The organism is Pedococcus sp. P2_A3, from assembly GCF_056405035.1.
In genome coordinates this window covers 1-57671 of the sequence record NZ_JBFUCW010000015.1, presented here as the reverse complement: position 1 = coordinate 57671, position 57671 = coordinate 1, and the positions used below count along the sequence as shown (strand labels likewise).

At 63.2% G+C, this 57671-nt stretch carries 46 protein-coding genes and 1 pseudogene (1 of these 47 running past the window's edge); 35 read left to right on the top strand and 12 right to left on the bottom strand.

What is annotated here, in order from left to right:
* Positions 1–519, top strand: partial view of an alpha/beta hydrolase gene (locus AC1DX8_RS12995; protein ID WP_477630342.1) — the 3' portion only. Its footprint begins 609 nt before the window's first position; 519 of the gene's 1128 nt are visible here — the last part of the coding sequence; the start codon falls outside the window, past its left edge; it ends in the stop codon at positions 517–519.
* Positions 520–987: 468 nt separating this feature from the next.
* On the opposite strand, the gene AC1DX8_RS12990 is transcribed toward AC1DX8_RS12995, so the two are convergent.
* From AC1DX8_RS12990 to AC1DX8_RS12965, 6 genes are all read right to left on the bottom strand, one after another.
* Positions 988–1371 (bottom strand): TIR domain-containing protein, encoded by a 384-nt coding sequence (locus AC1DX8_RS12990; protein WP_477630341.1) that lies wholly within the window; start codon positions 1369–1371, stop codon positions 988–990.
* Between the two features lie 55 nt (positions 1372–1426).
* Positions 1427–2428 (bottom strand): hypothetical protein, encoded by a 1002-nt coding sequence (locus AC1DX8_RS12985; protein ID WP_477630340.1) that lies wholly within the window; start codon positions 2426–2428, stop codon positions 1427–1429.
* A 27-nt stretch (positions 2429–2455) separates the two neighbouring features.
* A complete protein-coding gene (locus AC1DX8_RS12980) occupies positions 2456–3280 on the bottom strand; it encodes a hypothetical protein (RefSeq protein WP_477630339.1) in 825 nt (274 codons plus the stop codon).
* Between the two features lie 897 nt (positions 3281–4177).
* Positions 4178–4696 (bottom strand): ImmA/IrrE family metallo-endopeptidase, encoded by a 519-nt coding sequence (locus AC1DX8_RS12975; protein ID WP_477630338.1) that lies wholly within the window; start codon positions 4694–4696, stop codon positions 4178–4180.
* Positions 4693–5052, bottom strand: coding sequence for a helix-turn-helix transcriptional regulator (locus AC1DX8_RS12970; protein WP_477630337.1), 360 nt, complete (start codon positions 5050–5052; stop codon positions 4693–4695). The genes AC1DX8_RS12975 and AC1DX8_RS12970 overlap by 4 nt, the downstream gene beginning before the upstream one ends.
* Before the next feature lie 629 nt (positions 5053–5681).
* A complete protein-coding gene (locus tag AC1DX8_RS12965; RefSeq protein WP_477630414.1) occupies positions 5682–7397 on the bottom strand; it encodes an APC family permease in 1716 nt (571 codons plus the stop codon).
* A gap of 716 nt (positions 7398–8113) precedes the next feature.
* Between AC1DX8_RS12965 and AC1DX8_RS12960 the strand changes: the two genes are divergently transcribed.
* The 5 genes from AC1DX8_RS12960 to AC1DX8_RS12940 all read left to right on the top strand — a co-directional run bounded on the left by AC1DX8_RS12960 (position 8114) and on the right by AC1DX8_RS12940 (position 13886).
* Positions 8114–9478 (top strand): aminotransferase class III-fold pyridoxal phosphate-dependent enzyme, encoded by a 1365-nt coding sequence (locus tag AC1DX8_RS12960; RefSeq protein WP_477630336.1) that lies wholly within the window; start codon positions 8114–8116, stop codon positions 9476–9478.
* Positions 9479–9586: 108 nt separating this feature from the next.
* Entirely contained in the window at positions 9587–10450 is an 864-nt protein-coding gene (locus tag AC1DX8_RS12955) for an HTD2 family dehydratase (protein WP_477630335.1), read from the top strand.
* A 64-nt stretch (positions 10451–10514) separates the two neighbouring features.
* On the top strand, positions 10515–11756 hold the full coding sequence (locus AC1DX8_RS12950; protein ID WP_477630334.1) for a CoA transferase: 1242 nt from the start codon (positions 10515–10517) through the stop codon (positions 11754–11756).
* 58 nt (positions 11757–11814) lie between these two features.
* Entirely contained in the window at positions 11815–13029 is a 1215-nt protein-coding gene (locus AC1DX8_RS12945) for an acyl-CoA dehydrogenase family protein (RefSeq protein ID WP_477630333.1), read from the top strand.
* Entirely contained in the window at positions 13026–13886 is an 861-nt protein-coding gene (locus AC1DX8_RS12940; RefSeq protein ID WP_477630332.1) for an HpcH/HpaI aldolase/citrate lyase family protein, read from the top strand. The genes AC1DX8_RS12945 and AC1DX8_RS12940 overlap by 4 nt, the downstream gene beginning before the upstream one ends.
* Positions 13887–13892: 6 nt before the next feature.
* On the opposite strand, the gene AC1DX8_RS12935 is transcribed toward AC1DX8_RS12940, so the two are convergent.
* Positions 13893–15446: a PucR family transcriptional regulator gene (locus AC1DX8_RS12935; RefSeq protein ID WP_477630331.1), complete on the bottom strand. Its 1554-nt coding sequence runs from the start codon at positions 15444–15446 to the stop codon at positions 13893–13895.
* 284 nt (positions 15447–15730) lie between these two features.
* On the opposite strand from AC1DX8_RS12935, the gene AC1DX8_RS12930 reads away from it, so the two are divergent.
* Together AC1DX8_RS12930 and AC1DX8_RS12925 are read left to right on the top strand one after the other, a co-directional pair.
* On the top strand, positions 15731–16468 hold the full coding sequence (locus AC1DX8_RS12930; RefSeq protein WP_477630330.1) for a FadR/GntR family transcriptional regulator: 738 nt from the start codon (positions 15731–15733) through the stop codon (positions 16466–16468).
* Positions 16469–16745: 277 nt separating this feature from the next.
* Positions 16746–18101, top strand: coding sequence for a glutamine synthetase family protein (locus tag AC1DX8_RS12925; RefSeq protein ID WP_477630329.1), 1356 nt, complete (start codon positions 16746–16748; stop codon positions 18099–18101).
* A gap of 307 nt (positions 18102–18408) precedes the next feature.
* On the opposite strand, the gene AC1DX8_RS12920 is transcribed toward AC1DX8_RS12925, so the two are convergent.
* A complete protein-coding gene (locus AC1DX8_RS12920; protein ID WP_477630328.1) occupies positions 18409–18966 on the bottom strand; it encodes a TetR/AcrR family transcriptional regulator in 558 nt (185 codons plus the stop codon).
* 106 nt (positions 18967–19072) lie between these two features.
* On the opposite strand from AC1DX8_RS12920, the gene AC1DX8_RS12915 reads away from it, so the two are divergent.
* The 6 genes from AC1DX8_RS12915 (at position 19073) to AC1DX8_RS12890 (ending at position 26929) form a co-directional block, all read left to right on the top strand.
* Complete coding sequence (locus tag AC1DX8_RS12915; RefSeq protein ID WP_477630327.1) at positions 19073–20755, top strand: AMP-binding protein; 1683 nt, start codon at positions 19073–19075, stop codon at positions 20753–20755.
* A 60-nt stretch (positions 20756–20815) separates the two neighbouring features.
* A complete protein-coding gene (locus AC1DX8_RS12910) occupies positions 20816–21202 on the top strand; it encodes a hypothetical protein (RefSeq protein WP_477630326.1) in 387 nt (128 codons plus the stop codon).
* A gap of 34 nt (positions 21203–21236) precedes the next feature.
* Positions 21237–21380 carry a hypothetical protein gene (locus AC1DX8_RS12905; RefSeq protein ID WP_477630325.1) on the top strand — a complete coding sequence of 48 codons (144 nt, stop codon included), beginning with the start codon at positions 21237–21239 and terminating at the stop codon, positions 21378–21380.
* Positions 21381–21657: 277 nt separating this feature from the next.
* Positions 21658–22416 carry an SDR family NAD(P)-dependent oxidoreductase gene (locus tag AC1DX8_RS12900; RefSeq protein WP_477630324.1) on the top strand — a complete coding sequence of 253 codons (759 nt, stop codon included), beginning with the start codon at positions 21658–21660 and terminating at the stop codon, positions 22414–22416.
* Positions 22417–23699: 1283 nt separating this feature from the next.
* A complete protein-coding gene (locus AC1DX8_RS12895; RefSeq protein WP_477630323.1) occupies positions 23700–25091 on the top strand; it encodes an APC family permease in 1392 nt (463 codons plus the stop codon).
* 98 nt (positions 25092–25189) lie between these two features.
* The gene (locus AC1DX8_RS12890; protein ID WP_477630322.1) at positions 25190–26929 is read left to right on the top strand and encodes a CocE/NonD family hydrolase; all 1740 of its coding nucleotides are present in this window, start codon (positions 25190–25192) and stop codon (positions 26927–26929) included.
* 687 nt (positions 26930–27616) lie between these two features.
* Here AC1DX8_RS12890 and AC1DX8_RS12885 read toward each other — a convergent pair.
* Positions 27617–28363: a gamma-glutamyl-gamma-aminobutyrate hydrolase family protein gene (locus AC1DX8_RS12885; RefSeq protein ID WP_477630413.1), complete on the bottom strand. Its 747-nt coding sequence runs from the start codon at positions 28361–28363 to the stop codon at positions 27617–27619.
* Between the two features lie 353 nt (positions 28364–28716).
* Here AC1DX8_RS12885 and AC1DX8_RS12880 point away from each other — a divergent pair, with 353 nt between their 5' ends.
* From AC1DX8_RS12880 to AC1DX8_RS12860, 5 genes are all read left to right on the top strand, one after another.
* Positions 28717–29796, top strand: a complete 1080-nt coding sequence (locus AC1DX8_RS12880) for a Zn-dependent alcohol dehydrogenase (RefSeq protein ID WP_477630321.1) — start codon at positions 28717–28719, stop codon at positions 29794–29796.
* A 48-nt stretch (positions 29797–29844) separates the two neighbouring features.
* The gene (locus tag AC1DX8_RS12875; RefSeq protein ID WP_477630320.1) at positions 29845–31347 is read left to right on the top strand and encodes an aldehyde dehydrogenase family protein; all 1503 of its coding nucleotides are present in this window, start codon (positions 29845–29847) and stop codon (positions 31345–31347) included.
* A 5-nt stretch (positions 31348–31352) separates the two neighbouring features.
* Positions 31353–32546, top strand: coding sequence for a CaiB/BaiF CoA transferase family protein (locus AC1DX8_RS12870; protein ID WP_477630319.1), 1194 nt, complete (start codon positions 31353–31355; stop codon positions 32544–32546).
* Between the two features lie 77 nt (positions 32547–32623).
* Positions 32624–34636, top strand: coding sequence for a protein meaA (locus AC1DX8_RS12865; protein WP_477630318.1), 2013 nt, complete (start codon positions 32624–32626; stop codon positions 34634–34636).
* A 510-nt stretch (positions 34637–35146) separates the two neighbouring features.
* On the top strand, positions 35147–36628 hold the full coding sequence (locus AC1DX8_RS12860) for an aldehyde dehydrogenase family protein (protein ID WP_477630317.1): 1482 nt from the start codon (positions 35147–35149) through the stop codon (positions 36626–36628).
* A gap of 1144 nt (positions 36629–37772) precedes the next feature.
* Here AC1DX8_RS12860 and AC1DX8_RS12855 read toward each other — a convergent pair.
* Both AC1DX8_RS12855 and AC1DX8_RS12850 read right to left on the bottom strand, forming a co-directional pair.
* Positions 37773–38219: a FadR/GntR family transcriptional regulator gene (locus AC1DX8_RS12855; protein ID WP_477630412.1), complete on the bottom strand. Its 447-nt coding sequence runs from the start codon at positions 38217–38219 to the stop codon at positions 37773–37775.
* Positions 38220–38291: 72 nt separating this feature from the next.
* Positions 38292–38483 (bottom strand): annotated as a pseudogene (locus tag AC1DX8_RS12850) (winged helix-turn-helix domain-containing protein); the annotation flags it as partial.
* Between the two features lie 93 nt (positions 38484–38576).
* Between AC1DX8_RS12850 and AC1DX8_RS12845 the strand changes: the two are divergent.
* From AC1DX8_RS12845 to AC1DX8_RS12825, 5 genes are all read left to right on the top strand, one after another.
* Positions 38577–39317, top strand: a complete 741-nt coding sequence (locus tag AC1DX8_RS12845) for a gamma-glutamyl-gamma-aminobutyrate hydrolase family protein (protein ID WP_477630316.1) — start codon at positions 38577–38579, stop codon at positions 39315–39317.
* The gene (locus AC1DX8_RS12840) at positions 39314–40432 is read left to right on the top strand and encodes an ABC transporter ATP-binding protein (RefSeq protein ID WP_477630315.1); all 1119 of its coding nucleotides are present in this window, start codon (positions 39314–39316) and stop codon (positions 40430–40432) included. Before AC1DX8_RS12845 ends, AC1DX8_RS12840 begins: the two co-directional genes overlap by 4 nt.
* A gap of 12 nt (positions 40433–40444) precedes the next feature.
* Positions 40445–41557 (top strand): ABC transporter substrate-binding protein, encoded by a 1113-nt coding sequence (locus AC1DX8_RS12835; protein WP_477630314.1) that lies wholly within the window; start codon positions 40445–40447, stop codon positions 41555–41557.
* A gap of 62 nt (positions 41558–41619) precedes the next feature.
* Positions 41620–43338, top strand: coding sequence for an ABC transporter permease subunit (locus tag AC1DX8_RS12830; RefSeq protein WP_477630313.1), 1719 nt, complete (start codon positions 41620–41622; stop codon positions 43336–43338).
* A gap of 10 nt (positions 43339–43348) precedes the next feature.
* Entirely contained in the window at positions 43349–44470 is a 1122-nt protein-coding gene (locus AC1DX8_RS12825; RefSeq protein WP_477630312.1) for a M24 family metallopeptidase, read from the top strand.
* A gap of 382 nt (positions 44471–44852) precedes the next feature.
* Here the strand turns inward: AC1DX8_RS12825 and AC1DX8_RS12820 are convergent, their stop codons facing one another.
* Positions 44853–45476 (bottom strand): IS110 family transposase, encoded by a 624-nt coding sequence (locus AC1DX8_RS12820; protein WP_477630411.1) that lies wholly within the window; start codon positions 45474–45476, stop codon positions 44853–44855.
* Between the two features lie 261 nt (positions 45477–45737).
* Here AC1DX8_RS12820 and AC1DX8_RS12815 point away from each other — a divergent pair, with 261 nt between their 5' ends.
* From AC1DX8_RS12815 to AC1DX8_RS12765, 11 genes are all read left to right on the top strand, one after another.
* Positions 45738–46103: a hypothetical protein gene (locus AC1DX8_RS12815; RefSeq protein ID WP_477630311.1), complete on the top strand. Its 366-nt coding sequence runs from the start codon at positions 45738–45740 to the stop codon at positions 46101–46103.
* Between the two features lie 378 nt (positions 46104–46481).
* Positions 46482–47504, top strand: a complete 1023-nt coding sequence (locus AC1DX8_RS12810) for a LacI family DNA-binding transcriptional regulator (RefSeq protein WP_477630310.1) — start codon at positions 46482–46484, stop codon at positions 47502–47504.
* Between the two features lie 114 nt (positions 47505–47618).
* On the top strand, positions 47619–49214 hold the full coding sequence (locus tag AC1DX8_RS12805) for an ABC transporter substrate-binding protein (RefSeq protein ID WP_477630309.1): 1596 nt from the start codon (positions 47619–47621) through the stop codon (positions 49212–49214).
* Between the two features lie 28 nt (positions 49215–49242).
* Positions 49243–50181: an ABC transporter permease gene (locus AC1DX8_RS12800; protein ID WP_477630308.1), complete on the top strand. Its 939-nt coding sequence runs from the start codon at positions 49243–49245 to the stop codon at positions 50179–50181.
* Positions 50178–52130, top strand: coding sequence for a dipeptide/oligopeptide/nickel ABC transporter permease/ATP-binding protein (locus AC1DX8_RS12795; RefSeq protein ID WP_477630307.1), 1953 nt, complete (start codon positions 50178–50180; stop codon positions 52128–52130). Before AC1DX8_RS12800 ends, AC1DX8_RS12795 begins: the two co-directional genes overlap by 4 nt.
* The gene (locus AC1DX8_RS12790) at positions 52127–53191 is read left to right on the top strand and encodes an oligopeptide/dipeptide ABC transporter ATP-binding protein (RefSeq protein ID WP_477630306.1); all 1065 of its coding nucleotides are present in this window, start codon (positions 52127–52129) and stop codon (positions 53189–53191) included. Before AC1DX8_RS12795 ends, AC1DX8_RS12790 begins: the two co-directional genes overlap by 4 nt.
* Positions 53184–54335 carry a serine hydrolase domain-containing protein gene (locus tag AC1DX8_RS12785; RefSeq protein WP_477630305.1) on the top strand — a complete coding sequence of 384 codons (1152 nt, stop codon included), beginning with the start codon at positions 53184–53186 and terminating at the stop codon, positions 54333–54335. The genes AC1DX8_RS12790 and AC1DX8_RS12785 overlap by 8 nt, the downstream gene beginning before the upstream one ends.
* 25 nt (positions 54336–54360) lie before the next feature.
* Positions 54361–55323, top strand: a complete 963-nt coding sequence (locus tag AC1DX8_RS12780; protein WP_477630304.1) for an alpha/beta hydrolase — start codon at positions 54361–54363, stop codon at positions 55321–55323.
* Positions 55289–55546: an AMP-binding enzyme gene (locus tag AC1DX8_RS12775; RefSeq protein WP_477630410.1), complete on the top strand. Its 258-nt coding sequence runs from the start codon at positions 55289–55291 to the stop codon at positions 55544–55546. The genes AC1DX8_RS12780 and AC1DX8_RS12775 overlap by 35 nt, the downstream gene beginning before the upstream one ends.
* A gap of 63 nt (positions 55547–55609) precedes the next feature.
* Entirely contained in the window at positions 55610–57154 is a 1545-nt protein-coding gene (gene gtfA, locus AC1DX8_RS12770) for a sucrose phosphorylase (RefSeq protein WP_477630303.1), read from the top strand.
* Positions 57155–57228: 74 nt separating this feature from the next.
* Positions 57229–57671: LacI family DNA-binding transcriptional regulator (locus tag AC1DX8_RS12765; RefSeq protein ID WP_477630302.1), on the top strand; the 443-nt coding region annotated here is incomplete at its 3' end.

The window sequence follows — 57671 nt, the reverse complement described above, 5'->3', positions numbered from 1 at the left end:
GCCACCCAGCGGCCGTTCGACGCCGACTCGTTCATCTTCCCCACCACCGCCGCCGCGTGGAAGACGATTCCCACCTGGGCGTTGGTCACCGGCCGTGACAAGGCCATCCCACCGGCAGCCCAGCGCTTCATGTACGCCGGGCGAACGCACGCAAGATCGTCGAGCTGTCGACGTCGTCCCACGTCGCCATGCTCAGCCACCCCCGAGCCGTCGCCGCCCTCATCATCGACGCCGCCAAGGCAACCAGCTGAGCAGCCGCCCCTGCGCCAGTTCGCCACAGCCCCGGCCCGTCGAGCACGGGCCGGGGCACCCGTGCTCCCACGCGCTTCCCAGTGTGCCTCGATGACCCGTCGTCATCGGTTGGCTGTCACGATGACCAGGCGCTGCGCCCTGTCTCAGTGTTTTCGCGAGCGCGGGGCTGGTGCGTCCTTGGGGGTCGCCAGGGTCGGCGGCGGGCGCTGGGCTTGGGGTCGAGTTCGTCGAACGGGAAGGCATGGAATAGGGGGAAGACCTGCATGACGACGCGTCGTTACCAGGGCCCACGTGTGTGCGGAGCGACGGTCGTTCTCTGGCACGCGCCACATGTTGTGCTCTAGGCTGACTGCTAGGGCGAAACGGCTCGAGGAGGGGAAAGTGCGGAGCTGGAGAACATCGGCTTGGTCGCTTGCCGGGTCATGTCTTGTGGCTGGAGTGATGCTGTTCATTCCAAACACGGCGTCTACTTGGCCAAATGCCAACGTTGGAGGAGGAGACCCCGCCATGGGCAACGATGCGGGCGGACACGCTAAAGAGAAACCGTTCACGACCCCGGACCCCACCCGGGAGGACCTCATCGGTTGGCCGGTCGGTGCGAACGCGCCACGGCAGGTTGTCCCCACACCGGACGTCTGTTCAGATGCGCGGGCACACGGGGGCATTTGCATGACTGACGACCCCAGCAAAGCACCGAACTGACGAAATTCTTGGGGTCCACCACTCCGTTCTTTTTCAGTCCGCCATGGGGCGGTAGAACGGGTAGCCGGCCGGCATGGGTCCGCAACACGTCGTGGTGTCGCCGTTGAAGTCCTTGATCTTGGACACGTCGATGCCCAGTAGTCCGTTGCCTCGCGCGATACTTTGCTCGATCTCGTACGCCACGTAGCGGCTCTTGTTGGTGGTGGCGCCGACCAGCACGACGGTGACACTGGTGTTCAGCAGCTGCTGATCGATCCATGCCTTGACCGCTGCCGAGCCTTGACGTTCAAGTTTCTCGAACTCGGCGGCATCGATGTAACCACGGGCGGCGCGGTCCCGGGTGAGCCAGCTCTGGCGGACGACCATAGCGCGCGTGACGTCTTCGTACTGGAAGCTGAAGAAGGTTCTGCGGGTCAAGAGATCTCCTGGGTCGAGTGGTCGTGACAATTCAATGCTGTCGTGCCTGACGACCTCATGGGCGCCGGCTTGCCGTTCGTGGGATTGCAGCCCGGGCGGCGTCGGCTCGCCGGCTTGCCGGGGGGGTGCGAGATGCTGAACGACGGCGCCGTAGGTTCCGAGTCATCGCTGTGATGAGCTCGTCGGCTTCCTCGCGGAAGATCTGGTTCTCGACTTCGATTCGCGCCCACCACATGAGGTCGGAGCGGAGCCCGAGGTACAGGAGGAAGAGGCTGGCGGCGAGGAGAAACGCGCAGGCGATGACGATGATCATGAAGGCCAGGACGGATGGGCTCAGCACCCCGACGATCGCGGCGCCGAGGAGTAGCAAGAAAACCAGGGCCACCTGAGCGACCACACCGCGCCGAAAGTGCACGGCCCAGCTGACGACGTCTCGGGGGGATGGTGCCAATGAGCCGCCGCCGAAGTGAATGGCCCGAAACCCCAAGCGGGGCCGAATCAAGACCGCCGACCGTGGGATCGGGACTGACTCCAGGGCATGTGCTCCTCGGCGGTCGCTTCCGCCCTTGCGCCGGTGATCGAGCTCGTTGAGTCGTCCCCGCAGTTCTGGAATCAGCTGAAAGGAATGGTCGTGCGCCGCCTCGCGGACGTGCAGAAGCAGGGCTTCGTACGAGCGGACCAAGTCCCACGGTTCGCGAGCTGGGGCGCCGATCACCGCAGCGAGGGCCACGACCACCAAGACCACGCCGCCCATGAGCCACAGCACCCCCGCCCACCAAGACCTTCCACGGTCAAGGTCCGCAAGAAGCACGGTTGTCCCTACGTTGCACACCACCGACCCGGCGAAGGCGATTACAGATGGCACGAGAATGTGACGCAGTTGCTGCCGGCGCTGGTACACCTGCCGCGCCGAGGCCCAACGACGGGGCGAGCCCGTCACTGATCGGTGCACCAATGCGTTCCCCGAGAGTTCAAGCGCACCGAGCCCGAAAATACTGACAACACCCAAGAGCGTCATTGCGACCAGCGCGATGAACGCGGTCTCTGCGCCAGACATCTGCTTTCCCTGAAGTGCGGCGTGCGGTCAGGCCGGCTGGCCGTAGATGTTGACTGCCTCGGGCATGAGACGGTTGGTCACTGGGACCACAAGCGTGCCGGATGACACCGTCACCTCGACGTCGTTGGTGGGCTCGAAACGGGGCGTGCCCTCCGGAGTCAGTTGCGGGGTTTCGCGGATGAGTACGACCGTGCCTACCTTGATCTTGTCGGAGACGGCTCGCCCAGCGGATGTGGTCACGACGGGCTGTCCGATGGGCATCCCGGTGGCCTTGTCGATGAACGTGAACTCGATGCCTCCACGTTCGCGGCGGATCGGGTTGCCGTTCGGGTCGATGAGGGCCTTCTTCGCGACAATCCGTGACTTGCGCTTCCCGTCGGCGTTGGTCGGAGGGTCGAAGTACCCTGCGCCAGGGAACCTGTCGTCTTGGGGAGGCACGACGAACAGGGAACTGTTGAGGAACGTGACCAGGGCGATCAGGGCGTCGACTCCGGATCCGATCTGGGGGAAGTCGGGGTTGAACATCCAGTCGTTGAGCACGGTGTCGAGCTGGGCGGGGGAGGCTTGGTACGACAAGAACTGAAGACCGTTGACTACGGCTCCGCCCTCGGTGTCGGTGAAGGGAACTCCACGTCGTAGCAGGAGACTGCGGTCGTGCAGGTCGCCGCGCGGTCCCGCCTTGCGGACATGGCTCGTCACAGGCGGGATTCCTGCGTCGGTGAACGGCCCTTCAGTGTGCGGGTCCGTTCCGACCGGTAGATCGGTGCGGGAGCCGTCTGCGTCACGCCGGCCGATGATCTGCTCGCGACGGGCGCCGTCCATGCCCGCCCAAGCTGTAACGTCCTGCTGCATCTTGATATAGGCGCCGTAGGTGCCCCCGACGAGCCAATCCGGCTCGTCGGGCTGGCGTCGGCACTGACGAAAACAGTCGAGCCGCGCTTCGACCTCGGCACCCCGCGAAGCCCGTCCCGCTGGCCGAACACCTCACGGTCGCCTCGGGTTCGCGCGCCGCGCTCGTGGTGTACCCAGTCCTGAGGGGTGGTCCGCAGGCCGTTGAGCAGTTGCGGGACGAGGTTTTCCTCGGTGATGGTGGCGTGGAGGACGAGGTCCACGTCGAGGTCTGGGGCGTGCAGGTCCCAGGACTCCCGAAACGCGACCGGCATGTTCGCGTCGAGTTCGGGGAAGCGGGCGAAGAGGCGGCGACCCAGCCCGACGATGATGGATGCGGTGCGTTCCGCGGCGGGACGGCGCTGCTCAAGGTTGGCGGTGAGCTCCTTCACCGTGGTGAGTCGCGCAACCACGTCGTCCTTGGACAGTCCGTCGGGGAAGCGCACGAAGACAATCGCGAGCTCGGCGTCGGGGTGCTTCGCCACCGCGTCTGGGATGACGTTCGGAGCTTGCTTGGCGACCATGATGACCCCTTCGTGTCGGCCTCGCCCGTGCGGCGGGTGTGTCCACGATCGCCTAGGCTCATACGCTCTGTCAAGGCGATCCATCAAATACAGCGTTTGGGGCCCTGACAACGCGCATCGTCCGCGAGTCGAGGATGAGCGATGCGGTCCTTACCCCACCCCAAGAGCACGAAAGCCGGAACGGGCCTATGGGCTTCATCGTTCTAGCGGCAGCCGTTCCAGCGTCTAACGGCGCGCCAGCCACGGACGCAAGGGGCGGTGGAGCTTGAATCGACTCAACCCACCATGCCCACCGTGCCCTGCCCTCACCCGGATCGCCCGGCTGGCTGGGAAGCGCTCAACTAGAGCTGAGGAGTCCCAGATTCACCAAGCGGAAGTGCATCGCTGAGCCGCTAACGCCGAAGTGCGGCGCCAACGTGTCGGCAATGGAGTCGGGGTCCGCGGGCGTGGGTAGGTCAGCCACAGCGTGTATGACGAAGTCTTTGGGCATAAGCAAGGCTGCCGCGAACGCGTTGGCCTCGATCTCTTCGCGGTTCGTCGCCGAGGCGGATGTGGGATCGCGGAAGTTAACCCGTACCGACGAGTCGACGATCAGAGGACGCCCGCGATGCATTAGCAGGTGTCCGAGTTCGTGCGCAACGGTGAAGTTCTGGCGCGACCTGGGGTGGAGCCGGTTGACCCCAATCGCCAGATGATGATCGTCGCGTACCAGCATCCCGGAGATCTCGTTCGCCATCGAGGTGCGCACGACGTCTGCCCCTAGATTTTGCGCAATCATGAAAACATCGACGGGGAAGCCGTGAATCGCTTGTTCTTGTCTCAGGACGTTGGCGGCAGCTTCAGCACGGGTATTCATGATTTACTGCGCCTGCCACGCGCAACTTTCAAGACGTTGTTCAACGCGCTCTGGCTCGCGGAATTAAGTTTGAAGCTGTCGACTTCAATGGACCTTGGAATCAGTTCCTCCAGGGTGCATGACAACGCTCGCGCAACAAGACTGAGCCGATAAACTTGAGGGGTCTGTGTACCCCGTTCGATATTTGCAATAGATGCGCGCGAAAGTGACGCCATGCTGGCCAATTGCTCCTGCGTCAATCGATTGGCTAGTCGGTGTTGTCGTACCGCCGCCCCCAGGTGGCGAGCGAACTCCTGTTCCTCAGGCGTCCGACGGGCCTCATGAGATCGCGCGGCGTCAGCCTCCCTGTCACGCATGTGCTCAATTTACTCACACTTTTCTGTGAGGTTGGGACGTTCGCTGGGCAGTCTGGAGTCAGGCCGCCCTCGTGAAGCAGGCGCGAACTACACGTCGTGCTGAGCCAAGTGGCTACAGCGAGTCAGGGCAGAGCCGGTTAAGGGACCTTACGACTCGCCACGCAGGGACCCGTCAGAGTTGCCTGGGTAGGCCGTTCGGTTGATCTTGTGAACACAGTACTGGCGGCTGCGCATACTTGCCTTGGCTTGTAAACGGTTGATGCGCCGATCGCGTCTCGCTGGTCGGGCAGGCCCGTGTGCAATGCAGGGGCAGGAGCAGCATTAAGGGCGCGCTGCGGGGCCGTCGAGGGGGATCGAGGGCTCCGTAGCGCCCCCTTGGCCACACCCCCCATGCCGCAGTCCCGCCTAAGCAAACGGTCGCCCATTCGTGGAGCAGTCCCAAGTCCTGCGGACTCAACCCAGCGACGCTGTTGTGAAGTTGGGATCCAAACGGCCCGAACTCACACTCGTAGCCTGTCCTTCTCCGCCGGTCGGGCTGCCTGCACTGCCGCTGAGTCACCGTGCCGCCCGGCTGATCCCCCTCACTGCGGTCGTTGCCCGCCTCGCAGTGGGAACATTGATCCGCTCCGCTACCGCGGAGTCTGAATCCGGACACCTAACGAGCGACGGCTCACCATCAGGCCGATCGTGAAGAAGAGCAATGGAACTAGTCCCATCAATACGGCAAGAGTTGTCGTTCCGCCAACGATGAGTGGAAGGTTCTTGAGCACCAAAACCAGGCTCGCAGTCAGCGCGAGACATGCGAGTACCGCCACAACGACTGTCTTAGTGGCACCGCCGCGGCGCGCGAAAAACACAGCCACCGAAATAGAGGTAAGGAGCCACAAGGCGGAGAGGCCAGCGATACCGAGGCCGCCCATCGGACCGAAGATCTGCAGCAGCGGGTCGAGGCGCAGAAGAGCAAACACCGCCATGATCGCGATCGAAAGCGCGGTGACCACGACGGAACTAGTAGACGGCGCGCCGAAGCGAGCGTGGGGACGGCCTAGGGCCGTTGGTAGCACCCCGTTCTGAGCGAGAACGTACTGGTAGCGGGTAGCGATGTTGTGGAAGGACAGCGCGCAAGCAAACAGACTAACCGCGAGAAGCACCTGGGTCAGGTCGCGGCCGACCATGCCGAGGTATTCCTGGGCGGTGTTGACGATGAAGTTGTCCGGGTCGGCGGTCGCCACCGCCACCGCACCGCTGCCCCCGTTTCCCTCGATGACAGCCCAACTGGAGAACGCGTAAAAGGTCGCGATGATCCCGACGGCCCAATAGGTAGCGCGGCGGATGGTGCGCTCCGGATCCTTGGCCTCGTCTCGGAACACTGCGGTTGCCTCGACGCCCACGAACCCGAGAAGTGAGAAAAGAATAGCGACTCCGAGCCCGCCTCCAATGCCCGCGGACGTGAACGAGTCGCCTGTTAGACCGTCTGACCCACCACGGGCCACGATGACGAGGTCCAGCACCACGACGATCGCGATCTCGGCTAGGAGGAAGACCCCGAGGACCCTGGCGCTCAACTCGATGTGGCGGTAACCGAGGAAGCCAATGATGGCGATCATCGACACCGTCATGATCCACCATTCCAGCCTGACGCCGGTGAAGTCGTGGATGAGATTTGCAACGATGGCGCCGATGTACCCATAGACCGCCATCAAGGTCGCGACGTATGCGGCCAGTGCACCGAATGCGGCACCCATCCCGGCCGACCGTCCAAGGCCGCGCTCGATGTACGCATAGAACGCGCCAGCCTTCAAGACGTGCGGCGTCATCGCGACGAAACCTGCCGCAAACAACGCGAAGACCACGCCGGCGATAAGGAACCCGACGGGTGCACCAACCCCCTTGCCGAGAGCGATCATCAGCGGGGTGTTACCGCCGAGAGTTGTCAGGGGCGCCGCTGCGGCGACGACCATAAGCACGATCGCAGTTGTGCCGAGGTTACCGCTTAGGGTGACATGGTCGCGTGCTGGGCTGTCGCTCTGGTCCCGGATGATCTCGGACATGCGCTCCTCCTCCATCGCGCCCTCGATGTTCAAAGGCGCACAATTGTTCGCACAGCCTGAGCCCCGCAGGCTGTCGCGTGCCGCGACACTGCGTCCGATATCCCTGCGATTGCCGACACGATGCCCCACGCATCTAGAGAGCACCCACCCGCCGCCCTCCTCCTGGCTTCCTGTCGACCTTCTCGTGCCGTCGGCTATCGAAGGCACAATCAACGGCTCGATGCTTTCGAGGGTCCTGCTTCGATCATCGCCGAAGGCGAGAATCTCACCACGCAGGAAACTGATGAAGCCCATGTCGCGCACGGAACACCTGACATCCTGGCGAACGGTGGGGAGGGGCTGGTGTCGTATTTTGCATGGGGCAGGCCCACCAGGCGTACTGGTGGAGCGCTGACGATGTCGCGCATCGCCGTGAGGGCGCAGCTGCAGGTTTGATGGACGGTGCGGGATCGTGGCGCACTCCTTCGCTCCCCTACCTACCGTAGCCACCATAATCGCAGTAGAGCGCGTCGCTCACGCGCACCTACCTCCCGGGACCGAGTCGCTCATCGTCAACGCTCTTCTCCCGACGAAGTGCTATGGAGAGTTCCAGTCGTTCTGCGTCCGCAGGCAAGTCGGACGGTTCCTGCCGAGGCACCAGCCAGCGCAACGCAGAACGCTTCGATGTGAAGGTCGTGTCGGTGCGACCCAGCGTGCGTCACCCAGGCGCGCAAAGACACCGACGTAACGGCGCAACAGCAGGGTTCATCTCGAACGGGTCGAACACTGGGAGCACGCCCGGCTGCTCCCGACACGGCAACAGCGGCCTGGCGACGAAACTCGTCGAAGCAGCGGAAGATTGCGACCCGATCGTCTGGACCTTCCCGTCGAGTCGCTATTTCCGAGGGCGGCCCGTCGCAATGTCGAGTCCAGTCCCGGCTTCGGACGGATTGTCCATACGTTCCCGGGTCAACATCATTGAGAGTGGTCGCTCGGACGGACGTCGATTCGATGACTCGAGGAGGGCAATCGTGAGCGTGACCAGTCAGGACCATGTGAACGTTGAGACTGCTGCCGAGCGCACGTACCGCTTGGACCGTCAGCATGTGTTCCACTCCTGGTCCGCCCAAGATCTGCTCACCCCCATGGTAGTCACGGATGCCAAGGGCTCGTTCATCTGGGACGGTGAAGGCAACCGATACCTGGACCTTTCGAGTCAACTAGTGAACACGAACATCGGACACCAGCATCCCACCGTGGTCGCCGCGATCCAGAAGCAAGCTTCACGCCTCTGCACGATTGCCCCTCAGCACGCAAATGACATGCGCAGCGAAGCCGCTCGTCTAATTGCGGAACTTGCCCCGGGCGACCTAAACCGCGTGTTTTTCACCAATGGAGGCGCCGACGCTAACGAACACGCGGTCCGCATGGCTCGATTGTTCACTGGACGTCACAAGGTGATGACGACCTACCGGTCCTACCACGGTGGCACCGCCACGGCGGTCAACATGACTGGGGATCCTCGCAGGTGGGCCAACGACCTGGGCGTGACTGGAACGCTGCACTTCTGGGGTCCGTTCCTCTACCGCAGCGCGTTTCACGCGACGAGTGAGCAGGAGGAGTGCGCGCGGGCTCTCGAGCACCTAGAACAGAGCATCGTGTTCGAAGGTCCTGCCACCATCGCAGCAGTTGTGCTTGAGGGCATTCCGGGAACTGCTGGAGTCATGGTGCCCCCCGAGGGCTACATGGCCGGTGTGCGCGACATCTGTGACCGTCACGGAATCGTCATGATTGTGGACGAGGTTATGACAGGTTTCGGGCGCACGGGAGCATGGTTTGCCACCGACCGTACTGGTATTGCACCGGACTTACTCACGTTCGCAAAGGGTGTCAACTCTGGTTACGTTCCCATTGGGGGCGTAGTAATCAGCGACAAGATCGCTGATCACTTCGGTCGGCGCGTGTACCCCGGTGGTCTCACGTACTCGGGCCACCCGCTCGCCGCAGCTTCCGCTGTCGCAACCATAGATGTCATGCAGCGTGAACGCCTCGTTGAGAATGCTGCCCGGCTCGGCGTCGACGTCATCGGCCCCAAGCTTCGCGCACTCACCGAGCGTCATCCGAGTCTGGGTGAGGTGCGGGGACTTGGTGTTATGTGGGCCTTGGAACTGGTGCGCGACCCGCACACACGTGAGCCGATGGCTCCATACGGAGGCACTAGCGCCGCGATGACGGAAGCGACGGCTTACATGAAGTCGCAGGGGGTGCTGCCACTAGCAAACTTCAACCGAATTCACGTTCTACCGCCGTGCAACATCGCGGACGAGGACCTCCTTGCAGGGCTCGACGTGCTAGATGCCGCGCTCGACTTGGCGGATAAGCACGTCGTCGCTTGAGACAGGTCGACGTTGTCCGAACTCCAGGTCGGCCTCACTACTGAGTTCGGTACCACGTTCAGGCACGAGGCGACGGAACCCAGCACCTGACGCGATTGGTGAAGAGAAATGAACGAAAGTCTCGTTATCCGAGAGCCGATTGATAGCGAGCGCGCATCAGCATTTGCTGGCGTCATCGGGTCGGACGACGTCGACGTCACGCCGGGTAGCGCCCTGCCACCGATGTGGCAGGTCGCGTTCTTCCTGCCCCGTCCGGTCCAGGGTGAACTCGGTCTCGACGGCCATCCCAAGGATGGGTTTCCGACCCCCCCCGCCGAAGGCCTACGCCGTATGTTCGCAGGAGGACGTCTCATCCTTTCTCCGGGCCTCGTGATTGGTTGTGACGCGACCGCGTCTACCGCTGTGTCTAGTACTCGTCGCGTCGACGGGCGCTTCGGCCCCATGACATTCGTGACGACCACCACGGAAGTTGTGTCCGGAGGCCGTACGGTGCTCTCCGAGGAGCGAGACGTCGTGTATTTGCGGGCGGACAGTGCTGAAGCGTCCAAGCCGAAGTCAAGCTCGGCTACTGAGGTGCAGGGCAGGTCGGAAATCGGAGCATCCGCTAAGTGTGACGTGGAGCGCGAGGTCACGATCACGCCCACTCTCCTGTTCCGGTTCTCGGCACTGACCTACAACGCGCACCGTATTCACTACGACCGAGACTACGCACGAGCCGAAGAGGGCTACCCCGGCCTGGTAGTACACGGCCCGCTGCAAGCGGTCCTGATGGCGGAGGAGGGCCGGCGACTTGTGAATCGCAACTCGCGGCTGACGATGAGCTACAAGCTAACCGCGCCACTGTTCGAGGATGAGGGACTCATCGTCAAGGGGCGCCGGGACGGGCACAGCGCCAGCCTGCGCATTGAGAACGCAGCAGGACGATGCACGGCGATCGGGAAGATTGCGCTTGACGAGTCGGACACGGTATGAGCGCCAAACAAGCAGCCGGATCAACCCTTGATCCGCGGCGGCTGCCGTCAAGGGAGAGGGTGCAATGAGGACGGGACCGCTTGCCAATCTTCGCGTCATTGAAATTTCGGCATTCGTTGCCGCCCCGCTCGCAGGAATGACCCTGGCGCAGCTTGGGGCCGATGTCATTCGCGTGGACCCCCTCGGGGGCGCAGCAGACCGCAACCGTTGGCCGCTAACCAAGGACGGAGCAAGTCTTTACTGGGCCGGACTCAACAAGTCAAAAAGGTCCTTGGAAGTGGACTTTCGCTCAGACGCTGGCCGGGAAGTTGTGCACGATCTTGTTGCGTCCTGTCCGCCGGGCACGGGTGTGGTTCTCACCAACGCGGTAGGTCGTGACTGGCTGTCATACAACGTGCTCCGCACGCACTGCCCTGACCTTATACATGTACAGATTGAAGGCCGACGCGATGGCAGCCCGGCCGTTGATTACACCGTTAACGCCGAGGTGGGTTTCCCCATGGTGACAGGACCGGCTGGACACGCCGACCCTGTCAACCACGTCCTTCCGGCTTGGGACATCGCGTGCGGTTTGTACGCTGCGTTGGGTGTGGCGGCGGCGGCACGAAGCCGGGAAGCAAATGGGCAAGGTGATCGGATCCGCGTTGCGCTCGCAGATGTTGCCATGTCCATGGCGGGCAGTCTGGGTTTCCTCGCCGAAGCACAGATCAACAACGTCGATCGACAACGAATTGGAAATTACCTTTACGGAGGATTCGCTCGCGACTTCACCTGTTCTGACGGGGGCAGGGTGATGGTCGTGGCACTTACCGCAAGACATTGGCATGACCTCGTCCGTGTCACTGACCTCGAGGCGCCCATCACGGCTCTTCAAGTTGCGCTCGGCACAAACTTCACCGTCGAAGACGATCGCTTCGAGTACCGCGAGGCCCTTGCGGGCCTATTTCAGCGCTGGTTTTCTCAGCGCACGAGGGCTGAAGTTGGTCGGGCACTCGACACGACGGCTCTAGTGTGGGCGCCTTACCGCAGCTTCGGGGAAGCGTTAAACGCCGTGCGGGCTGCTCCGCATTTTGACCCACTGATGAACGTGATCGATCAGCCCGGGATCGGTCCGCATTTGGCTCCCGGATCACCCCTGACGTTCTCCGAAACGAATGGTCCAGCCGAACCTGCTCCGTTGCTCGGAGCGGATACACGGGCCGTCCTGAATGAACTTGGTCTTTCCCAAGATCGAGTGGAGCAACTCATCCGAGCAGGCGTTGTGAAAGATCACCCAAACGAAGGCCGAACGCCCAACATCGCCTAATCACGCACATGCTTTCCCCTGCTTCGTCCCAAACCCTTCGAATCGGAGAATCACTACCGTGTCGACCCGCCTCTGCCAGACCGATGGCCTCTCCGAGGACCAGTCCGAGATCCTGAAGGCCGTGCGGCAGTTCGTGGACGAGCAGATCATCCCGGTGGCCCAAGAGCTCGAGCACGCGGACCAGTATCCGACCGAGATCATGGAAGGCCTCAAGGAGCTAGGCGTGTTCGGGCTGACGATCCCCGAGGAGCTCGGCGGCCTCGGCCAGAGCCTGTTGACGTACGCGCTGGTAGTCGAGGAGATCGCGCGCGGGTGGATGAGCGTGTCGGGGGTGATCAACACGCACTTCATCGTGGCCTACATGCTCCTGCAGCACGGCACCCAGGAGCAGAAGGAGAGGTACCTCCCGCGGATGGCCACAGGCGAGGTGCGTGGTGCGTTCTCGATCTCCGAGCCCGGCGTCGGCTCCGACGTCTCTGCCGTCAGCACTAAGGCGACCGTATCGAAGCGGAATGACGATGGGACTGCGCTCGAGTACTCCATCACGGGGCAGAAGATGTGGCTGACCAACGGCGCCACCTCCAACCTAGTCGCGGTTCTGACCAAGACCGACGAGGGCGCCGAGTCGATATACAAAAACATGACGACGTTCCTGGTCGAGAAGGAGCCCGGTTTTGGTCAGGCCGCCCAGGGCATCACCGTGCCGGGCAAGATCGACAAGATGGGCTATAAGGGCGTCGAGACCACCGAGCTCATCCTAGAGGGCCACCAGATCGCCGCCGCCCAGATCCTCGGCGAGGAGTCCGGCAAGGGCTTCTTCCATATGATGGACGGCGTCGAGGTCGGCCGGGTCAACGTCGCAGCCCGGGCATGCGGGCTGGCCTGGCGCGGCTTGGAGCTGGCCATCGCGTACGCGCAGCAGCGCAAGACCTTCGGCAAGGCGATCGCCGAGCACCAGGTCGTGCTATTCCGCCTAGCCGAGATGGCCACCAAGGTCGAGGTCGCCCACACGATGATGGTCAAGGCCGCGCGGTTGAAGGACACCGGCAAGCGGATGGACGTCGAGGCCGGCATGGCCAAAATGGTCGCCTCCGAGTACGCCAACGAGGTCGTCGAGGACTCATTCCGGATCCACGGCGGCTACGGCTACTCCAAGGAGTATGAGATCGAGCGCCTCATGCGCGAGGTGAAGTTTATGCTCATCGGCGAGGGGACCTCCGACATCCAGAAGATGATCATCGGCCGCTCGCTGCTCAAGGGCTACCGAGCGTGAGCGCCGGAGCGGCTTCGGAGCGTGTGGGTGGGGCTCGCACCGCCCTGTTTGTGCCTGGCGACCGCCCGGAGCGGTTCGAGAAGGCCATCGGCGCGGGCGCTGACGCGGTCATCGTTGACCTCGAGGACGCGGTGCCTGGAACCAGGAAGGAGTTTGCACGGGCGCAGGCACTAGATCTGCTTGCTCGACCTGGCAAAACGCCTGTCTGGGTCAGGATGAACGCCCTGGATAGCCGCGATGGGCGCGAAGACCTAGCCGCTCTGGCTACGTGTTCCTATCCAGTGATCGCGATGATTCCAAAGGCATCCGACCCGCGGGGCCTCGGCCGCTTGGTAGCTCAATTGCCGCCGGGTAGCTGCATCGTTCCCCTCATCGAGTCAGCATCTGGTGTTGGCAATTGCAATGCCATTGCCGGCGTGCAGGGTGTTGCACGACTCGCATTCGGCCATCTCGACTTCTGTGCTGAACTCGGACTGACACCTACGTCCAGCGAACTGCTTTGGCCGGCGCGGTTCGCCCTAATCGTGGCTTCTGCCGCAGCCGGCCTTCCAGCGCCGATCGATGGCGTCTCGACTCAGATACACGATCACGCGAGCGTCGAAGCGGAAGCTCGACAGTCCGTTGCAGCAGGCTTCGGTGCGAAGCTTTGCATCCATCCCGCTCAGATCGCGGCAGTTCACGAAGGTCTTGCCCCCTCGCCTGAAGAAGTGTCATGGGCCCTGGGCGTCGTGGCGGCATTGGATGGATTGTCTGTCGCCTACCTAGCTGGCGAGATGGTCGACCGGCCCGTTCTGTCTCGAGCGGAGGGGATCTTGTCGCGACGCCTCTCACAAGGCCGTGCATCGAAGGACGAGTGAATCGCTCTATTGGTGCTTACCCTGGATGACCGCGCGGGCGAGTACCGCCAAGTGCAAGGACGTGCGAGTGCGTGGGTCATCGAGATCCGCATCAAGGACACGCTCGATACGGTTGAGTCTTTCGTAGAGCACAGGTCGCGAGAGGAGCAGCTCCTTGGCAGCCGCTGCCTTCCCCCCGGCCGTGTCGAGATACGTACAGAGAAGTTCAAGAAGACCGGTGTCGCGCCCACGATCGTGCTCAATCAACGGGCCCAGCTCGCGCTGGACGAAGGCGGCAAGCCGCGGATCGTCGCGCAGTAGGCATACCAGGCCTCGTACATGCGCTTCGTCGAGGCCAACCCAAGCCCGGTCGTCATTGGGATCGCTTGCTTCCAAAGCATTCTCGGCGTCAGTGAGAGTCATATAGCACGTGTCGAGTGCCTCTACGATGTCGCCGCGACCGATCGATACGCCGGCAGACTTGCGTACTTCTCGAGCAAGGGCTACCAACACACGATGGACGTCGGCGGCCCGGTCGAGGCTCAGCAGTGCCGTTGCGTGATCAGTTTCGGTGCCGACGATGACCGGCACGTCCAGGGCGCGCGCGGCACGCGAGATGATCGAGGCCAACCCCCCGATGGGCCGAAGCGTATCGCGGTCAGAAGCGGCGCGGCTTCGAACCGCGAGAGCGAGGAAGCGTCGGCTCGCGACAGGGAAGCCGAGTGCTTCACATCGGGTCGACGTCTCGGGTGAGATTTCGCCGGAGCGCAGCTCTCCAAGCAGCACATTGTGCGAATTGCGCTCCACGCCGTCGCGCGTCTGGCTGTGCAGCTGATGCAACGTTAAGGCTGCAGCGGCTCGTTCGACCAGCACGTAGTCGCGTCGCCTCGGGGGCACCATAGTCATGAGAACCAGCCGGCCCCAGTCGTCCCCGCGCGAGCCGACCAGCGTCATCAGCCATCCAGACTTTCGATCGTAGGAAGTCCGGCCCGTCAGCGGAACAGCTCGGGACCGTTTACTCCAGTCAGCCAGTAGTTCCGTGACGCTCAGTCCTTCACCGTCAGAGGCGAGCGCTTGGTGCCGCAACGACTCAAGTACGGCTGGCGCGCGGGCGAACCGAACCACCGCGGCCAAGATCGTCTCTGGATCCGCACGCTCGACATCGAGTCGGGTAAAAGTCTCGTGGATTTGTTCAACAACTCGCAGGTCTTCAACTTCGGCGTCGAGGATGCGGGCCCCCACCTCCCTCACGACATCCGCGAACCGCACCTCGCGATGCAGAACAATCAGAACGAGTTCCTCCTTCGTGCAAGCGGCCGGAAGGGCCAACGGCACTGCGTCCCACTTGCGACCTAGTTCGACTACCAGGCCCGCTACGCCGGCCTCGGAGAGCGATTTTGCGTAGGCGCGCAGGCCACCGTCGTCGTCGGGCAAAACCGTGCCTGCCGTCAATACAAGCTCATCACCGCGTAGGAGAGGGGCTATATCCGCGACTTCAGCGGGGTGCAGCCATCGGACAGTGCGGTCGAGATGTTCCGGGCATGCAAGCACCTCCGCATCGCCGTCTCGCAGCGTCGGCATGGCAAGGACCTGTCTCACTGTTGGGAGCACGGCACCTCCAAACGCGGGTGGCCTTGTCGACCTGGTAACGACCTTGACTGCTGAACCCGGGGGGCGCCCACGGGATGCCGTGAACCTCCGGTGAAGCAGCATAGCCGGTAATGTCCGGACCGATCAGCGTCTTCGGCGCCAGGCCGATAACATCTTGCGCTTCTACCCGATCGTTGGTGTGGAAGGACGGGTAGCGTTTCCCATTGGTTGGCCCATACGAGGCGCACTCAAAGAAGCAGTGAAGGGGCAATCCCATGTCGAGCACTCAGGACCGCAAATGGGCGTCAACCGAGATACGGCTGCCGGGCGAGTCAGCAGCCCCTAGGAATCCGTTCGAGGAGACTCTCAGCTTCCTTGTCGCTCGTATCCGCGCGGGCGAGCTACAGACAGGGGCTCGTCTACCGCCCGAGCGTGACTTGAGCGAAGAATTGTCTATTAGCCGCTCGACGCTTCGTTCTGTCATCCGGGCACTCCAGCAAGCTGGATACGTGCACACCCGACGTGGTCGAAGCGGTGGAAGCTTCGTGGTCTGGACGCAAGCGGACGCGACTGTGGAAGAGGCGTGGAGCGTCGACATGAAACACCGCCTCCTCGACATGCTGCGGTTCAGGTCGGTTCTTGAGCCCGGCGGCGCAGCCCTGGCGGCAAGGAGGAAGCTCACGCCCGAGGAGCGAGGAAGGCTGGACCAACTCTTAACAGCCGCGACTACCGAAGGCCCGGAGTTCCGGAACCGCGATGCAGAGTTGCATGGATATATTGCGCAACTCAGTGGATGCAGAGCGCTTGAGGAGGGCGTGGCGAACATCCAGCTGATGCTGAACCAGTCCTTACTGCGCGTCGTCCCAGTAATGGGGCCCGCGGTGGCGCACTCCCATCAGCAACACGCTGGCATCGTGGACGCGATTCTTCAGTCGGACGCTGAGCGTGCGCGTCGCGTCATGGAGGATCATGTGGGTGCGACCGCAGAACTCATGCGAGGGTTCCTGCGCTAGTTGTCCACGAGCTGGACTTTCGCCTTGATCCCGGAGCTCAAAGTTTGGTCATTCCATTGTCGCGGCAGGCTCTAACCGGCTACATTTAGGTATGTCCATTATGGGATCCGACCCCACCACGCCCCGGAATCCGGCCTGACGTGCTCACGCTCGGTGAGATAGGCAATGCGGGCACGCGCTGGCCTGCCAGTCGTCAGACGAGACGAACCGCAGCGGTCCGGCGAGGCCAGATTTACACACGCTACGGGCCAACTTCGTCCGGCGGAGAGGGGCTCCTGTGAACGCGCCCATGGACGTCGATGAGCTGCGACGCTGCATCTCGGAGGACGCAATCGACACCGTAGTGCTGGCGATGCCTGACATGAATGGTCGGCTGCAAGGCAAGCGACTTGACGCGCAGCACTTCCTGGAGGACATCTCCCATGGCGGGTTGCACGCATGTTCATACCTGCTAACTCGCGACGTCGAGATGGAGTTCGGCGACGGCTACCACATCTCGGGCTGGAGCAATGGACTAAACGACTTTGTGCTGGCTCCGGATCTCGCGACATTGCGTTCCATGCCTTGGGCAGCCGGCACTGTTCTCGTACTCGCGGACACCGTCTGGGACGATGGCAGTCCGGTCGTCCAGTCGCCCAGACACATCTTGCGACAGCAGCTCAACCGGCTGGCCCAGCATGGTTGGACTGCCCTCGTCGCCACGGAGTTGGAGTTCCTGCTTTTCGAGAACACCTACCGTGACGCGTTTGAACGCAACTATCACAACCTGCGTCCTGCCACGTACTTCGACGTCGACTACTCGATCGCTGGCACCAACGACGCCGAACCCCTCCTACGCGAGATCCGGCGCGCTATGCGCAAAGCCGGCATGCCCGTCGAAGGGGTGACCGGTGAGTGCAACTTTGGACAGTTCGAGTTAGGTTTCAAGTACGCCGAGGCACTGTCTACATGTGATAATCACGTCATCTACAAGGAGGGCGTGAAAGCCATAGCGAGCCAGCATGGCCAAGCAGCGACCTTCATGGCGAAGTACAACCAGGGCGCGGGGAACTCTTGCCATGTGCACCTCTCGTTGGTAGACGAGTCGGGGCGTCCAGTCTTTGCTGGACCGGGAGCCAAAGGCTTTTCCAAGACCTTCGAGCACTTCCTTGCTGGGCAGCTGGCCACGGCCCGCGATTTCAGCCTGATGGTTGCGCCCAACGTGAACAGCTATAAGCGCTTTCAAGCCGGTTCGATGGCGCCAACGACGCTGCAATGGGGACGTGACAACCGGACGTGCGCCATCCGTGTCCTCGGTTCTGGCAGCTCCTTGCGATTGGAGAACCGGACGCCGGGTGGGGACGTCAACCCGTATCTCGGCGTTGCTGCGATCATCGCCGGCGGACTCTACGGGGTCGAGAATGAGCTCCCCTTGGAGCCCGAAGTGGTCGGCAATGCCTACACGAACGACGCCGCACGGATGCCGACCTCATTCTCGGAGGCCCTGGGATTGTGGCAGCGCAGCGCGGTCGCCGAGAAAACCTTTGGTAGCGCGGTCGTGCACCACTACGCCACTGCTGCGCTCCAAGAACTGGCGTCTTACGAGACGACCGTGACTGACTGGGAACTGCGTCGGGGCTTCGAGCGCATGTAAGTCGCTCAGGTGTTCTTTCCACGCAGATGCGTGCGCGATGGTGAGGTGGCTGTCGTTCCTTCCAAGGGAGGCAGAGGGCGGGCCGTCGATCCGGCTCGCGCCGGCCTACATGCAAGTCACCTCGCGGCACCACTGCCGTGCGCCACGTTTCGCCGTTCTGCCGGGACCCGTCAACCACTTAATCAGAGGATCATGCTGCGCGGCGAGAGACCTCTCCACCATCGAGAAGATGATCATTGTCCGCTCCCTGCTGATGGACTAGTTAGTGGCGAAGCCTCGGACTCTCGCGTCCTGCGCGGGACCATTGTCAGCGGGTCACACCATGCAGGATGACTTGGGCGAGCTCCCTGAACGCGTCGGCGTCGCTGAGGTGGCAGACGGTGGCGATGTTGCCATGGTGGACGCGCACGATGGTCGCGGCCACGACCTCGCCGACGAAGGCGGCATTGACGGTTCGGAACGAGCCGTCGGCAACGCCGCGCTCGATGAGGTCTCTGACCCGGCGGGCGGCGATGCGGGTGTTGACCTCATAGACCCGGCGGGCCGGTCTGAAGGCGTAAAGGTCGGCCATGAACTGCGCGGATGCGGGACGCAGCTCGTCGGCGATCGCGTCAAGATACGTACCCACCTTCCCTGTCGAGGTCGTGGCGGCCGCGGTGGCGGCTTCGATCTGTTCCGTGGCCTGCTCGAAGAACAGCTGGATGGCGCCGGCGACGAGCTGCTCCTTGCTGTCGGCAAGCGTGTAGATGGTTGCCTTCGAACAGCCCAACCGGCGCGCCAGGTCATCCAGCGTGAGGTGGCCGAAGCCCTCGGCGAGGAAGACCTCCAAAATCTGGTCGCGGATCTGGGACTGCCGGCGGCTCAAGGTCCCCGTGTCGTTGTCTCCGGAATGAATCTGAGTCACTCTTCTTGCCCTCCAAACTGTACTGTCGTACAGTTGAAAGTACAGCAAATTGGAGTTCTGGAGGGCAATGATGTCGACCCCGCAAGACCGTGTGGAGCAGCTCCTGGCCCAGGTGGGGGCCGAGGGCGCTCGCCCCGCCGACCTGGTGTGCGACCGTCACCCCGGGGAGGCCGTTGCGTTCACCGTCATTGAGGACGACCTGTCCAGTCGGGACCTGACGTACGGGCAGCTGAAGGCTCGCTCGGAGCAGGCCGCAGCAGCCTTGGCGCGGCTCGGCGTGGAACCAGGCGACCGGGTCGCGACCCTGATGGGAAAGAGCGAGGAGCTTATCGTCACCATGCTGGGCATCTGGCGCCTGGGCGCGGTGCACGTGCCCTTGTTCACCGCGTTCGCGCCGCCGGCTATCGTCGCCCGGCTGCTGCCGAGCAAGACCAAGGTCGTGATCTGCGACGCCGGGCAGCGGGCCAAGCTAAACCCGAGCGCGGACATCCCGGCTGACGCGTCGTGGACCATCGTCGTCGCCGGCAACCATCACGCGGGCAAGGGCCGGGACCTACTGCTGGAGGAGCTTCTGGACGCCGAGACCCCCGGTTTTCCGGCTGCGGCGCGCGGGCTGGACGAGCCACTGGTGCACTTGTTCACCTCCGGAACCACGGGAACCCCGAAAGCGGTGCCGGTTCCGGTCAAGGCCCTAGCCGCGTTTGGGATCTACATGGAGTACGGCCTGGACGTGCGCGAGGGCGACGTGTTCTGGAACGCCGCGGACCCCGGCTGGGCGTACGGCCTCTACTACGGGGTGCTCGGCCCGATGGTCATCGGGCGGCGCAACCTGCTGCTGCACGCGGCTTTCGACGTGGCGTTGACCTGGAAGGTGCTGGAGACGTTCAAGGTCACCAACCTCGCCGCGGCACCGACCGTGTACCGGGCAATGCGCTCGGGAGAGAGCCACGCCCCCGCCGAGGGGGCCCTGTCCCTTCGGGTCTGTTCCAGCGCCGGGGAACCGCTGAACCCCGAGGTCGTCGCCTGGGCGCAGCAGCGACTGGGGGTGCCCGTGCGCGACCACTACGGGCAGACGGAGCTGGGCATGGCCATCGTCAACGGCTGGCACCGTGACATCGTCGAAGACCTCAAACCGGGGTCGATGGGCCGGGCCATGCCCGGCTTCTCCGTGGCCGTCCTGGAGCAGGGCAATGTCACCCCCGCCCCTGTTGGGGTCCAGGGCCGAGTCGCCATTGACGTGCCGAAAAGCCCCCTTATGTGGTTCACCGGCTACGCCAACGACCCGGCGCGCACTGGCGAACGGTTTAGCCGGGACCGGCGCTGGTACTTCAGCGGCGACGTGGCCAGCCTCGACGAAGAGGGCTCATTCTTCTTCTCATCTCGTGACGACGATGTGATCATCATGGCCGGGTACCGGATCGGGCCGTTCGAGGTGGAGTCCGTGCTGGTGTCCCACCCCGACGTGGCGGAGGCCGCCGTCATTGGGGTGCCCGACGAACTTCGCGGTGAGGTGCTGGAGGCATACGTCGTCCTGCGCGACGGCGTGGGTGGTGGTCCGGATCTCGTTGCAGCGCTCAAATATCACGTCAAGGCCCGGTATGCCGCACACGCCTACCCACGCACCATCCACCTCGTCGACGCCCTCCCCAAGACGCCCAGCGGCAAGGTTCAACGCTTCCTCCTGCGGGCGCAGCGTCGCACCGAGCTTTCCGAACTTGCCGAGCACGCGGGCCACTCCACACCTGTCTAGGTGAGCCCTCTGCGGCGGTACGCAGAAGCCGTCCTTCCTGCCCACCCGAGGAGTCCCATCGTGTTCCCCGTCGCTCACCTAGCCGGCGTCCTGCCGGGGGTCATTGCCGCCGCCCCTACGGCACCGGAGCACAGGCGTCCCCCGTTCAACGCCGTCACCGGTGTCCAAGCCACCTCTCACGGCGGCGACACCAACAAACCCGACCAGTGCCTTCTCGGGTCGGGGCCCTCCGGTGTCGACAGGCCCCTGTCCAGCGCCCCGGAATCATCAATTCCCAGCGCCACCAACTACGGCGACGGCTGGGAGGGCGCCATGGTCGCGGACACCGCCGCGATCGGGAAGGTGACTGTCCAGCGGAACAGCGTCCGTGACTACTTCTGCGGTGGCGGCGTCCACCTGCAAGTGGCTGGCACGGCCACCTCACCGTTGCCGCAGGCAACCCCCTAGCCAATCTGGGGACACCAGCGGCAAGGAAGCCTCCGTGCTGGCCACCGGAATGAAGGCCACCCGGACCACCCGGACCGCGCACCTGAACGGCAACCTGACCTACAACAAGGAGACCCACATCGGCGGCCTGGACCGACTCCGAGGGCTTCTTCGGCTACCGGTGACACATCACGGATGACCGCGCCGTCAACCGCAAGATGTACGCCCAACGCATCCGGCGACAACGCCTTCCACAACTGGTTGTGCAGCCCTACGGATGGCGCAGCAGGCATCCTCCCGGTGAACGGACCCATCATCACGACGTCTGACTGAGCAGGAGGCCCACCAGCCGCTCGGCGGAAGTCCCCCTGCCCACCGGACGACTTCTCCCATCGCCCCAGCCACACGAGAAGCTGGCTGTCCCCCTCGGCCAAGCTACCCACCGCTGGCCACCAGCGACCTGAAAGGCAACTGTTTTGAAGCTCAACGACGTCACCGCACTGGTCACCGGCGCGGCTTCGGGCTTAGGCGCGGCGACCGCCAAGGAACTCGCACAGCGGGGCTGCCACGTGTTCGGCCTCGACCTGGGCTCGGCGATCGAGGCTGCCGAACCAAGTGGGGGCATTACCCTCATCCCAGCCGATGTCACCGACCCGACGACGGTCCAGGCCGCGATCGACCAGTCCGCGGGCGGGTCCCTGCCCCTTCGGCTAGTGGTTAATTGCGCCGGGATCGCACCGTCGGCCCGCACCCTTGGCCGCTCCGGGCCGCACAGCCTCGACATGTTCCGCCGCGTCATCGACATCAACCTGATCGGCACCTTCACAGTGCTATCGATCGCTGCCGAAGCGATCGCCAAGACGACTCCCCACGAGGACGGCCAGCGCGGCGTCATCATCAACACCGCGTCCATCGCCGCATACGAAGGCCAGATCGGCCAAATCGCCTACGCCGCCTCCAAAGCCGGCATCATCGGGCTGACCCTCACCGCAGCGCGCGACCTCGCCAGCGTCGGAGTGCGGGTCTGCACGATCGCGCCCGGCCTGGTTGACACACCAATGCTCGCGTCCTTCCGAAACGACATCCGAAGGCAGCTCGCAGCGGGCGTCCCCTTCCCACAGCGCCTGTGCCGCCCGCAGGAATACGCCCAACTGGTCACCATGATCGCCGAACACAACTACCTAAACGGCGAAACCATTCGCATGGACGGCGCCCTCCGGATGGCGCCCAGGTAGGCCTCCCCCAGCATCACGCGCGAAGTGACGTTGGTAATCTTTTGAGGCCGGAGAGCCTGTGTGTAAGTCCGACGCAGGGCCGTGGTGGCACCGACGACCGTTGCCTTGGGCGCGACGACCAGAATCGTTCCATCTGAACGGCCTTTCGATCCGGCCGTGGTCCTCCCATCGAAGGAGGTCTGATGGCACAGGTCGTCGAACCCGTGGGACAGGCCGAGCTGGTGGTCAGCGTCCGGACTTTTGACCGGGTGACCGGCCGGCATGCGGAGCTGGCCGAGACCTGCGGCACCACCACCCCGGACCTGCTGACCTGCACGACTGGCTCGCCGGTTCAGGCGTCACGGGTGGGGCGATGGAATGCACGAGGGTGTACCGGAGGCCGCCTAAGTGACAAGCACATCGCCAGCCGAGATGCCCGCTTCACCGCGGGGCTACCCGCACTTGAGGGTCACCATGGCAATGGCTCGGCTAGCTCGCTGAGACGATCTGAACGGCTGCCGAATCTCACCATCGGTGCCGGCGCGCTCCTCCATACGAGATACGGCCGCTCGTAGCAACCGACGCGACTTAATCGCCGCTACATCCACGCCGGTGTAAAAGCACGGAGACTCCGTCGTCGTCGATGGCCGACACGCAGGCTCCCGCAGCAAGGGGCTCGTCCTTAGCGCCACGTCCTCGACACCGTCACCGACCGCATGAACGTTACACCGAGGGGGCGCAGGCTGACAGGACAGGACAACGTAGGGCGGATTGCCGTGGAGCTACAAGGGAGGAATCGTCGTCGACTCCTCGACTCCCTCGTGCGCGAGACCGCAGCCGACCATGTGTCCATTTCACAGCCATCTTTCGACCACCTGTCGCCTTGACCGTGCATGTCGCCCAACTCAGACTGAGCGCAAGAACTATAGGCAAGACTGAAATGGAGAATCGGCAGCGCCGGCGCCGGCTAAAGGCCGCTGGCAGCTATCGGACAAGTCTCGCTGCATGGGCGGAAATGGACGGACTGCCACTAGGCCAAACGCTCCAATATCGGGACCGGCCGGCCCGGTAACCCTTCCTTAGCGATCGCGCGGACGCCTCAACTCACGACCCGGCGTTGACCCATTGAGTAGGCGTGTCTCGGTAACTCAAATACACGCATATTCCAATACCCGAATCAATAGGAGGAGCCGCTGATGCCCCAAGACTCGCATGGATCCGATTCGATGCTCGACGCGCCGCGCCGTGGAAGAAGTAACATGTCGCCGGCGGTGAGTGGCGGCCACCCTAGACTCAAAGGTCATATGGGCACTGTCCAGCTGTTGCTAACGGTACTCGCTTTCACGGCCCCGATCGTAGTCGTAGCGGTGTTCATTCCCTTCGTCCTCGACTTCGGCGGAATGGGGGCGCCGGCCGACTTTGGCATTGCAGGGGGCCTGCTACTGCTCTTCACCGTGGGATACACCACCATGACGCGGTTTATCCCCAACCCTGGCGCCTTCTACGCGTACATCACTGCCGGGCTCGGCAGAACGATCGGGCTAGCGTCAAGCTTCGCGGCAATATTTGGGTATGTCACATTCGCAATCGGGCTGTACCTATTTCTTGGGTCCGCTGCATCAAGCCTCATTGCAACGACGTTCGGCGGTCCGACCATATCGTGGTATTACCTCTCCCTCGGCGGAGTCGCCGTGACCGGGGCCCTCGGATACTTTCGGATCGATCTTTCCGCGAAGGTCCTGACGATCGCCATGATGTGCGAAGTTCTAATCGTTGCTATCTATGACGCCGCCGTATTTTGGGRCGGCGGGCCGGTGGGGCGCTCACTTGAGCCGTTCACCTTTCATGCAGTGACTTCTGGTTCCGTTGGGATCGGCGTCCTATTCGCGGTGGTCTCGTTTCTGGGATTTGAAGCGACTGCCATCTTCCGTGAGGAGGTCAAGAACGCCCGACGCACCATTCCACGTGTCACATACCTCTCCGTGGTACTCATCGGCCTTCTTTACGTGCTTACGTCCTGGCTCACTATGGTCGCCTATGGCCCGACGAAATCCGCTCGGGCAGCCCTAACGAATCCGGCTGGCATGGTGCCAGACGCAGCCGCCCACTACGTCGGAGGGTGGGCACGCGACGTTATGACTGTGCTAGTCGTCAGTTCCGCTTTCGCCGCGGTTCTGTCGGTGCAGAATATTATTTCCCGGTATACCTACTCGCTGGCTGTCGACCGCGTGCTGCCCCGCAGATTGGCCAGCGTGCATCCGCACCACGGCTCCCCATACACCAGCTCGCTAGCCATCACCGCGTTCTCGTTCTTTGCCGTTCTTGCGAGCGTTCGGGCAGACCCTATCCTTCTCTACACCCAACTGGCGGGGATCGGAGGCTTCGCGCTCATGGTCCTCATATTTCTCACCGGTCTTGCCGTCATCGCGTTCTTTCGGCGGGAGCGACACCACGCCGCTGAGGCGACCCTTTGGCATACGACCATCGCGCCGTTTCTCGGCGCCGCAGGCATGGCGGTTGTTCTGTATCTGTCATTCACTCACTTCACGCTTATCACGGGTGGGTCCGAGTCTGCAGCGGTCGTCCTACAGGTATTGCTTTGGGCGATTTTCGTCGCGGGTCTTGTAGCAGCGACGCTGTATCGATTGATGCGGCCAGAAACCTATGCGCGAATCGGTCGGCAAAATGTTGGTTAGGCCGCAGACTCGTCAACCGGCGCTCCACCGATGGTCCGAGTGTCAGGTCCGACAGTCATGACCCTCGAGAACAAAAGGCTTAGAGAGAGAGTCCAGCTATGACCATCCGACTGGAGAAGGACGTCATGGTCCCAATGAGGGACGACGTCCTGCTAGCAACGGATCTTTGGATTCCGGAAGGTGGGCCAGCACCGGTGCTCCTAGTGCGCCTTCCATACGGGAAGGACATCATTCCCGGGGACATCACGCAGCCCACGATGCCGAACCTATTCTCCTTGCTGGAGGCGGGCTACGCGGTTGCATGGCAGGACTGCCGAGGCACCTTCCGCTCCGGTGGAGAGTTCGAACCAATACCAAGACCACAGGATGGCGCTGACACCATCGCCTGGCTCCGTAACCAACCATGGTGCAACGGCGACGTCGGCGCATATGGCCACTCCTACTTGGGCATGGTTCAATGGAGTGTCGCAGCCGAACGCCCAGAAGGTTTGAAGGCAATTGCTCCGACCGAAACTACGACGGACTATTACGTTTCGCCGTGGTATTCAGAGGGAGGGGCTCTCTCGTGGCACACCCTGTGGTCGTGGACAGCGCTAATGACGATGTTGAAGGAGCAGACCGCGGCCGACTCCGGGCGTGGTGACCTCGGTTCCCTCATGGAGGTCGTCGAAATGATTTCCGATCCTACCCCCCATCTCGCTCGGCTTCCTCTTAAGGATCAGCCCCTGTTCGCGAGAACGTGGCCATGGTGGCCGGAATTCCTTGATCACGCTAGCCGTGACAGTTATTGGCGATCGCGCGCGATCGCCGAGCGGCCGGAACGGGTGGCGGTGCCCGCCCTCAATGTGGGGGGTTGGTTCGATCTGTTCGTTACGGACACTGCCCGAACATTTACCGAGATGCGTCGGAATGCCGGGACTACGGAAGCCCGGGAGGGCCAGCGCCTAGTCATTGGACCGTGGGACCATCTGTCATTTACGGGCACCTACCACGACCGACAGTTCGGTGTTATGGCTGATATCGATCTGGCGGACTTGACTTCAGCGCACATAGCCTTCTTCGATCGTTACGTCCGAGGCGATTCGCAGGCCCTTGCTGGCGTGTCACCGGTGCGGATCTTCGTCATGGGAATCGACGAATGGCGTGACGAACAGGACTGGCCGCTTCCCGACACGACGTACACGGACTATTACCTTGACGGTAAGGGCCTGGCTAACACTGAGACGGGGGACGGCGTGCTGTCGACGAGCCGGCCAGAGATGGAAGCCGCCGACTATTACGATTATGACCCACGAAATCCAGTGCCGACACTCGGTGGTCGGACACTCGGGCTCGCATCCCTCAATGGCGTTGGGCCGGTTGATCAGCGGCCCGTCGAGTCACGGGACGACGTTCTCTGCTTCACGACGCCGCCGCTGGATCAGCCGGTCGACATCACGGGGCACGTCTCCCTTGTCCTACATGTAGCCTCTTCCGCTCCAGACACCGATTTCACCGGTAAGCTAGTCGATGTCTTTCCCGACGGAAGAGCGATCTATTTGACGGACGGAGTCCTGCGCACTCGCTACCGGCAAACGCTCGCAGAGCCGACGCTCCTCGACCCAGGAACGGTCTACGAGCTCACCTTGGATCTGTCAGTGACCTCCAATGTCTTTCTGCCCGGTCATCGCATTCGGCTCGAGGTCTCCTCAAGCAATTTTCCCCGCTATGACCGAAACACGAATACCGGAACAAGTGCGGCAGATTGCACGGCCGACGACCTCGTCGTCGCCCACAACCGCGTGTTGCATGGTCCGCAGTACTTGAGTCGGCTTGTGCTACCCGTTATCCGGCGGTGAACTCGCGACGAATGACAACCCTTCTCGGCGAGGGCCGCATGCGTCAGTTCTGGCGTCGCCACAGCTACCGCGGCGGAAAATACCACACCAGCCTCGTTACCCGGCGCCGTGCGGCCCCTTTTAGCGCACGAACCCAATCGCGCCATCGATCCTCGAATCGATCCTCCATGGCTCCATCACGCAGATCCGGTTGCTTAACACCGAAATCACCCGGATATAGCGCGACATGACAGATACTCGCCGCCCACCCGTAGACAGCGTGCCCTGCAGACGCTGCCCGGCATTGCCACCGTCAACCTGGCAGCGCTGATCGCAGAGATCGGGCGGCTAATAGAGCGCATCATCGACCCAAACAATTCGCCGCTATTTGCGCTGCCGCTACACTATTTACGCGGGCCTCGGGCAAGTCCTGCAGTGTCGGGTTCGCTACACCGCCAGCCCGCGGCGCCCGGTGCGCCTCCTAGTGATCTCGGCCTGCTAGAGCACCGACGCACTCGAGCTCCTAGCGACACCCCGCGGAACAACTCTTTTGCCACAGTGACCCCAAGTAGTGGGCTCAAGCGAGGCATTGCCAACGAGATGCGCCGGCTTGCTCAACCCCAGCCCCGCAGCCGACGCCCTAGGCGTCCGGCGGCCGCAGGCTTAGAGCCGACGCGCCGGCATCCCGATCATTGGATCCGGGCCTCGTCAAAGAGGCTCGCGTGCCAGCGCGTGGGCTGTCACGGTGCGATCTCGGCACATAGCGATAAAGTGCTGGAAAACTTCGTTGGCCGTTCCCGCTTCGGGGTGCCACTGGACGGCTAGGACACCACGGTCCTTGTCCTCGAGCCCCTCGATCACGCCGTCCCCGGCCCAGGCAGCAGCGATCAAACCGGAACCGATCCGGTCGACGGCTTGGTGGTGGTAAGTCGACACAACGGCTTCTTTTCCGACCGCCCGTGCAAGGTCGCTGCCAGGAGCCGTCGCGATGCGATGTACAGCGAAACTACCCACAGTCGGGTTGTGCACGTCGCTGCCGACCACGTCGGGCAGGTGCTGGATAAGCGTTCCACCACGCACGACGTTTACCAGCTGCATGCCGCGGCAGATCCCGAACACCGGGACTTCGCGCGCCATGGCGGCACGCAGGAGGGCGCTTTCCCATTGGTCGCGAGCCGGATCGAACGGTCCTGAAGCCGGATGCGGATTATCACCAAAGAGCGCGGGATCGATGTCGGCACCACCGGGGAGGATCAAGCCGTCAAGGAACAATGCAACGTCCTCAGCCTCCGCGGCGTCGCCGGCGACAGGCAGCATGATCGGAATACCGCCAGCCTCTCGCACATGGTTTGAGTAGCCCGGCATGAGTAGGAGGGCGGGCTCCCCCCAGGAGCGCCACCGGGCATCGGCCTCCACGGGGATTGGTATACCGATGATCGGCCGTCGCTCTGTCATCGATCGGCGGGACCCGGCGGCGCGGGGCGAAGGGAAAATGGACATACCAAAAGCCTACGCGTGGCAGTCTGTTGTCACAAACGGCGCGTGCCGAATATGGGTTCACGAGCGACACCCGCGGACGGACCGACGGAAACTCGCTTGGAATCGGACATTCAGACGGCAGCCGGGACCTACTGAGTTCGCGATGCTGACGACGTGGCGTGTGACGGTGCCTCCCAAGAGGATGTGCTAGGGCTCCAGCGGGCCCAAAACTGGGACCACCCGTTTGCGGCCGAATGATGTGTCTCTGGTTTTGGTAAGACCAAACGTTGAAGACATGGAATGCGCCACCTGGCATGAGGAGGAGACCCGTGAAAGCCGCCATACTGAATGAAGGCGCTGCGAGCCTGACCGTTGAGGACGTCGACGTGAGCGCGGTTGGCGCACATGAGGTCCTCATCCAGACGGCAGCTGCCGGGCTGTGCCACAGCGACCTCTACCACCTGCGCGGAGTCTTTGATATCCCGAGGCCAACCATCTTGGGCCACGAGTCAGCAGGCACGGTTCTCCAGGTGGGCAGCGAAGTCAGGGATCTGAGCGCTGGCGACCACGTCATCACGAGCCTGTCTCCCTTCTGCGGGCGATGCGAGCGATGCCTAGCGGGACGTTCACATTTGTGCAGGGGGGCTCACGCGCAGCGATCGACGACGGAAGCCCCCAGGCTCAGCCGGGCCGGGTCTGAGGTTCACCAGTTCCTCAACGTATCTAGCTTCGCCGAGCAGCTCCTCGTGCACGAGACGGCGACTGTCAAGATCGACCGTGCGATGCCGCTAGCCCTGGCGGCCCTGATTGGTTGCGGGGTGACCACCGGAATGGGAGCAGTCTTCAACACTGCCAAGGTCCGGCCGGGCGAGACTGTGGCGGTTATTGGATGTGGCGGCATCGGGCTTAGCGCGATTCAAGCCGCAAGGGTTGCTGGCGCCTCTCGTGTCTTCGCGGTCGACCTGCAGACCGACAAACTTCAAGTTGCCCAGAAGCTCGGCGCCACAGACGTCCTTAATGCTGGTGATGGGGACGTTGGGGAGGCTCTCAAGGACCTAACGGGCGGCGGGGTCGATCATTGCGTCGAGGCGGTCGGTTCACCACGCACGGCGGAGACCGCTCTCAAGACGCTTGCCGTGGGTGGCACCGCGACCATCGTCGGTCTTATGCCAGGGGGCCAGACCTTTCCCGTCCAGGGCCGCCTCCTGCTGGATGACCGCAAGCTCCAGGGTTGCTACATGGGCGGCGCGAACCATCGCCTCGTGATGCCTCGTTACGTGGAGATGTACTTGGCGGGCCGTCTTCTACTCGACGAGATGGTGAGCAGCCGAATCTCGCTGGACGGTATTGACGCTGCCTTCCAGTCCATGGAGGAAGGGCATGCCCTTCGTGACCTCGTCGTCTTTTGAGCACTCGCCGACTAAGACGTTTGAAGCATATCTAGTAAGGAAGTGCTCATGAACCTTAGAACGACGATCGACGCCCCCGACGCCGAGGTAGCTGACTGGCCGATGCTCATCAACGGTGAATGGGTCCAAGCCGCGGGCGGTCAGCGCCGGGACGTATTCGCTCCGGCCCGTGGGGAGCAGATCCTTGCGCGCGTGCCGGAGGCATCCGGGATCGACCTCGACCGAGCTGTAGCCGCAGCAACGGCTGCATTCCCCGCGTGGAAGGCACTCCACTTCCGCGAACGAGGCAGATTGCTGCTGAAGATCGCTGATCGGTTGGAAGGAGAAGCCGAGAGTCTGGCTGTCCTTACCGCCCAGGACACAGGAAACGCTCTACGTACTCAAGCACGCCCAGAAAGTGCAGGACTGGTCGCCCTGTTCCGCTACTTCGGAGGCGTTGCCGGTGAATTCAAGGGAACAGTTCTTCCGGCGGGTGATGACCAGCTGCAGTACACCCGTCGAGAGCCCCTTGGCGTCGTTGGTGCAATCCTGCCGTGGAACAGCCCCCTACTCATCGCCGCAATGAAGTTGCCAGCCGCGCTGGCCGCAGGCAACACACTGGTGGTCAAGCCCGCAGAAGATGCGCCCCTGACCATCCTTCGTCTCGCGCAGATCATGTCGGAGTTCCTGCCCGCGGGCGTACTCAACGTAATTACCGGCGCAGGCGAAACGACTGGCCAGGCGATGTCAGCGCACGCTGGGATCCACAAGGTTTCCTTCACTGGATCGTCGGAGGTCGGTCAAATTGTGGGCGCCACTGCCGGAGGCCGCCTCGCCCATCAATCGCTTGAACTGGGTGGTAAGAATCCGAACATCGTGTGTCCCAGCGCGGCCACACCTGACTTGATCGACGAAACCGCAACTGGTGTGCTGACGGCGATGCGGTTCACGCGTCAGGGTCAGTCCTGCACAGCTGGTTCTCGTCTCTTCCTGCACCGAGATGTGCACGACCAGTTCCTCAAGGTCTTAGCTCGCAAGGCGGAGGCTCTCAAGGTCGGCGACCCCCTGGACGAGGACACCGACATGGGCACCATCATCAATAGAACCCAGTACGAGCGGGTGCTCAGCTACATCGAGGACGGCAAGTCGCAGCCAGGTGTACACGTCGTCTTGGACGGTTCGCAGAGAATTCCCCAGGGCCTCGACGGCTATTACCAGGGTCCGACCATCATCGCGGGTGCGAGCAATGACTGGAGAATTTCCCGGGAGGAGATCTTCGGGCCGGTGCTTGTGGTCATCCCGTGGTCCGATGAGGCCGAAGTCGTGGCGATGGCCAACGACTCCCACTATGGTCTCGCGGCCTTTGTGTGGTCGCGGGATCTGGATCAAGCCCTGGGACTGGCTCACAGCATCGAGGCCGGCTGGGTGCAGGTCAACCAAGGCGGCGGCCAGGTCGTCGGCCAGTCCTACGGCGGCTACAAGTCTTCGGGTATCGGGCGGGAGTTCTCAATCGAGGGCGCTATCGAGGGCTTCACTCAGTTGAAGCAGATCAATGTCAAGGTCGGACGATAGTCGACATGTCCACCCAACCACTACATGGCGTAAGCCGCGACGGGACGCTTGATGGGTTCACCGTTCTCGACCTGTCACGTGCACTGGCTGGACCACAGGCCGGGATGATGCTCGGCGACCTTGGTGCGAGAGTGATCAAGGTCGAGGCTCCCAACGGGGGAGATGATTCTCGCGGTTGGGGGCCGCCGTTCGTGGGAGACCCTTCAGAGCGGCAGTCGACCTACTTCCTATCCGCCAATAGAAACAAGGAATCGATCACACTTGATCTGAAGGACAGCGCGGATCTAGAGGTGGTGTGGTCTCTGATCCGTCGTGCGGATGTCTTGATCGAGAACTTTCGCACGGGGGTCATGGAGCGGCTTGGTCTTGGAATTGAAGCACTTCACGAAGCAAATCCGCGACTCGTGATCTGCTCGATTACGGGCTTTGGTCATGACGGGCCGGAACGCGGCCGCGCGGGCTATGACCAGATTGCGCAAGGGGAGGGAGGGCTCATGTCACTGACCGGGCCCTCTGCGGAGCAACCCACGAAGGTGGGGGTCCCGATCGGCGACCTTCTGGCGGGAATGAATGCTGCGTACGGGGTCCTCGCTGCGTTGCTAGATCGATCGCAATCGGGAAAAGGCACAGTCGTGCGCACCAGTCTCCTGGCCTCCATCGTCGGCGTGCATGCATTTCAAGGCAGCGCCTGGACCGTTGGCGGAAAAGTCGCGCGTGCGATTGGCAATCACCACCCATCGATCGCGCCGTACGGGCTGTTCAGAACAGGAGATGGCTCGGTCCAGATTGCGGTTGGGAGTGAGAATCAGTGGCGCAAACTGGCTTCTGTTCTCGGACCGGGGGCGCAGGCCTCTGCCTTCCGCACGAACGCCGAGCGGGTAGAAAACCGAGCGCAGCTAATCGCAATGATGGAAGGGGTTTTCGCCGTCATGACGTCCACAGAGTTGCTGGACCGACTGGATGACCTGGGGATTCCTAGTGGTAAGGTGCGGACACTTGATGAGGTTTATGAGTGGGAGCAGGTTCGCTCCCAGCGGCTCGTAGTTGAAGTCCAAGATGATGTTGCGGGAACGATCCTTTTGCCCGGATCGCCACTGCGTTTCGATGGTCCGCCAGGCTCGGGGATCCGCACCCACCACACCGCCCCTCCTCGACTTGGCGAGCACAACGAGGCAATCCGGGCTTGGGCTAAGGAATGACTAGGCGGACCGATGGGACGGCTGGGAACCCCGGATCAGGACTGAGGCGTCCGGGTCTCAAGGATCCGCCCTGGGTGATGCGCACCTACGCTGGCCACTCCACGGCCGAGGCGTCAAACGCCCTATACCGCACCAACCTGGGCAAGGGCCAGACCGGCCTCAGTGTCGCCTTCGACCTGCCGACGCAGACAGGCTACGACCCCGACAGCCCGCTCAGTCGCGGTGAGGTCGGCAAGGTTGGCGTACCGGTGCCGCACCTGGGCGAGATGCGCAAGCTCTTCCATGACATCCCGCTGACCGCGATGAACACCTCGATGACCATCAACGCAACCGCCATGTGGCTGCTGGCGATGTACCAAGTCGTGGCGGAGGAGCAGAACGCGGACCTCTCCCCCGACGAGGTGGCCCACCAGCTCGCCGGCACCACTCAGAACGACATTATAAAGGAGTACCTCTCTCGCGGGACGTACGTCTTCGGGCCCGAGGCCTCCCTGCGCCTCATCGGTGACATGATCGCCTACACAATCCACAACATCCCTAACTGGAACCCCATCAACATCTGCAGCTACCACCTCCAAGAGGCAGGCGCGACGCCCGTTCAAGAGCTTGCGTACGCCATGTGCACCGCGATCGCCGTGCTCGACCAGGTGAGGAGCTCCGGCCAGGTCTCCGAGGACGACTTTGAGAAGGTCGTCGGTCGGATCTCGTTCTTCGTCAACGCCGGCGTGCGCTTCGTCGAGGAGACTTGCAAGATGCGGGCGTTCGTGCAGCTGTGGGACGAGATCACGCACGAGCGGTACGGCGTGCAGGACCCGAAGATGCGCCGCTTCCGCTACGGCGTGCAGGTGAACTCGCTCGGCCTCACCGAGGCCCAGCCGGAGAACAACGTCCCGCGCATCGTGCTGGAGATGCTCGGCGTGACGCTATCCACGGACGCGCGCGCGCGGGCCGTGCAACTACCGGCCTGGAACGAGGCGCTCGGCCTGCCGCGACCATGGGACCAGCAGTGGTCGCTGCGCTTCCAGCAGGTGCTCGCCTTCGAGTCGGACCTGCTGGAGTACGACGACATCTTCACCGGCAGCCACGTCATCGAGGCGAAGGTCGCCGAGCTCGCCGAGGGGGCATGGGCCGAGATCGACCGTGTGCAGGCGATGGGCGGGGCGATCGCCGCGGTGGAGTCCGGGTATATGAAGCAGAACCTTGTCTCGGCCCATGCCGCCAGGCGGTCGCGCATCGAGTCGGGTGAGGAGGTCGTCGTCGGCGTCAACCGCTTCGAGACGACCGAGCCCTCGCCGCTGACGACAGACCTCGACGGCGCCATCATGGCCGCCGACCCGGCCGCCGAGCAGGCAGCCCTCGACTCCATCGCCGCGTGGAAGGCGCAGCGCGACGAGACCGAGGTCGCAGCGGCCCTCGCCGCGCTGGCTGAGGCCGCGATGACCGACGCCAATCTAATGAAGCCCACCCTCGTCGCGGCCCGAGTGGGGGTGACGACGGGGGAGTGGGCCGGCACTCTGCGCGAGGTGTTCGGCGAGTTCCGTGCCCCTACGGGCGTCAGTGGTGCCGTCGGCGCAGTGTCCGACGTCGGCTCGGCCGGCGCCGAGCTCGCCGCCGTCCGTGCCCGGGTGATGACGACCGGCGAGGAGTTGGGAGGCCGGCTGCGGGTGCTGGTCGGCAAGCCGGGGCTCGACGGTCACTCCAACGGCGCCGAGCAGGTCGCCGTACGTGCGCGCGACGCCGGCTTCGAGGTGATCTACCAGGGCATCCGCCTCACGCCCGACCAGATCGTCGCAGCGGCCGTGGCCGAGGACGTGCACCTCGTCGGGCTCTCCATCCTTTCCGGTTCCCACATGGAGCTGGTGCCCGACGTGCTTGACGGGCTCGCGACAGCCGGGCTCGGCGACCTCCCGGTTATCGTGGGCGGCATCATCCCGGCCTCGGACGCCCGCGCACTGGTCGGGCGGGGGGTGGCCGCCGTGTATACGCCCAAAGACTTCGGCCTGACCGAGATCATTGGCGGCTTCGTCGACGTGATCCGCGCCGCCCACGGCTTGGACGACCCTGCAGTCCGAGCGGTGTCCGATGATTGACGCACAGTCCGTTGCCTCTGAGCAGTTGGCCTCGTATCAGGATCAACCAACTCTGACCGATGCATCGATTGCCTTCGGTCCTGGTGTCAGGCGATGGCCATGGGCTTGCCAAGACCCTTGGGATGTCAGGGCCGGCAATCAATGCATGCCGGCGGTCCGAAGCCGGGGTGCCGGCGGCTAGCGAACTTGGGGGGGCGCAGAATTTATGCTCGCGAGAGGAACGACTCGCGAACCGGCTGACGAATGCGGTGGGCGATCCCCGACGCTGAGTGAACTGCGCACCGCCGGCCGAGGTGTACACGCGGACGAGTCGTCGTGATTGGGTGGCTAGTCGACCCGTGGGTTTGAGTCCCTCGTCCATTCCGCTGAAGGAGGCCTCGACGCAAAAAGTCCCAGCCCCGAACGTGGGAGGACCAAACCGGTCTCCGCGAACGGCGCCCTTTGGAACGACGGCAGGCCAGGTGATGGAGAGCGCCACCTCAAGTAGACCCAAGGACAAGGAGCCGATTAATGAATGCGACCGCTATCCCGACGGCGCCCCGACCTCAGATCGACCTGATCGACGGCGAATGGGTTGCCGCTGAAGAGAAACTCGCAGCCACCCTTGACGACCCCAATACCGGCGAGTTCCGTCAGCATCAGGTTGCTACATCTGAGGCGGCAGTCGACCGTGCGATAGCGGCGGCACACGCCCTGCACAAGTCTGGTGAGTGGGACCGATCGGACGTCCCGACCCGGCAGGCTCTCCTCGATCTGATCGCTGCCGGACTGGACGAGCGGGCTGGCGACGTGGCGTTTGAGGACGCGATGTCGACCGGCTACCCGGTGCACCGTTCGCGCCAGATCGCTGACTGGCTGGGGCCGCGGGTTCGGTCGGCGGGCACTCAGCTCGCGAAGATCGGTCTGGAGCAAGAGCTCGACGGAGACGGCCGCCCGGTTCGCATTCTCCATCGCGCCCTCGGCCCAGCCGCGGTGCTGGCGCCGTGGAACGCCCCTACGTTCGTTGCGACAGCGAAGGTCGCCAGCGCCCTTGCTGCAGGTTGCCCAGTCATCCTGAAGCCGTCGGAGTGGGGGACCGGTGGTTGCCAGGTGCTGACGGAAATCGTCGAGAGGTCGATCGCCCAGCTTGGCCTGCCGTCAGCGATATTGCAGCTCGTACATGGTGCCGCCGCGGTTGGTTCGCAGATGGTCTCCGATTCGCGGATTCGTGCCGTTTCGTTCACCGGTGGTGGCGTTGGAGGGAAGGCAGTGGCGACTTCGGCAGCCGCGCATTTCGCCGCGCTGCAGCTCGAACTCGGCGGCCACAACCCAGGCATCGTTCTCGACGATGCGGACATCACCTTGACCGCCGACGCCCTTATCGACGGTATGACCAAACTGAACGGACAGTGGTGCGAGGGGCCGGGAAAGATCCTCGTCATGCGCAGCCGTCACGACGAGCTGGTCGATGCGCTGTTGGCGCGATTGGCCAAGGTGCGCATCGGGAGCTGCCTCGATCCTGAGGTCGACCTCGGTCCGTTGTCGCACGCTGCCCACCGCGAGAATCTCTCGCGGCGCATCAACGACCTGGTCGTCAGGGGCGGCATGGCACTCACCGCTAGCACTCTTCCCGAGGCGGACGGCTGGTTCTTCGCGCCGACCGTGGTGGTCGGAAGCCGGTCGGAGGACTCGCTCGCCGAGTTCTTCGGTCCGGCCATCTCGCTGCACGTTGTCGACACAGTTGAGGAAGCGATCGCAGCCGCCGACGGCCCCGAGACGGGTCTCGGCGGCTTTGTCTTCAGCCAGGACGTCAACCGGGCGTTGGAGATCGCCTCCCACATCCGTGCCGGCGAGGTCCGCATTAACGGATGCCGGATGGCCGACCTCGCTAAGGGCTCGGAGCAGAGCTTCTGGAACGCCGCTGGCATGGGCGGTCACGGACCCACTGACATGGTGCGATTCTTCCAGGGGCGGCAGGTCATTGGCCTGGACGACGCGGCACTCCCGATCTAGGACCAGGTCTGCTGCTCAGAAGTGAGCAACGTGCGCTGACCGACCGTCCTGCCCTTGAGGACCAAAGGCGCGGGAACCTTTCCCCCGCATGCACACCCGATCGCGAAGTCTACCAGCGAAGCGGGCTAACCGACCGGCTGCCGGTGCCGCGGCAACCGTCCCCCGGAGAATGAGATTGCAGTGAGTGTCAATGAGTTCCTCACCAATCGCCATCGCCTCGGACCAGGCGTCATGAAGGTTCAGCCATCCACACCGCCGGAACGCCTTGACAAAGACGATCTACGGCGCCGTGCAAGACCTCAGGGCGCCGACTGGCGGCGATCGCTCGATCCGCGCTGTTGTCCTCCGTGGGACAGGTGGGAGGGCGTTCGCCGCCGGCCACGGAATCAGCGACTTTATCGAGACCGACACGGTCGAGTACGAGCTCTGGATCTGCGACGTGCTGGCGCCGCCGTCGTCGCTGCTCCTAGTCACCATCGTCGCCATCCTTAGCCCCTGTGTCGGCGGCGCCCTGGCCGTGGCCACATACTGCGGCCTGCGGGTTAGGACTAGCGCCTCGCGGTTGAACTACCCAATCGCTCGGACGCTCGGCAACGCCCGCTCTGGATCGGTGCCCTCACGTTGCCGAGCGACCTTCGGACCGATGCGCGAGATGGTGTTTTCATCCCATCTGATCACGGCCGAGCCGGGGATGCTGCCGGTGCGCATCAGCGTGCGGCCCGATAGGGCTGCCCGCCGTGATAGCGGGGGACTAAGCCGCGGGAGCGACCGACCAAGAACTACCAGCTCCACAGCAGGTGGACCGGGAGGTGGGTCGGCGACTCATCCTCGCGGCAAGGTCTTGAGCTGCTCACCGCCGCCCTCTACTTCCAACATCGGACGGTCCGGATGCTCGGCAAGCGGCGAAAGACGGCACCGAGATCGCTGTCTCCCTGCATTTGCTTGGCAGCGTCGGTGACTGATGCAGGCCCTGTCAGCTGGCTGTTTCGCCGCGGACCACAGGTCAAAACGAGGCCCCACGTGAGGTTGACGAAGTTTGGCCTCGGAGCCCCAGACGAAGTCGCCGCGACCTCCCGGCGGTGGTGAGGGCGTAACTCTCAGTCTGGTTCCTCGACGTTGAGAAGCCAGCGAGAGTGCCGCTGACTCATGGACGCGTTTCTGCTGGCGGCTCGTCAAGCAGCCGGTGCATGTCCGTCCGCGCCTGCTCGATATGACGGACCATCAGCTCCCCGGCAGATTTCACGTCCCTCTTGCGGATGGCGTCCAGAATCTCTTGGTGTTCTCGAATGTCCTGGTTGACGTCGTGAGAAAACCCCAGCATGTCAACTGGGGTGAAGATCTCGCCACGAAGCATCGTGACCGAGGGAACCAGCCGGGGGCTGCGCGTCGCCAACGAAATCGCACCGTGGAACTGGCTGTCCGCATGCCGGTACTCGGATACCTCGACTGCCTGACGCATCGCCTCAAGAGCTTCAACCATGTGGCGAAGGTCCCCCGCGGATCGCCTCGCCGCGGCGAACCGAGCGGTGGCCATCTCGATCGCAATGCGTAGGTCGAAGATTGAGTCCACGATTTGGCGGTCGTCGCGCATTCGCGCTCGCCAGGCAGCGAGGGGCTCTTCTAACGACGTGACGAAGGCACCCCCGTGAGTGCCACGTCGGGTCACTAAGTACCCCTGATCGCTCAACTCTCGAAGTGCCTCCCGAAGCGTCGGTCGAGACACGGAGAGCAGTTCGGCCAACTCTCTCTCCGCCGGGAGACGCGCATGCGGGCGCATCTCACCCCGATGTATCCGTGAGCGCAACTCGGCGGCCACCGCGGATGAGATCCGGCGGCCCTCGCCACCATATGCCATGGGCAACACCGTAGCGGCCTCCACTCCTCGACTCGATTGGCCTATCCAACCGACTATGGTCAATGGTACAGTCCATTTACCTAAGGAGGCCCTTTGCCCAATTTTGATCAGCCCTGCATCGGTATACCGGTCCGCTTGGACGTTCACTCTTCCGACCGCCGCGTCCGCCGCTCCGCCCGGATCTTTGAGGATGTTGTGTCTCTCGTCGAGGCCACCGGCGCCAGGGTGATCCGCCTCGAGCCTGGCGAGCGATTCAAGGAACGCACAGAAGCCTGCGACGGCTTCGTGGTGCCGGGTGGGGGGGATGTGAGCCCAGGTCGATACGGCGGTGACAGCGATCATCCGGCGCTCTTCGGGGTGGACGTGGGCCAGGACGAACTCGATGCCGAAATCATTCGCATCGCATCAGGAACGCGCCGCCCATTGTTGGGCATCTGCAGAGGGATGCAGATGCTAAACGTCGCGATGGGTGGGTCACTTATAGTGAACCTTCCTGTGACGTCGGTGTCTCACGCCGCGCCGGGAGGCGACACCGCTGTGCCACACACAGTCACACTGACTGGAGGGACGCGGACCGCCATCGCCTTGAAAGCGAAATCACTATCTGTCCAATCAGCCCACCATCAAGCCATCGACCGCCTGGCGCCGGGCCTCGCCACGTCCGGTGTGGCCGACGACGGGTGCATTGAGGCCGTGGAGGGGGAAGACCCCCGCCACTGGCTTGTCGGCGTCCAGTGGCATCCCGAGATGTCTCCGACGCTGGACGCCAATCGCAGCCTTCTATTCGAGGCGCTCGTGATGGCGGTGGTTGGCCCCAGAAAGAGGATACGATGAAGGACTTTTTCGACACCCGAACACGAGGGTCCCGCCTATCGATTCGAGGTCTCAGCAAAAGCTATGGCGGCGTCCGAGCGCTCGCCCAGGTCGACCTCGAAGTTCATTCCGGAGAGTTTCTGGCTGTGCTCGGGCCCAGCGGCTCGGGCAAGTCCACCCTTCTCATGGCACTCGCCGGCTTCGAGTCGCCGGATTCAGGCGAGATCCTCATAGACGACCGGGATGTCTCCGGCGTGCCATCCCACAAACGGGACATCGGCATGATCTTCCAGCGCTACGCCCTCTTCCCCAACTTGGACGTACGACGGAACATCGAATACCCGTTGCGTGCTCGGGGGATCCCGCGTAGTGCACGCGTCCCGCTGGTGAATGAAGCACTTCGCCTCGTGTCTTTGGAGGAATTCGCCAATAGGGCAGTAAATGAACTGTCTGGCGGCCAGCAGCAGCGCGTGGCACTTGCTCGAGCAATCGTCTTCTCGCCAAAGCTGCTTTTGATGGATGAGCCACTAGGAGCGCTTGACCGAAAACTTAGAGAAAGGGTCCAACTCGAACTCCGTGCTCTGCATCGGCGAATTGGAGCCACCATCGTCTTCGTTACGCATGATCAGGGTGAAGCGATGACGATGGCAGATCGTATCGCGGTGATGGACCACGCAGTGGTGAGCCAGATTGGCACTCCACGGGAGCTTTACGAACGACCCGCGAACAGGTTCGTGGCCAACTTCTTGGGCGCGATGAACTTCTTGGATGTCTCCATTGTCGCCGAGACCAGCGGCGGCCTCCGCGTAAATTTGGGCGGACGAGAAGTTGAGGTTTGCCGTAATCGAGTGATGCTCGACCTGGCCACGGTGCCTGCTGAAGGCCACCTGTCGTTGGCTGCCCGACCACACGGTATCGATCTGGTCGACGACGCCGACGCACATATTCGAGGGGTCGTCCAAGAAGTGGTCTTTGAGGGAGCGGCGACCACGCTTCTCGTCGACACGACCGCTGGCCAACTCGCCTGTCAGGACTTCAGTGCCCGTGGCGCACGAGCAAAGCCAGGCGACGAGGTGAGTCTCCGCATCCGCACGGACGCGGCGCTTTTGTACTCCGAGCAACGAACAAAGAACTAGGAAAGGATCGCCATGACAATTTACAGCAAATCCTCACGTCGGAGGACCGCGTGGTCGCGTCTCGCCGTCGCGGCAGCGGCAGCCTCAATCGCCGTCGGCGCAGTCGGCTGCGCCCCGCAAGGACACTCCCAGTCCAACGAGGTTATGGTCTATGACGGAGGCGGGGCTTGGGGAAAGGCGCAACGCGAAGCGTACTTTGAGCCATTCACCAAGGAAACCGGGATTACGGTGATTCCAGTGGCCGGAGACACGGCCGCTGCCCAGCGAACGGCGGTTGAAGGAGGAACACCGACCATGGACGTTTATGACCTCACCCCGCAAGATGTGGCGTCCTGGACGAAAGCGGGCCTTCTGGCCAAAATTAACTACTATTCATGGAAAGACGTCGACGTCACTGACTTCCGCCCCTACCACGTTCAAGAAACCGGAGTACCCTCACTGATTTACGGCACGCAGATGGCGTGGAATCAAAAAGCGATCCCTCAGCCACTCCAGGACTGGGCGGACTTCTGGGACGTCGCTCGTTTCCCTGGCAAGCGCACACTGGGCGACGGAAGCTACATGTCGACGTCAGTCTTCGAAGCTGCGTTGCTCGCCGACGGCGTGGCTCCCAAGGATTTGTACCCGCTCGATATCAACCGGGCATTCAAGAAGTTGGACCAGCTTCGCCCACAGATTTTGCGGTTCTGGTCTTCGGGCGCTGAATCCCTCCAGATGCTGGTGGACGACCAGGTGGCGGCCACGGCGGCATGGAATGGGCGGGTCGACGCTGCTCAGGGTGATGACAAGTCGATCGAGTCAACGTGGAATCAGGCTATCCTGACGACCGACATGTGGGCGATCCCAAAGCGAGTTGACAACGCGGAGAACGCGCAGAAGTTCGTCGAATTCGCATCCCGTCCTGACCGCCAGGCCGCATTCGCTAAGTTGATCACATATGCACCGACCAACGCGGCCGCCTATAAGGACATCCCGGTCGACCGGCAAGCGTTGCTCCCAACAGCTCCTCAAAACATCGACAAGGTCATCCCGTCGAGCATCGCATTTTGGAGCTCAGACTCCGGTGATGGACGGCCGTGGAGCGACGCGATTCTCGACCTCTGGCAGAAGTGGCTGGCTAAGTAATGGCTGCGACGAAGGTCGCCGGCACTCGGCGGGCGCGAGAGGCCCGGACAAAGCTCCCACCCTTGCCGTTCCTGCTCGGGGTACCGGCGGCCGTCGTCGCACTCCTCTTCTTTGTGCCGCTTGTCGGCCTCGTCATCGCCAGCGTGCGTGTCAATGGCGATATCTCCGGGGCTCACTATCTACGGTCCTTCAATCCAAGCCAGGACCCATTCCTCCCGATCGTGGGCCGCACCGCGGTCGTTGCTGCCGTCGTAACGCTGGTGTGCGGCATACTCGGGTATGCAGTCGCGTACACAGCAAATTCGCTGCCCGGGAAGTGGGGCCCGATCTTGCTCGGCATGATCTGCTTGCCCTACTTCACTTCGGCACTGATCCGGACCTACTCGCTGCAAGTCATCTTGTCCAGCAATGGTCCCGTGAATGATGCTCTCATACGGCTACGGGTGATCAACGAACCTGTACAGCTCGTCTATAACGACGTCGGCGTCATTATCGGCATGACCCAGGTATTGCTACCGATGATGGTATTCCCGCTTTACAGCACCATGAGGACCATTGACCCTTTGCTACTACGGGCTGCCGTGATGCTTGGGTCCTCACGCTTCAGAGCATGGCGGACGGTGTTCGTGCCGCTCAGCACTTCAGGACTCTCCGCCGGCAGCGCCCTCGTGTTCGTTGTTTCTCTTGGTTTCTACACGACTCCGATGCTCCTGCAGGGTGCGTCGAGCCCCGTGTTCGCGCAGCGTATCGATAGCCTATCCGCCATTCCCGACGCGGGCGGCCTGGTTGCCGCGCAATCGACGGTGGTCCTCTTTGGCTCTTTGTGCTTGCTTGCGATATTTCGCAAGCCGTTGGGAATTGGTTCTGCAAATGGCAGATCCACGAGAAAACGATTCCACCGATCGACTTCCACGCCTGGTCATTGGGCACCCGTCAGTGCGGCGGCGGAAAGGTGGGCCGATTCCCTAGGCGGTCTATTTGCCGTGCCCATTGCAGTCCTCCTTACTGCAACTGCCGCGCTGCTTTCGCTCGGCCCCATTGTGGTCATCGCAATCCTGGGATTCAGTGGTGACTCGTTCCTTGGGTTCCCTCCGAAGTCCTTTTCGTTGCGCTGGTATCACGAGGTGTTCGCTGATCCCGCTTGGACGCGAGCGATGGAGCTGAGCTTTCGCGTTTCCGCTATAACTGCCGCTTTCGCCTTGCTGGCGGGTGCGGGAGCCGCATTTCTAATCGCCCGGTCGAGACGCAGGAAGTTTGCAGCAGTTGGCTTCGCCGTCCTCGTTATTCCGCTAGTTGTGCCGCAGGTGATCATTGCAATTGCTATGTACTCCTTCTTGCGTAAGTTCCAACTTACGGGCACATCAGTCGCGCTCGTCTTCGGCTACCTTATAGTTACCGTGCCAATTGCCGTGATCCTCCTCACAAGCGCATTTCGCGAACTCGACCAGGTGTACGAGCGCGCCTCTAGCTCGCTGGGCGCGTCGCCTTCGCAGACCGCACGATGGGTTATCTTCCCGCTAATCGTTCCGTCGCTGCTCGCGACACTGTTGTTCAGCTTCGTAACCGCTTTCAGCGACCTCGTCCTTGCCCAGTTCCTTGGTGGTCCACGCGCGCAGACCCTCGAGCGTCTGGTGTACCAAGACATTCGAGAGTCCGTCAGTCCCGAGGTCGCTGCGGTGGGAACGCTACTAATGGGCGTTGTCCTTGTGCTCGTTGCGATTTCCCTCGCAGCACAAGCCTTGCCTAGTCATTCTCGTCGGAACGGCAAATTGCTGATTTAGGAGGAGTTCCATGTGGTTCACGTCTGAGGAGTTCTGCTCGCGGCGGGCGCGCGCCCAAAGCACGATGTCGAAATTTGGACTGGACTACGTCCTCGTCCTTGAGCCAGAAAATGTCACATACCTAACAGGCTTCTTCACCGAGGGTTACCACACCTCATTCCAGGCGGCCATACTGCCCGCTGACGGCCCGCCCATTACCATTTTTAGGGAGGCGGAACGGTTTCATTTTGAGGCCACGGCGGCGTGGCCGGACCGGACCGTTAGTTGGCTCGATGGTGAGAGCCGCACGTCGGTAATCGCTCGCGCTCTCCGGGAGGCCGGCGTCCGGGGACGCGTTGGCTTCGAAGGATCCTCTTGGATGGCGTCCTACTCGACAATGAAGGAGGTCATGGCCGAACGCTCGGACTTGGGCTGGGTTGCGCTTGACCAAGAGCTGACGCGTCTGCGCTTGATCAAGTCTCCCGCAGAGATTGAGTTCCATCGCCGGGCAGGCGTTGCAGTAGACGCCATGCAATTGGCCGTCACTACGCTTGCGCGTGCTGGCCTTGCGGAGAGTGATCTTGTCCTCGCGGCTTCTGCCGCCGGGTTGCGGGCCGGAAATCACGCCGTCGATCCGGGGCCTCTGGCGGCCGGCGAGCGTAGCCGCCACATCCATTCCTTTTTCAGCATCGACGGGGTTATCGGTACGAACGATCTGATCTTCTCGGAAATGGACGCAAGTCACCGGTGCTACCGCACACGGTCGATGCGAACTATCGCCCTCGGCTCAGAGGCGAAGGCCGTAGCCGCAACATATGCACAATTTGTGGAACTGCAAGATCAAGCCCTTGACACGGTACGCCCCGGTGCCGCCTGCGCAGAAACGGACGCCATCCTACGAAAGGGCGTCGTCTCTACACGGTGGGTGAAAAGTTACCCGAATAAGACGTTCTACGGCCTCGGCTTCCTCCTGATCCCAAACACGGCTGAACCGTTTGAGGTGACGGAGGGCTCATCTCTGATGTTCGAGGAAGGAATGGTTCTGCACTCGTATCTTTCGGCGGCCGGCATCAATATCTCCGACACCATCGTGGTCACCAAAGATGGTCACGAGAGACTGACGAATGCTCCGCGAGAGCTCATCAAGAACTAATTGCCCTGCCTGGGTACAGTTGCGCTTCGCTGGGTCGTGTTCCATTCACCGGTTTCCCGTGCCGTGAGGACCACCTGCACAGAGGACACTGTCGAGCGCCGCCGTTGAGGCGTACTCCCGTTGGCGCAGTCTCCGCCGCGACAGGCGGGGAGGCCGGCCGGTAGGAGCAGAGCGCGGCTCACCGAGCCCGGTCCTGCGCTGGCCGACGCATCAAGCACGCCCGCACCCCGGGGGGAGCGCGGACCCAGTCATCTGCCGCAACGTGCGCGGCCATTTCATAGGCGGTGACAGCTGACTACCACGTCGAACGCGAGGCACCCTTGGCCCGAGACTTCCGCTGTGTTGGTCACGGATGCGCTCAAGCTTCATCGTGGTCGGGCCGTCAGGAAACGCATGGAGGCGTACCGCKGAGAAGCCCGTGGTCGTCATCGGCAGGAGCAGTCAGCAACAGCTCGAGCCGGCGCCGAGTCTTGCCTGCGGCATCACGCGGACGAACGGTTGCCAGCAGCGCCTTGGCCTGTGCCGCGGAGAGGTCCTTCTTCGCGCCTCCGGGGATCAGTTCCAGGAGCAGCTGGTGGACCTGGGACATCTYGCGGGTGTGTTCCTCGCCCAGGGAGCGGCGTCGGTCGACCAGGATCCGCAGCACCGCCAGTTGCTCGTCGTTGACGACCGGGCGCAGCCCACTCATCCGGGTACCGACCAGCGCCACCGAGTGCGCATCGGTGGCGTCGGTCTTGCGACCCTGCCCGGTGGCGAACACCCGCGCCCGCGCGGACAGCTTCGGCGGGACGTCGAGGACCTGCTCACCCTCGGCCAGCAGCCGGTTGGCCACATGCCGGCCGATGCCCTGACATCCCTCGATCGCCCAGACGTGGTCCGGCCACGCCGACACGTACCGGCGCATCGCGGCAAGACCCTCACGGTCGGTCGCGAATCGGCCCGTCCCGACAATGGATTCGTCGCCGGTCATGACTTCGATGGTGACCGAGCGTTTGTGCGGCTCCATCCCAATGACCACCCGCGGCCTTGCCTCGTCCATGGTGTCCTCCGAACTCGAACCTGATGGGGTTGTCGAGCTGGGAGGGCAACGCTACTTCGAGCTAGGGCAAACCCCTCTCGAGCCTCTCCCGCCCTGACGACGCCCGGGGATGCGCAGGCCAAATGAGAGCCACACCGAGGTGAGCAGCCGAAATRAGAGCGACAACCCCCAACGCCTAGACCGAGCCTCGTCAGATCCCGGTCATGACGTCAATGAAACAAGTAGCCGATGTCCGAACACCCAACGTCGTTCGAGGAAGACCCCGTGGCTCCGACCTCCAGCTCGCCAAGCACGAAGCCGTGCCACTACGTGACCTTCTCCGATCTCGCCAGCGACTCCGCTAGCGGTCGACTCATCCTTTGGTGCCACACCTGTGAGCGCTACAGCGAGCCCGAGGAAGAGCACGTCTTTGAGGACGAGTGGTACGAAACGTTTATCGCCATGGTGATGGACCACCACGGCTTCACCGCCGCAGAACGAGAGTCCGTCTCGCTTGCAGCCGCGTTGGGAGACATTGACGCGGCCCTAAACCTCACTGAGGCGATCCAGCGGGCTCGCTGTCCCGACCTCCCCGGACTGTGCAGCCACTGGTGAAGGGGAGCAGCGGGTGCCCTACGAGTTTTCGTCGGGTACTCACAGGCAAAGACACGGCGCTGACGGAACACCGGGCCGGTGGATGCTGGGGGTCTACAACGTTGCGGCTCTCGCTGCCGTCTTGGGTTTGGATGCCAACGAGTTGATCTCGCAGCCCGCGGCCTTGACGCTTGGTCGCGTTCCTTTCTATGGTTGCTAAACGCGTTCAGCGAACGTGTATGTGTGTGTGCCTTCCTTCGCCATGGTGGGGCCTCAAGTCCCAGTAGGCTCGTTCAATGAGATCTGGGAGGGGCCTCCGTGACGGCTGAAGAAGGAGGAAGCGCCACCGCTACGACTTCGACGGGTTCCTCGCGGCGGGGTCGGGTCACCCTGGCCGACGTGGCGAAGCGAGCCGGGGTTTCACGTGCGGCGGCCTCCTTTGCCCTGACGGGCCGCAAAGACCAGCGCATCTCCGTGCAGACGCAGATTCGTGTTCGGCAGGCGGCTGATGAGCTCGGGTACAGACCGAGTGCCATTCCGAAGATCCTCAGGTCGGGGAACTCCGGCACCATCGCGTTGGTGTCCGAGTTCGTGGCATCGACTCCCTATGCGACCCGGTCCTTGACGGGTGCGCTGGAGGCTGCGCGGGAGAACTCCAAGTTGCTCTTCATAGCCGAAACCCTGGGCGATCCCGTGGTGGGTGAGCGGATGCTTCACGACCTCATCGACCGGCGCGTGGACGGCTTCATCTACGCGTCGATGTTCACCCAGCGCGTCACCGTTCCGGAGCCGCTGCGGGACATGCCGCTCGTGCTGCTCAACTGCGTGACAGGGGATGACCTGCGCGTCCCGATGGTGGTCCCGGACGAAGTGTCTGCCGGGGCGACCGCCGCTCGGGCAATTGTCGACGCGGGACATCGCGCAGGGATCTACTATCTCGGCGATGCCCCACCGGACTTTCGGGGTGGATCGGAGTGGGGCGGGCGGATCGGATCGGCGGTCTATGACCGTGTCCAGGGAGTGCGCGAAGAGCTCAGCCGGGCAGACCTAGAACTTGCCGGGTCCGTCGTCCTGCAGGAGTGGGAGCCCTCGAACGGTCGAGACGCCGTTGAGGCGATGCTGCAGCGTGGCGAGGTGCCGCGAGCGCTGATCTGCGCCAACGACCGAGTCGCATTCGGGGCCTTTCAGGCCCTCAAGGCTGTGGGCCGAAGCATCCCCGAGGACGTCTCCGTGATCTCCTTCGATGACTCCGACCTGGCCTCTTGGGTGCAACCGGGTCTCTCGTCCATAGCGTTGCCCCATGAGGCGATGGGGCGTGCTGCGGTCGAACTGCTGATGAATCCTCGCGCCAAGAAGGGGACGCACCTCGTTCCCATGGAACTGCAGTCCCGGGGCTCGATCGCGTCACCGGTCCGTGGGTAGTCCCGGGCTCATCTGAGCGTGACTCCCCAGTAACTTCGCGCAAACCCTTGACGTCAAACCGACTGGTGCCTCATTCTCTGCTAAACGCGTATAGCAATCAAAGGAGATCGCACCATGGCTACGACACCCCGAGGCCCCAGCGCTTCGATGCCTTTCCGTTTCACGCGAGTGCTGGCTGCCGCCGCCATCGTGCCGGTGCTTGCGGTTACCGCGTGTGGAGGTGATAGCAAGGCGGGCACGAGCTCCAGCGGGTCGAAGGTTGGTGAATCCCTGACCTTCGGGACCATCGCGGCGCCGCCGACGCTGAACCCCGCGACGTCCGACCCCGCCTATGGGTCGGTTCTTCAGTGGGCGTATGACCCGCTGATCCAGATGAAGCCGGACGGCACCTTCGCGGCTGGCCTCGCTGTGAAGTGGGGCTACGTCGGTGAGGCAAACAAGACCTACGACATGACTTTGCGCGAAGGCGTGAAGTTCAGCGACGGGGAAGCGCTCACCGCCGAAGCGGTCAAGACCTTCCTCGACTACGCACGCTCACAGAAGACAGGGTCCGCCGCGATCCTTCTTGCCAGCATCGGTTCGGTGAACGTGACCGGCCCCCTGACGTTGCAGATCAAGCTCAAGGTCAGTGACCCGGGCCTGACGTTCGCATTCGCCCAGGCTTTTGGCGTGGGCTTCATCGCCAGTCCCAAGGCTGTGTCGAGTCCCGCCAGCTTGGACAAGGGAACGGCGGGTGCCGGTGCGTACATGCTCGACGCGGAGAAGACCGTGGCCGCCGACCATTACGTCTTCGTGCCGAACCCGAACTACTGGAACAAGGAGGCGCAGCACTGGAAGCAGGTCACTGTGCGCGTCATCCCGAACCCGTCATCGATGGTTCAAGCGATGCGCGCTGGTCAGGTGCAGGCTGCGCTCGGCGATGCGACCACCCTCGCGGCTGCCAAGGGCGCCGGGCTGAACGTCATTGCGCCGCCGCAGGCACTTACCGGACTCAACTTGGTGGACCGCAACGGGTCGGTGAGCAAGGCCGTGGGCGACGTGCGAGTCCGTCAGGCGCTCAACTACGCCGTTGACCGCAAGGCCATCGCGAAGGCCCTCTACGGGGATGAAGCGTTGGCCCTGAGCCAGTACGCCTTGCCCGGTCAGGCCGGATACGACGAAGCTTTGAACAGCAAGTATCCCCACGACGTGGCCAAGGCCAAGCAGCTGCTCAGCGAAGCCGGATACCCCAACGGTCTCACTGTGGAGACCCTGTCGGTCAACTTGTTCGGCCTGGACAAAGTCACGCAGGCGATCGCGGGGCAGCTCAAGGAGGCGGGCGTGACCCTGAAGCTGACCACGAAGGGCGATGCGAACGACTATTTCACAAACATGGTTTCGGGGAAGTACCCGACCGTGGCCATGGCGTATGGCCTGTCCAACATGGGCACCCTGTACGCGGGATTCATCAACAAGGCTGGACCCTTCAACCCGCTTCACGTCTCGGACCCGGAGCTCGACGCTCTCTACGCCAAGTACTTCGTGGCCAGTGAGGCGGACGGCCCCGCCCTGCAGAAGCAGATCAACGCCCGCCTGGTGGACCAGGCGTGGACCATCCCTGTGGTGGGGGCTCCCCTGAGCTACTACACCGCCAAGGGTATCGGCGGTCTCGAAGCCACCCCTCAGAACTCCGGGGTGCCGCTTCTGACCGACATCCGGCCCGCGAACTAGCCGGTCTTGAGCGGCTGGAGGCGGCCCAATGCTGCAACTCATCTCACGCCGACTGGCTTGGTCCGTGCCACTCGCCTTGGCCGCCTCGGCCGTCTCATTCCTGCTCGTCGGGTTCCTGCCCGGTGATGCCGCGCGATCACTCCTGGGCCCCAATGCGACGCAGGAGCAACTGGCCGCGGCCCGGACGGAACTCGGCCTCGACCAGCCCCTGATCACTCAGTACTTCAGGTGGCTGAGCAATGCGATTCAGGGAGACCTCGGATCAAGCCTGATCAGTCGCACCCCGGTCACCGAGCTGCTCAACAGTCGGCTGGGCGCCTCACTGTCGCTGATCATCGGTGCCACCCTGCTGGCCACCCTGATCGGTGTGGCCTTGGGCATCCGCGGGGCACGTGGCGGTTTGGTCGGCAGGGTCGTCGACACCGTGTCGGTGCTCGGGCTGGCGGTGCCAGACTTCTGGCTCGCTCTGATTCTGGTGCTGACCTTCGCGGTGACGTGGACGATCTTCCCTCCAACTGGTTACGTCCCATTCGGCGATGACCCCTCAGGCTGGCTGACGTCCCTAGTGCTGCCAGTGGTGACCCTGGCGGTGCCATCCGTCGCTGTCATCTCCAAGCAGACCCGCGACGCCGTGGCGACCGCGCTGAACCGGCCATTCACCCGCACGTTGCGCGCAGCAGGGGTGTCCGAACGCTCGATCGTGTATCGGCACGCCCTCAAGAACGCGGCTATCCCGATCCTGACCGTCATCGGCCTCATGTTCACGGGTGCCCTGAGCGGAACGGTAGCCATCGAGTTCATCTTCGCCATACCTGGACTTGGAAGTACGGCAGTGCAGGCCACGGCTGCGCACGACTTTCCGCTCATTCAGGGGGTGGTCGTGTACTTCACGCTCATCGTCATTGCCGTCAATCTTCTCGTCGACGTGGCCTACGGCTACCTGAACCCAAGGGTCCGTCTGACATGACCGCCACTTCCGTCCAGACCGAAGTTCCCACCGAACCGCTCCCTGGCGGTGGCCCAGCAAGCCCACCGCACTTCTTCCGGCAAGTGCTGCGCAACCCGCGCGGTGGGCTCGCTATCACCTACCTGGTGCTGCTGGTCGTGGCCGGGCTCTTCGCTGATGCATTGTCGAAGTACGCGCCCGACAAGCAGGACCTCAACGTCGTTCTCACCGGCCCGTCTGGTGAGCACCTACTCGGTGCTGACACGCTCGGTCGCGACGTCCTGAGTCGGCTGCTGCACGGGATCATGCCTTCGCTGGAGAACTCGGCCATCGCCCTGATCGTCTTTCTGGTCATAGGTGTGCCGTTCGGGATTCTTGCCGGATACATGGGAGGCCGTCTCGACGCCATCGTGAGCCGGGTGACAGAACTTGTCATGGCGGTACCGCCCATCATCCTCGTGCTCGTCGTGCTCGCAGTGTTCTCATCCAGTGCCACCGCTGCCATGGTGGCCTTGGGAGCACTCCTGGCGCCGGGTCTGGTTCGGGTTGTTCGAGGGGCAACCTTGGTCGTGCGTGAGGAGCTCTTCGTCACTGCCGCGAAGGTTGCTGGTGTACGACCGCCGCGAATCATGGCCACCCACGTGACACGACACGTGCTCGGCCCGATCCTGGCGCAGGCAACCATCTTCGCCGGCGTGAGCTTGGCGGTTCAAGCGGCCCTTGGCTTCCTCGGGCTGCTTGGCTCAAGCGACCACCCCACTTGGGGAGGGATGATCGGCGAGGCATCGCAGGTCATCACCCAAACGTCCTGGTTGCTTTTTCCTCCGGGGGCTCTCCTTGCCGTGACCGTCCTCGCCTTCGGTCTCCTGGGCGACACGATTCGCGATGTAGCCTCCGGCGAGCTCCCAACGAGCCGACCCCGCGGCGACATGCCAAAGAGACAATCTGAACGCACACGACAGGTCGTCGGCGGTCTGTCGCTCGACCCTCAGAGTCTTTTCGCAGTGCGCGGCCTGGAGATCACGACCGACGCCGGAGTGGTGCTCGTTGACGACGCCTCATTCTCCGTGTCGGCGGGCCAGACGGTCGCCCTTGTTGGTGAGTCCGGCTGCGGTAAAAGCATGACCGCTCTGGCCGTGCTCGGTCTCCTTCCCGCAGGCGTCACCGTCACCGGCGGTCAAGTCATCTTCAACGGCGTGGACCTTCAAGCAGGTGGTGCAACGGCATACCGTGAGGTCCGCGGAACCGGGATCGCGTACATCGCCCAAGACGCGCTCGGCAGCCTGGACCCGACGCATACCGTCGGCAGTCATCTGAGGGAAGTCATCCGCTGCCACGAAACGCTCAACAAGGCGGCCGCACGGGCGCGGAGCCGCGAGCTGCTTTCCCAGGTCAAGATCCCCGATCCGGACCGGGTGCTCGCCGCCTACCCCCATGAAATTTCGGGGGGCATGGCACAGCGCGTCAACATCGCCATCGCGCTCGCCGGACGACCCCAGTTGATCATCGCGGACGAGCCCACTACCGCGCTGGATGTCACAGTGCAGGCGGAGATTCTGCGGCTCCTGGCCGAGCTGCGCGACACGACCGGTATGGCATTGCTGCTCATCACACACGACTGGGGTGTCGTGGCTGACATCGCAGACCGAGGAGTCGTCATGTACGCCGGTGAGGTGGTCGAGCAGGCCGACGTGAACGTCCTGTTCAAGACGCCGCGTTTCCCCTACACGGCCGCACTCCTGGCCGCTGATCCAAGCCTCGCCCTCGAAGGAGCGCGGCTCCCCACCCTGGCGGGCCGTGTGCCACCTCCTGGTTCGTGGCCCGTTGGTTGCCGGTTCGCTAGCCGGTGCTCGTTCGCCACGGACGCGTGTACGGGTGGACCCATCCCCTTGATTGCCCTTCCCACCGCTTCTGTCACTCGTTGCATCCGCGTGGACGAACTCGTCAAGCAAGGAGCGCTACCCAGATGACCGTCACACCCAGCCCCGTTCTCGACGTTCAACACGTCCGTGTGGGCTTCAAGCGACGCAGGCGAGACCCTCTCTTCTGGGCGGTGGATGACGTCAGCCTGAGTATCCAGCCGGGCCGCACCATGGGGCTGATCGGCGAGTCCGGATCAGGCAAGTCGACACTGGCGAACGCAGTGCTCGGACTGGCACCGATCCAGTCCGGAACCGTGTCACTGGCAGGGAGGGACATCACCCGGCTCGGAGCGACGCAGCGACGAAAGCTTGGTCGCTCGCTGCAGGCGGTCTTCCAAGACCCAAACAGCTCCCTCAACCCGTCGTGGACGATCGGCCGCAGCTTGGCGGAGCCCATGGTCGCCCAGGGGCTTGGCTCTCGCAACGAGATTGGACGCCGGGCAGCCCAACTGCTCGAGGACGTGGGGATGGATCCTGACGCAGCAGAGCGCTTCCCCCGGCAGTTCTCGGGAGGCCAGCGGCAACGAATCTCCATCGCGCGCGCGCTGATGACTTCGCCCGAACTGGTCATCTGCGACGAGTCGGTCAGCGCACTAGACCTCTCCGTCCAGGCGCAGATCCTCAACCTGCTGGCCGACATGCAGGCCAAGACCGGTCTGGCCTACCTGTTCATCTCGCACAACATGTCCGTCGTCCGGCACGTGTGTCACGACATCACCGTCCTGTATCGCGGTCAGGTCATGGAGTCGGGTCCCACTGCACTGGTCACCCGCGAGCCCGCTCACCCATACACGCGAGCCTTGCTGCTCGCGGTGCCGGTCGCCGACCCCGCGGAACAGCGTCGCCGCCGATCAACCAATGCCACGGCTGAAGCCGCGAACCCGGTTGCGGCACAGCACACCGGTTGTCCCTTCGCCGCGCGCTGCCCCGTGGCGGTGAACCAGTGCATCAACGAACGCCCGAGGTTGCAGTTTCTTCCGGACGGACGACAGGTCGCGTGTCACCGCTACCCCGAGTGGCGGGAGGAACTGCCCACCACAAGCATCCACGCAAACGACTCGAACGGTCGGGCCGACGACACCCAGGCAGCAAGGATCGTCAATGACTGATATCCAGATCCAAGGCGAGGTCGCACCCGGCTTCGAGAAGGTCGCGGACGCCTTCGCAGACAACTTCAAACTCCGCGGCGACACGGGGGCGGCTTGCACCGTGTACGTGTCCGGCAAGCCGGTGGTCGATATCTGGGCTGGCACAACGGGCCAAGCACCGTGGACCCGCGACACAAAGAGCGTCGTATTCTCGGCGAGCAAGGGAATCCTCACCGTCCTATTGCTCATGGCAGCCGACCTCGGCCGACTCGAACTGGACGCTCCAGTGGCGGCCTACTGGCCCGAGTTCGCGGCGGCTGGCAAGGAATCCATCACCGTCCGACAAGTACTTGCCCACCAGGCGGGTCTCATCGCTCCGGAGCAGGACCTGACGGTCCCTGATTTGGTGGCGTGGGCACCCGTAGCCGAAGTCCTCGCCAAACAAGCACCCCTGTGGGCCCCTGGTACCGCATTCGCCTACCACGCCGTCACCATGGGCTTCCTGGCTGGCGAAATCTTGCGCCGCGCTACCGGTGAGCGTCCCTCGGGTTGGCTCCGGGACCACGTCGCAGCACCCCTCCGCCTGGAGATGGGCTATGGCGCCGACTTGCAGGATCCCAACTTGGCTCCCATCGGTGAGCAGCTCCCTGACTTGGACCCTGCAACGTCGGCGGCAGCGCTCGCTGCAGCAGCGTCCGACCTTCCACTGATCGCCCGCGTCATGGGGATGAGCGGGGCGCTCGACGGTTTGGACCTCTTCCGGACCGCGAACTCCAGCGACTTCCTTAGCCACGAAAGCCCTGCGGCGAACCTGGTCACGAACGCGCGCAATCTCGCACGCTTCTACGCCGCCACCGTCGGCAACGTGGACGGGATCCGTTTGCTGACGGCAGATGTGATCCGAGACGCCCGCAAGCAGCAATCGTCGGGTGTCCCATACCTAGGTCCCGCGGACGGTAACCGCTGGGCCACGGGCTTCATGATCAACTCTCCCCGCCGCGAAATGCTAGGCCCAGGGAGCTTCGGTCACGACGGTGCGGGTGGGCAACTCGGCTTCGCCCACCTTGAGCATGAAGTTGGGTTCGGGTACCAGACCATTCGTCCAGGAGGCGTCCCCGACGACCGCGCTGAGTCGCTCTGCCTGGCCCTCCGCGCCTGCCTGTAACGACACTCACAGAGAAGGAAACACCATGCCTGTCGACCCAATCCTCCAGCCGCTCCTGGCCAACCTGCCGCCCGTTCCTGACGCCATTGACGACTTCGACGAATTTCGCAGACAAGAAGCCGATGCAGCGGACGCCCTCACCGACCAACTCTGCGAACCCGCCCCTGAAGGTGCCCAGCGCCGTGTGGTACAGATTCCGGTCGACGGCGGTTCCATCGACCTACACATCTTCACGCCGCCGACCGTGGGCCCACATCCTGTGCACCTTTACATTCACGGCGGAGGCTGGATCGGCGGATCCATCAAGCACAAGTTCATCGACATCCTCGGCGCCGAACGAGCCGTGGGCGCCGATTGCGTCGTCGTTGCCGTTGAGTACCGCAAGGCGCCCGAGCACAAGTTTCCCACCGGTCTCAACGACTGCTACGCCGCCCTCCGGTGGGTAGCAGACCACGTCGAGGAGCTCAACCTCCGGGGTGACCTCATCACCGTCGGAGGGGGCTCTGCCGGAGCCAACCTCGCGGCAGCCCTGACTCTCAAGGTGCGCGACGAAGGCGGGCCGCGAATCAGCTTCCAGGTCCTGGAAGTTCCTGCCCTCGACCTCACGATGTCGGCCCCGTCGATGCAACGCAATGGCACGGGCTACGGGTTGACTGCAAATACCATCGAGCGGGTGGTCGAGTTCTACCTGACCACTGCCGAAGACGCCAAGCACCCCTACGCATCTCCGCTTCTAGCCCCCGACCTCTCCGGACTGCCCCCGGCCTACATCGTCTCGGCCGAGTACGACCCCGTCGCAGACGATGGAGATGCCTACGCCAAGCGCCTTCACGAAGCCGGGGTGCCGGTCACGTTCTTCCTGCAACTTGGGCAAATTCACGTAAGCCCCGGCCTGACAAAGATCCTGCCCGCGGCTCGGATCTGGCGCGACGAGGTCATCGCCGCACTACTGGCTGCGAACCAGGAACCTGTCGTCAGTACGAACTGACACCTGCACCCGCAAGGCGCCACCGTTCGAGCTGGAAAGTGCCGTTGTGGAGCACCAGGCCGTCGATGAGGCTGCCGTCGTGCCACAGCCGGACACCACCAAAATGCCAGTACCAAAGGCCCACGTGGTCGTGGCTGAATCGTGGGCGCCGAGCGCAGGGACGGCTCTCAGTGTCATGGCACACGTGACGAGTCGCCGGATGGACCACGGCGCCCGGGCCTAAGCCGATCACGCGCCCGCGGGCACGTCCTGCCACGCGATTTCCCAACCAACAGGAGGGCAAGCATTGTCGACCGTCGACACCGCGACCGCACGGAACGCCCAAGGTGATGCCTCGCCTGTTCAGCGCGCTTTCAATCCGAACGGGCCGCAACTCATCGCATACGCAGACCGTTTGGGTGGCAGCCTGTCCAAACTCGGAGAGGTACTAGCCAACCAGTTTCGCGACGTTTTCGACGGTGTACACATTCTGCCGTTCTTCCGTCCATTCGACGGGGTAGACGCGGGCTTCGACCCTGAGGACCACGCCGTAGTAGACCCGCGTCTCGGCGGTTGGCGAGACCTCGCTGAGATTGCCCAGACTCGGCGCCTGATGGTTGACCTGATCGTCAATCACGTGTCGACGCGTTCCGATCGGTTTCGACAGTTCGTGTCGGAAGGTCGAAGCTCTGAGATCGCCCCACTGTTCCTAACAATGTCATCCATATTTCCGAACGGCGCCACAGAAGCGGATCTCGTCAAAATCTACCGACCCCGACCTGGGCTGCCGTTTACGACTATGACTATCGGCGGCGAACGACGCTTGATATGGACGACATTCAGTTCGGATCAGGTAGACCTCAACGTTCGGTCAGCCCAGTTCTGGGACTACCTGACGAGCGTCATCGACACTATGACTGCTGCAGGTGTCACCATGCTGCGTCTCGACGCCGTCGGTTACACCGGCAAGATGGCGGGAACCGACTGCTTCATGACTGAGGAATCATCGGCGGTCGTACAGCGGATCAGCGATTACGCCCATAGCCGCAACGCGCAGGTGCTCCTTGAGGTCCACGGCCACCACCAGTTGCAGATCGAGCTAGCTCGTTCAGTTGATTACGTGTACGACTTTGCGCTTCCGCCGCTGGTCCTGCACGCGTTGCATACCGGCGACCCGGCTGCCCTATACCGGTGGATCCAGGTTCGTCCCGCCAACGCCATCAACGTGCTCGACACTCACGACGGCATCGGGATCGTGGACGTGGGGCCAAGCACATCCGAACCACCCCTCCCGGGACTGCTAGAAAGTGACGAGCTCGATCGTCTCGTCGAGGCCATCCACACAGCGAGCGGCGACACTAGCCGACTCGCGACGGGAGCAGCCGCCTCCAATCTCGACCTATACCAAATCAACTGCACCTACTTCGACGCGTTGGGGCGCGACGAGAACGCCCTGATGATCGCCCGTCTGGTGCAGTTGCTCCTACCCGGGATCCCGCAGGTCTACTACGTCGGTCTGCTGTGTGGGGTCAATGACGTAACCCTCCTTCGGGCCACCGGGGTGGGGCGAGACATCAACCGGGCGCACTTTGACATGGCTGCTCTGGAGGAGTCGGTGTCGCAACGGGTAGTCCGTCGGCAGCTGGCCGCCATTGGATGGCGATCGCAGCATCCAGCCTTCGAGGGAACTTTCGCCGCCTCGATGAGTGGTTGCGCTTTGACTTTCACCTGGACCAAGGAAAGTCACCATGTCGAGGCCGTGATCGACTTCGGCACCAAGTCCTTCCTGGTCAGCACAAACAGCGACCCGACTACCTTCGAAGAGACGCACTCATGGCGACCGACAACGTGACGGGCAAGAGCGCCAACCGCCCGTTGAGGAACGCTCGTGCTCGGACCCGAACATGAGGCGGCGGGGGACACCAAGTGTCTACGGGTGAGAGGGCGCGGCCTGCCACGCTGGTGGACCTAGCTCGGGAAGCGAACCTGTCCATTGCAACGGTGAGCCGGGCCATGCGTGACCACCCCACCGTCAAGCAAGCAACCCGAGAACGCGTCCGAGCCGTTGCGGAAGGCATCGGCTACCGAACAAGTGTCAGTGCCAGGGCGCTGCGGACGGGAAGGCACGACACTCTTTGCCTGGTCATCCCCGGTCACGGAGTCGGCAGCGAATCCCTGGCACTAGCGACCGCGGTCCAAGCAGCCAAGCGCGGTCTGGGGTTGGTGCTAGCGCCGTTGTACGGGAACGAACCACCTTGGGGATCGGCGTACGCCCACAACTTGACGCAGTTCTTCGCAGGCTCGTCAGGACTGCCGGTGGACGGCTTCATCGTGGTCGGGCCGTCAGGAAACGCATGGAGGCGTACCGC

Bases quoted from the DNA above. Each gene is read 5' to 3' on its own strand.
- AC1DX8_RS12985 (WP_477630340.1), bottom strand. From the start codon at position 2,428: ATGTCTGGCGCAGAGACCGCGTTCATCGCGCTGGTCGCAATGACGCTC.
- AC1DX8_RS12980 (WP_477630339.1), bottom strand. From the start codon at position 3,280: ATGCAGCAGGACGTTACAGCTTGGGCGGGCATGGACGGCGCCCGTCGC.
- AC1DX8_RS12975 (WP_477630338.1), bottom strand. From the start codon at position 4,696: ATGAATACCCGTGCTGAAGCTGCCGCCAACGTCCTGAGACAAGAACAA.
- AC1DX8_RS12970 (WP_477630337.1), bottom strand. From the start codon at position 5,052: ATGCGTGACAGGGAGGCTGACGCCGCGCGATCTCATGAGGCCCGTCGG.
- AC1DX8_RS12965 (WP_477630414.1), bottom strand. From the start codon at position 7,397: ATGGGCTTCATCAGTTTCCTGCGTGGTGAGATTCTCGCCTTCGGCGAT.
- AC1DX8_RS12955 (WP_477630335.1), top strand. From the start codon at position 9,587: ATGAACGAAAGTCTCGTTATCCGAGAGCCGATTGATAGCGAGCGCGCA.
- AC1DX8_RS12950 (WP_477630334.1), top strand. From the start codon at position 10,515: ATGAGGACGGGACCGCTTGCCAATCTTCGCGTCATTGAAATTTCGGCA.
- AC1DX8_RS12935 (WP_477630331.1), bottom strand. From the start codon at position 15,446: ATGCCGACGCTGCGAGACGGCGATGCGGAGGTGCTTGCATGCCCGGAA.
- AC1DX8_RS12930 (WP_477630330.1), top strand. From the start codon at position 15,731: ATGTCGAGCACTCAGGACCGCAAATGGGCGTCAACCGAGATACGGCTG.
- AC1DX8_RS12915 (WP_477630327.1), top strand. From the start codon at position 19,073: ATGATGTCGACCCCGCAAGACCGTGTGGAGCAGCTCCTGGCCCAGGTG.
- AC1DX8_RS12890 (WP_477630322.1), top strand. From the start codon at position 25,190: ATGACCATCCGACTGGAGAAGGACGTCATGGTCCCAATGAGGGACGAC.
- AC1DX8_RS12885 (WP_477630413.1), bottom strand. From the start codon at position 28,363: ATGACAGAGCGACGGCCGATCATCGGTATACCAATCCCCGTGGAGGCC.
- AC1DX8_RS12875 (WP_477630320.1), top strand. From the start codon at position 29,845: ATGAACCTTAGAACGACGATCGACGCCCCCGACGCCGAGGTAGCTGAC.
- AC1DX8_RS12870 (WP_477630319.1), top strand. From the start codon at position 31,353: ATGTCCACCCAACCACTACATGGCGTAAGCCGCGACGGGACGCTTGAT.
- AC1DX8_RS12865 (WP_477630318.1), top strand. From the start codon at position 32,624: ATGCGCACCTACGCTGGCCACTCCACGGCCGAGGCGTCAAACGCCCTA.
- AC1DX8_RS12860 (WP_477630317.1), top strand. From the start codon at position 35,147: ATGAATGCGACCGCTATCCCGACGGCGCCCCGACCTCAGATCGACCTG.
- AC1DX8_RS12855 (WP_477630412.1), bottom strand. From the start codon at position 38,219: ATGCGCGACGACCGCCAAATCGTGGACTCAATCTTCGACCTACGCATT.
- AC1DX8_RS12840 (WP_477630315.1), top strand. From the start codon at position 39,314: ATGAAGGACTTTTTCGACACCCGAACACGAGGGTCCCGCCTATCGATT.
- AC1DX8_RS12835 (WP_477630314.1), top strand. From the start codon at position 40,445: ATGACAATTTACAGCAAATCCTCACGTCGGAGGACCGCGTGGTCGCGT.
- AC1DX8_RS12825 (WP_477630312.1), top strand. From the start codon at position 43,349: ATGTGGTTCACGTCTGAGGAGTTCTGCTCGCGGCGGGCGCGCGCCCAA.
- AC1DX8_RS12815 (WP_477630311.1), top strand. From the start codon at position 45,738: ATGTCCGAACACCCAACGTCGTTCGAGGAAGACCCCGTGGCTCCGACC.
- AC1DX8_RS12805 (WP_477630309.1), top strand. From the start codon at position 47,619: ATGGCTACGACACCCCGAGGCCCCAGCGCTTCGATGCCTTTCCGTTTC.
- AC1DX8_RS12800 (WP_477630308.1), top strand. From the start codon at position 49,243: ATGCTGCAACTCATCTCACGCCGACTGGCTTGGTCCGTGCCACTCGCC.
- AC1DX8_RS12795 (WP_477630307.1), top strand. From the start codon at position 50,178: ATGACCGCCACTTCCGTCCAGACCGAAGTTCCCACCGAACCGCTCCCT.
- AC1DX8_RS12790 (WP_477630306.1), top strand. From the start codon at position 52,127: ATGACCGTCACACCCAGCCCCGTTCTCGACGTTCAACACGTCCGTGTG.
- AC1DX8_RS12785 (WP_477630305.1), top strand. From the start codon at position 53,184: ATGACTGATATCCAGATCCAAGGCGAGGTCGCACCCGGCTTCGAGAAG.
- AC1DX8_RS12780 (WP_477630304.1), top strand. From the start codon at position 54,361: ATGCCTGTCGACCCAATCCTCCAGCCGCTCCTGGCCAACCTGCCGCCC.